The sequence below is a fragment of the Phenylobacterium aquaticum genome (assembly GCF_947378715.1).
GTDB classification, from domain to species: Bacteria; Pseudomonadota; Alphaproteobacteria; order Caulobacterales; family Caulobacteraceae; genus Phenylobacterium; species Phenylobacterium aquaticum_A.
In genome coordinates this window covers 1-52,661 of the sequence record NZ_CANCLE010000006.1, presented here as the reverse complement: position 1 = coordinate 52,661, position 52,661 = coordinate 1, and the positions used below count along the sequence as shown (strand labels likewise).

Here is a 52,661-nt window from a genome sequence, read left to right as displayed (position 1 = left end):
ACCGGTTCAGATCGGGGTCCTGAGCGGTTGCGGTCAGGGGCCGGAAGCCGCTAAGGAGGGCCAGTCGATAGGCCGGCTTAGCTCAGCTGGTAGAGCAGCGGTTTTGTAAACCGAAGGTCACGGGTTCGATTCCTGTAGCCGGCACCATTGACGAGGCTGGGCGCGTGTCGCCCGGCGCTCACCCTCGCCCCTCGCCCGCCGGACCCCTCGTGACCGAACCCCGCAAGCCGATCGAGATCTTCATCGACGCCGACGCCTGCCCGGTGAAGGACGAGATCTACAAGGTCGCCCAGCGCTACGGCCTGAAGACCTGGGTGGTGTCCAACGCCTTCATGATGATCCCGGCCTCGCCGATGATCGCCCGGGTGATCGTCGACGCCGGGCCGGACGTGGCCGACGACTGGATCGCCGAGCGGGCCCAGGCCGGCGATGTGGTGGTGACCAACGACATCCCGCTGGCTGACCGGTCCCTGAAGAACGGCGCCCATGTGCTGGGCGCCAATGGCCGGCCCTTCACCCCGGACTCCATCGGCTCGGCCCTGGCCCAGCGGGCGATCATGGAGCAGCTGCGCTCCACCGGCGAGGTCACGGGCGGCCCCAAGCCCTTTGACCGCAACGATCGCTCGCGATTCCTCCAGGCCCTGGACGAGGTCATAAATCGTGAGCGCCGACGTCGCGGATAGGCGCGCGGCGTTTGCGAACGGCCGCGCTTGTGGGGTAGCTTCCGGCCGCGATCCCAACCTGGAGAATGTCTATGCGTCGCCCTGGCCTGCTGCTCGCCGCCACCTTCATCACCGCCGCCGCCCTCGCCGGCTGCGGCAAGCCGCAGAGCGGCCAGGCGACCGGCTCGGAGGAAGCCAGCGAACCGGCGACCGCGCCCGCCGCCGCGCCCGTGGAACTGACCGACGCCCAGAAGGCGACGCTGGTCGCCACCCTGCCCGCCCCCTACAGCGCCGGCGACATCGCCAACGGCAAGAAGGTGTTCATGGTCTGCAAGTCCTGCCACACCACGGTCCAGGGCGGGGCCAACATGACCGGCCCCAACCTGTGGGGCGTGATCGGGCGCAAGTCCGCCTCCGAGGCCGGCTTCAACTATTCCGACGGCATGAAGGCGCTGAACATCACCTGGGACGCGCCCAAGATCGATGAGTGGATCGAGAGCCCCAAGACCATGGTCGAGGGCACCAAGATGTCCTTCGTCGGCGTCAAGGCCCCCAAGGATCGGGCCGACCTCATCGCCTATCTGAAGACCGAGACCAGCCCCGCGCCGCAATAGGCGCGACGACGCGCACAACAACCTTGACGCGACCCGGCAATAGCCCCAAATTGGGGACGTCGGGTCCGTTCGAGCATCTCGGCTCCGGCATCAACCGCGTGACATAGCCGGGCGTGCGCCTCGGATCCCCGGATCTGTGGTCTCGTCCGGACAAGACGGGTCCTTCCCACGCCCCTAAGGCGTGCGTCCCACCAGGAGCCCTGAGGTCATGCGGCGGGCGCGCCCCGCAACCGCGCCTTCGCCCGCCGGACGGCGTCCCCCCGCCGTCCGCGGGCGCCTATCATCAGCCAGATTGGCCTCCCCGGTCACACGGGGAGGCCCTTTTGAGTCAGGCGGAGGGCCTATTCGGCGGCGTTGGCGACGCGGGCCTGTTCGTCGGCCTCGAAGGCCTCGATGCGGCGCGCGGTGGCCAGCGGGGACTTCGTGTAGCGGGCCAGCAGATTGTAGAACACCGGCACGATGAACAGGGTCAGCAGGGTCGAGAAGATCGCCCCGAAGAAGATCACCACCCCGATGGTCTTGCGGCTCTCGCCCCCTGCCCCGCCCCACAGGATCAGCGGCAGGGCTCCGGCCGCGGCCGAGATCGAGGTCATGATGATCGGCCGCAGGCGCAGGGAGGCGCTCTCGATCACCGCTTCGCGCACCGACAGCCCCTCGTCGCGCAGCTGGTTGGCGAACTCGACGATCAGGATGCCGTTCTTGGCGGCGATGCCGACCAGGATGATCAGCCCGATCTGGCTATAGGTGTTGACGGTCGAGCCGGCGATCAACAAGCCGAACAGCCCGCCCACCGCCGCCACCGGCACGGTCAGCATGATCACCGCCGGGTGGATCCAGCTTTCGAACTGGGCGGCCAGCACCAGGAACACCAGCAGCAGCGCCATGCCGAAGGCCAGGCCCACGGCGCCGCCGGCCTCGAGATAGTCCCGCGCCGTGCCGCCCCCTTTGAGGGTCATGCCGGGGTGCTTGGCGATCTCGCCCTGGAAGAACTGCACCGCCTCGCCCACCGTGTAGCCGGGGTTCAGCTGGACGCTGAGGGTGATGGCCCGCAGGCGATCAACCCGCGCCCGGTCGGGCGTGTCGCCACGGATATGGGTGTCGACCACCGCCGAGAGCGGAACGGTAGATCCGGCCCCGGTGCGCACATAGAGCTTGCCGACATCGGCCGCGGTCTGACGCTCGGCGCGGTCGGTCTGCAGGATCACGTCATATTCCTGGCCGGCCTTGATGTAGGTGGTGACCTTGCGCGACCCGAACATGGTCTCCAGCGCACGGCCCACCGACTGGGCGGAGACCCCCAGGCTGGCGGCCCGGTCACGATCCAGGTCGACCAACAGGCGCGGCGAGGTCGGCTCATAGTCCAGGCGCGCCCGCGACATCTGCGGATTGGACTGGGCGGCCAGCATCAGCGGCCGGATGGCCGCCTCGATCTCGGCATATTCGTTGCCCAGCACGATCAGGTCGACGCTATTGCCGCCGCCCCCGCCGCCGCCGGTTCCCCCACGCTGCAGGCTGGGTCGTACGGAGGCGATGGCCCGCACCGAGGTGATGGAGGCGAACTGCTTGTTCAGCTGCGCCGCCAGGTCCTGGGAGGTCATGGCGTGCTTGCGGGTGTCCGGCAGGGAGATCGAGGCGTTGCCGCTGTTGAACTGGTTCTGGCCGAAGCGCGGGACGCTGACATTGTAGCGCTTGACCATTCCGGCCTTGAGCAGCGGCGCCAGCATGGTCTCCATCTGGGTCGCGGCCTTGGCGGTGTAGTCAAAGCCCGCGCCTTCCGGCGCCTGGACGATCACGTCCACCCGGCCCCGGTCCTCGTTCGGCACCAGCTCCTTGGGCAACACCGTCAGCATCAGGACGGCGCAGAGGCCTAGGAACACCACCAGCGCGCCGCCGATGATCCCGGACGAGCGGCGGCCCAGCAGCCCCTCCAGCGAGGCATGGTAGGAATTGCGCACCCGGTGCATGCCGGCGTCCACCTTGCGGGCGAGCCAGCCCTCGCCATGGGCGGGACGCAGCAGCCGCGAGGCCAGCATCGGCGACAGCGACAGAGCCAGCAGGGCCGAGAAGGCCACCGCCGCCGAGATCGCCACGGCCAGTTCCACGAACAGCCGGCCGATATAGCCGGGCAGGAACATCAGCGGCGCGAACACCGAGATCAGCACGATGGTGGTGGCCACGACGGCGAAGAACACCTGACGCGCCCCACGCTGGGCGGCGACGATCGGCGGTTCGCCCTCGTCGATTCGGCGCTGGATGTTCTCGACCACCACGATGGCGTCATCGACCACAAGGCCGATGGCCAGCACCAGGGCCAGCAGGGTCAAAAGGTTGATCGAGAAGCCCAGGGGCGCCAGGACGATGAAGGTCGACAGTACGCAGATCGGAGCCACGATCGAGGGGATCAGGGCCGCCCGCCAGGTGCCGAGGAACACGAAGTTCACCAGGGCCACCAGGGCCAGCGAGATGGCCATGGTGATCCAGACCTCCTGGATCGCATGGGCCGTGAACACGGTGTAGTCGACCGAGATGTCGAGATGGGTGCCCTTGGGCAGGGAGGCGTTGATCTGGGCCAACTGGGCCTTCACCCCCTTGGCGATCTCCAGGTCATTGGCCTGGGACTGGCGGGTGATGGCCATGCCGACCTGTTCGAGCCCATTGGACCGGAACATGCGGCGACGCTCGTCGGGGCCTTCCTCCACCCGGGCGATGTCGCCCAGCCGGGTTACATAGGCGTCGGGATTGGTCTGGGCCGTGGTGACGGCTCCGGCCGAAGAGGCCGTGGTGCCGAGCGCGCCCGTCGATCCGGCCGCCGCCGCCGTGGCGGTGGTCCGGGTCGCCGCCGGGGTCACCGGCAGCTTGGCGAACTGTTCGGGCGTGGAATAGCCGCGCGCCACCCGGATGGTGAAATCCTTGGTCGGCGCCTCCAGCGAACCGGCGGGCAGTTCGAGATTTTGGGCGTTGAGCGCGTTCTCGACGTCATCGACGGTCAGGCCCCGGGCCGCCATGGCCTGGGGGTCCAGCCAGATCCGCATGGAATAGGCCTGGTTGCCGGCCAGATTGACCTGGGCCACGCCCGGCACGGTCGACAGCCGCTCCACCAGATAGCGATTGGCGTAGTCCGACAGTTGCAGCCGGTTCAGCTTCGACGAGGAGAAGCTGAGGAACATGATCGGCGAGGCGTCGGCGTTGGCCTTGGCGATCTGTGGCGGATCAGCCTGGTCCGGCAGTTGCGAGACCACCCGGCTGACCGCATCGCGCACGTCATTGGCCGCGTCGTCGAGGTCGCGATCCAGGGTGAAGGAGATGTTCACCCGGCTGAGGCCGTCCCGGCTGTCGGAATTGACCCGGTCGATGCCCTGGATGCCGGCGACCTGGCGCTCGATCACCTGGGTGATGCGCTCCTCGACTACCTCGGCGGAAGCCCCGCGATAGGTGGTGGAGATCGAGACCACGGGCGGATCGACGCTCGGCAGTTCGCGCACGGCGAGCGCGCTGAAACAGGCCAGGCCCACCACGCAGAGAATGATGGCCGCGACCGCCGCGAAGACCGGGCGGCGGACCGAGAGATCGGAGAGCATCATGCGCCGGGTCGGGGGCCGCCCGCTCCCAGGCCAGGCTTGCCGCCGGCGTGCTTGCCCGCCCCGCCGGGACCACCGCCCACGCGGACAGGCTGACCTGGCTGGATCTTGTTGAGGCCGTCGCCGACCAGCTTCTCGCCGGGCGCGACGCCGTCCTTGATCTCCACGAAGCCGTCCTGGCGAACGCCGGTGACCACCGGCCGCTGTTCGGCGAACATCTTGCCGCCCTGGCTGTTGATCACATAGACGAAGGCGTTGTCGCTCTGGACCGACAGGGCCGATTCCGGCGCGGCCGGCGCCTGGCGCAGCCCCTCGGCGATCGCCACCCGCAGCATCATGCCCGGCTTCAACTTGTGGCCCGGATTGGGGAATTCGGCCCGGGCGGTCAGCGCGCGGGTCTTTTCGTCGATGCGGGTGTCGAGCCTGGCGATGCGTCCGGCGATCTTCTCGCCCGGATAGGCGTCGACAGAGGCGGTGATCATCTGGCCCTCGTGCACGGCGGCGAGGTCGCGGTCGGGGATCTGGAAATCGACGCGGATGGTGTCGATGGCGTCGAGGGTGACGATGGCCGCCCCGGGATTGACCAGGGCGCCTGGCGCGATGTCGGACAGGCCGACCACCCCGGCGAAGGGCGCGCGGATCATGCGGTCACCCTGCCGCGCCTGGGCGGCGGCGACATCGGCCTTGGCCGACAGCCAGTTGGCCTCATAGAGATCCACCGCCGACTTCGACGCGAACCCCTTGTCGGCCAGGGTCTTCCAACGCTGATATTCGCGCTCGGCCTGCAGCGCCTTGGCCTGGCTCTGGACCAGGCCGGCGTCCTGTTCGCTGGCCTTCAGCTCGACCAGGATCGCGCCCTTGGCCACGGTCTGACCTGGGGTGAAGCGGACCTTGTCCACCAGCTGGGTGGTCGCCGCGGTGAGCGTCACCGACTGACGGCCCTTGGCCACGCCCAGCACATCAATAGTGTCGGTGAAGGTGCGGGTCTCGACGGTGATCATGGTGACTTGCGTCGGGCCGCCTGGCCCGCCCGCCCGCTTGCCGCCGCCGCCACCCGGACCGCCGCCGCCCGGGCCGCCGCCCTTGGGCGCGGACGCGCCCGGCGACCCTCCGGCGGAGTCCGCCGGCTTGCCCAGGAGGATCTTGGCCCCTCCCGCGACGATCATCAGGATCAGCACAAGGATCGCGCCGGCGAGGAAGAAATGGCGTCGCAGCAAGGCCTATGGAACTCCGTCGCCTCAAAAATTACAGGCGCTATGGGGGCAAATCTGAAGCGCTCTTATGGCCTTAAACAAGGCTCCGTCCAGTGACAGAACCATGTCGATCCATTGCGCGGTGGAAATAACCACGGGCCTCCCGGGAAACGCGCCGACTTTCGGCCTAAATCGGGCCCATCGCGCAAAGAAAACGGGCGCCCCGAAGGACGCCCGCAAAATGCCGTTCTGCGAAGCGGCGGACTCCCGCCGCCCCGCCCCCGGACTCAGGCGTGTGACTCAGGCGTCGTAGCCGGGGCTTTCCTTGTCCAGCCGGCGCAGGTTGCCCGGCCAGGCCAGCTTGCCGCCCAGGCCGCGCATGGTCTGGCTGCGCACTTCGTTCTGGGCCGCCTCGGGGGCGATCAGCACGTTCTCGCGGCCGGCCGACAGGGCCATGACCTGCATCTTACAGGCCCGCTCCAGGTAATACATATTGAGGTAGCAGTCCGAGGCGGTCTCGCCCGTGGTCAGGGTGCCGTGGTTGCGCAGCAGCACCATCGGCTTGTCGCCGACATCGGCGATCAGCCGCTCGCGTTCGTCGTGGTTGAGCGCGATGCCCTCATAGACGTGATAGGCCAGTTTCGGCAGGCAGATCAGAGCGTGCTGCGACAGGGGCAGCAGGCCCTCCGCCTGGGCGGCGACAGCCACGCCCTGGTCGGTGTGCAGGTGCATCACGAACTGGGCGTCGTCGCGGGCGGCGTGGATCGCCGAGTGAATCGTGAAGCCCGCGGGATTGATGAAATAGGGCGTGTCCTGGAGGATGTTGCCGTCCAGATCGATCTTCACCAGCGACGAGGCGGTGATCTCGCCGAAGAACATGCCGTAGGGATTGATCAGGAAGTGGTGCTCCGGCCCCGGGATGCGGGCGGAGATGTGGGTGTAGATCATGTCGTCCCACCCGTTCAGCGCCACCAGGCGGTAGAGCGCGGCGAGCTCGACGCGGACCTCCCACTCTTCAGCGCTGACCTTGCCCTTCAGCGAGTTCACGCCAACAAGCGAACCATCGGCCATGGCGGCCTCCCTTGTGCAAATCCGGATAGTTGTTGACCCCCAGAGTCGCGCCAGGGGGCCGCAGCGTCAAGCCATGCTTCGCGTAGGCGGCCTCAATCGACCCTGACGTACCAGTCGTCGACATTGGACAGCAGCTCGAACTTGCGCCGATAGCCCTTGGCGGTCAGCAGATCGAACAGCTTGGCGCGGTTGTCGGTGTGATTGTGCTCCACCGAGATCAGCCGCACCTCGTGGGCGTCGAAGTCGAACGCCGTCAGGATGTCGAGCTCCGAGCCCTCGGTGTCGATCGACAGATAGTCGATCAGCCGGGGCGCCCGCCAGTGGGCCAGCAGATCGTTCAGCGACACGGTCTCGACCTCGTAGCGCTCCCCCTCCACCCGGGTGGCGGCGTGCAGGTCGCCCTGGGCATAGGCCTCCAGGGTCGAGTGGACGGCGATCGGGGTCTGGGTGAAGGTCATGCGGGCGCCGCTCTCGCGCCAGACACAGCGGGTGTCGATCGCGCAGGCGCGGTTGCGGCGCAGGTCCTCGCGCCAGACCCGGGCCGGCTCGGCGATGATGCCGTTCCAGCCGAGCTCGGTCTCCAGATAGTAGCTGTTGCTGGAGCGCACCCCATCGGCCCCACCGAACTCCACGAAGAATCCGTTGCGCCGCAACTTCAGCTCATAGGCCACCCACAGATCCTGCAGGAACTGACCCTGGCTGCGGCTGACGTGCTCCAGACAGAATTTCAGGAACGCCACCTGCTCGTCGCTTGACGGCTGGGAAGTGTGTTTCCGCGTGCCGACCAGCATCAGCAGCGTGTCCGCATAGGTCAGTTCAACCATGGCTCAGCCCCCCTGCCCCCGTCCCAGCATCGGCTACTTTCCGCCCAGGGCCTTGATCAGGCCGTACTGGAACTGCAGGCCTTCATAGAAGGCGCTCTCGGCGATCCGCTCGTCGCGACCGTGGGCGCGATTGTCGTCGGCGTCGTACCAGATCGCCGCCATGGCGTAGCTGGGGATGCCGACCCCCCGGGTGTAGATCGAGTCCGAGGCCCCCAGGTCCATGTGCGGGGCCACGGTGACCCCGGGCCATTCCGCATGGATCACCGCTGTCAGCTTGGCGGCCAGCGCCGGGTCGAGCGGCGAGTCCGGGGCGGGATTGGAGGGGGTGAACACCGTCACTGCGATCTTGGGATCGGCGATGACCTCGGTCAGCTTGGCCATTACCTGAGCCTGGCTGTCGACCGGCATCATCCGGCACTGAATGATGGCGCGGGCCCGCTGCGGCAGGGCGTTCTCCGCGTGGCCGCCCGACAGGCCGGTGGCGACGCAGGTGGTGCGCAGGCGGGCGTTGCGCTCCGGGACAGCGCTCAATCGCGCGGCGGCGGCGAGGTCGGGCGGGGTCTGGGCCACGGCCTTCAGGTCGGCGGCGGTCTGGCCGCTGGCCTGCTGGGCGGCGACCAGGAAATCGCCTCGGGTGGTGGGCGTGGTCTCCACCGGGAAGCTGTAGGCGGCGATCTTGCCCAGCGCCTGGGCGAGCCGATAGATGGCGTTGTCTGGCTCGGGGATCGAGGAGTGCCCGCCCTTGTTGGTCGCCTCGATCTGGAAGGTCACGAACACCTTCTCGCTGGTCTGGATTCCGTAATAGAGCGCGTGGCCGTCGCGCGTCGCCCCGCCGCCGCCGTCGGGATTGATCACCAGGCCGGCGTCGATCAGGTCGCGATGCTTCTGGACCAGCCACTCGACCCCGTTGGCGTCGCCGCTCTCTTCATCCGAGGTGAAGGCGAAGATCAGGTCGCGGTCGGGGACGAACCCCTCCTGCTTCAGGCGGATCAGGGCGGCCAGGACAATGGCGTCCTCGCCCTTCATGTCCTGCACGCCGCGCCCGTACCACCAGCCCTCCCGCTCGGTCAGGGCGAAGGGCGGAACCGTCCAGTCCTCGGGCTTGGCCTCGACCACATCCAGATGGCCCATCCACAGGACGGGCTTGGCCTTCGACCCCTTGGCGCGCAGTCGCACCACCACCTGGCCCTGGTTCGGATGCTCCGGCATGACCAGCAGCTGCGCGTCGGCGTCTGAGAAGCCCGCCGCCTTCAGCCGGGCCAGCACGGCCTGGGCCGCGACCAGGGTCCCGTGATCGTGGACCGTATTGATGGCGATCAGCTCCTTCAGGATGTCACGGGCCAGCGCCTGGTTGGCCGCCGGCGGCAGGGGCGCGGGCTTGGCGGCCGGCGCGGCCTGGGCGGCGCTCGCCAGCATCAAGGCGGCGAGGCCGCTGAGGGCGAGGGTGCGGGCGATCATGGCGAACCTTTTGAACTCAAGTACGGACTAGGACTGGGTGCGAACCCGGGCGACGGCGTCAAGCCAGCGGGCATAGGCGCCTTCGCGGGCGTGACTGTTGGGGCCGGGCTCATGGCGGTCGGTCGAGGGCCGCGCCGCCGCGGCCGCCTCGAGGGTGGGAAAGACCCCGGCCCCCAGCCCCGCGAACAGGGCCGCGCCGAGCGCCGTGGTCTCCTGATAGCTCGCCCGGCCCACCGCCACACCGGTCAGGTCGGCCAGGCGCTGGCTGAACCAGGCCGAGCGGGACATGCCGCCATCGATGCGCAGTTCCACCCCCGCGCCGAACGCCTGGGGCGCGTCGGCGCGCATGGCCTCGATCAGGTCGCGGGTCTGCAGGGCGCAGGCGTCGAAGGCCGCCTGGGCGATCTCGGCGAGCCCTGAGTCCCGGGTCAGGCCGAACAGGGCGCCGCGCGCGTCGGCGTCCCACCAGGGCGCGCCCAGGCCGGTGAAGGCCGGAACCATCACCACCCCGTGGTCAGGCCGGGCCGTCTGGGCCAGGGCCTCGACCCCGCTGCCGCCGCCCGGGACCCCCAGCCCCTCATTGACCCATTGCAAGGCCGCGCCGGCGATGAAGATCGAGCCCTCCAGGGCATAGGTGGTCTTGCCCGCCACCCGCGCCGCGACCGTCGTCAGCAGGCGGGCGTGGGAGACCGCGAAGGTCTCCCCGGTATTGACCAGCATGAAGCAGCCGGTGCCGTAGGTGGCCTTCATCTCGCCGGGCCGGATGCAGCCCTGGCCCATCAAGGCCGCCTGCTGGTCCCCGGCCACCCCACGGATCGGAACGGCGGCGCCCAGCAATCCTGGCTCGGTGGTTCCATAGTCGGCGGCGCAGTCCAGCACCTGGGGCAGGAGGGCGGCCGGCACGTCGAACAGGTCGAGCATTTCCTGTGACCAGGCCTGGGCCTTCAGGTCGAACAGCAGGGTGCGCGAGGCGTTGGTGGCGTCGGTGGCGTGAACCCGGCCGCCGGTCAGGTTCCAGATCACCCAGCTGTCCATCGTCCCGACCAGCAGCTCGCCGGCCTGGGCGCGGGCCCGGGCGCCGGGGATTTCGCCCAGCAGCCAGGCGATCTTGGTGCCCGAGAAATAGGGATCAAGCAGCAGGCCGGTGATCTCGCTGACCCGGGCCTCATGGCCGGCGTTGCGCATCCGCTCGCAGGTGGGCGCCGTGCGCCGGTCCTGCCAGACAATGGCCTTGTGGATCGGCTGGCCGGTGGCCTTGTCCCAGATCACCACCGTCTCGCGCTGGTTGGTGACGCCGATCGCGGTCACCTCGGACATGGCCCGTCCGGCCTTCTCAACCGCCTCGCGCAGCACCGCCACACTGGTCTGGAAGATCTCGATCGCGTCGTGCTCCACCCACCCATCAGCAGGGTAGAACTGCTCCAGCGGGCGCCCCGCCTCTGCGAGCGCGTGGCCCTGGGCGTCGAACAGAATAGCCCGGGTGGAGGTCGTGCCCTGGTCCAGGGCCAGGATCAAAGGCTCGGCCAAACGTCCCTCCGCTCAATATGGGGCAAGGCCCCTGCGCTGTTCCGCCACATTCATAGTCAGCGGCTTGTAACCATGTTTTCATCTCACCCAGAGCAGATTCGCCAGCGAGTTTGTTCCCGAGTCGATCTGAGGAAATTGGTGTTGAGCGTCGCGGCCAAGACCCAGGAGATTCTCTCCCTGGCCCGAAGTCGGGCCGTTCCGGATCGGGAGCGGCTGCTGCTGGCCATTGTCGATCTCTGCGACGCCGGCGACGGCGCGACGGCGGTGATGGAATCGCCCCCCGTCCAGGCCCTGCTGTCTTCCATCTTCATGAGCCTGGTGGTCGAGGCCGAGCGCGACATCCGCCGCCGCCTGTCCGAAAAGCTGGCGGGCGCCGAATGGGCGCCGGTGGCGCTGATCAATGTCCTGGCCCTGGACGACATCGAAATCGCCCGGCCGGTCATCGCCGCCAGCCCGGTCCTCAAGGATCACGACCTGATCCGCCTGCTGGTCGAGGCCACGGTTGAGCACCAGATCGAGGTCGCGCGCCGGCCGCAGCTGGGCGCCCCGGTGGTCGCCGCCATACTGGAACAGAACGAACCGGCCGTGCTGACGGCGCTGGCCGGCAACGCCACCGCCCATGTCACCCGCCACGATCTGCAGCGCCTGGTGGGCGCCGCCCAACGGGTCGCGGCCCTGCGCACGCCCCTCTCCCGCCATCCCGGCCTCACCGACGACCTGGCGCGTGAGCTCTATGTCTGGGTGGGCCAGGCCCTGCGCAACAGCCTGGCCAGCCGCTTCCGCCTGGACCAGGCCGCCCTCGACCAAGCCATCGCCGAGTCGGTGCGCGAGGCCCACGGCGGCGTGGTTTCCGAAATCGACGGCACCGTGGTCTTCCCGCATGAGAACGAGCGCGAGGAGATGGAGAAGCGGCTGTTGGCCAAGCTCGACGTCGCCGGCCAGCTGCGTCCCGGCTATCTGCTGCGCGCCCTTCGCGAACAGAAGCTCAGCCTGTTCATTGGCGGCCTGACCACCCTGGGTCGCTTCGACCCGGACCAGATTCGCCGGGCGCTGGATTCCGATCGTCCTGAGCTGCTGGCCCTGGCCTGCGCCTCGGTCGGCATAGACCGCAGCGTCTTCCCCACCATCCTGGACCTGGTCCGCGAGCTGAATGACGGCCATCCCGGCGGTGGCGCGGAGGGCGCGCGCCGCGCCATTGGCGCCTTTGGCCCCTTCGCCGCCGATATCGCCCGCACCGCCTTCACCAAGGCGCTCGCCAAGGTTTGACAATCCGGCCCAATCCCGCGCTTCTGGCGCCAGCATGTTCAAGGCCGAACCCTACGTGACTCGCCTCGCTTTTCTGGGCAGCGACCGGCCCGAAGCCCAGGAGGCCAAGGACGCGCTGGCCCTGCGCTATGGCGATGATGGGGTCGAGGCGGCCCAGGTGATCGTCGCCCTGGGCGGCGATGGCTTCATGCTTGAGGTGCTGCACGCTCACATGGCCTCCGGAAAGCCGATCTACGGCATGAACCGCGGCTCGGTCGGCTTCCTGATGAACGAATATAGCGAGGACGACCTCCTGGAGCGGATCAACGCCGCCGAGCGGGCCGTGATCCATCCGCTCTCCATGCGCGCCGTAGACGCCCACGGGACGGTGCACAACGCCTCGGCGATCAACGAAGTGTCGCTGCTGCGCCAGACGCGCCAGACCGCCAAGCTGCGCATCTCCATCGACGGCAAGGTGCGGCTCGGCGAGCTGTCCTGCGACGGCGCCTTGGTGGCGACGCCGGCCGGTTCGACCGCCTACAATCTGTCGGCCCACGGCCCGATCATTCCGCTGGACGCCCGGGTCCTGGCCCTGACGCCGATCAGCGCCTTCCGGCCCCGCCGCTGGCGCGGCGCGCTGCTGGCCCACACCGCCCGGGTCTCCTTCGAGATTCTGGAAGCCGACAAGCGACCGGTCAGCGCCGTGGCCGACAATTTCGAAGTCCGTGACGTCCTGGAAGTCCACGTCGCCGAGGACCGCGACAAGAGCATGATCATGCTGTTTGATGCGGGACGGAGTCTCGAGGAACGTGTCTTGGCGGAACAATTTTCAGTTTAATTACAACAACTTATCGGATCATTCGTTGTTAATAGATGGCCGGTAAGGTGAGTCGACCTATTTCAGGAGCCACATTGTGAGCCAGCAGAATCCCGGTCAGGTGATCCAGGTGCCCAACACCTTGAAGCTGAAGGTCGGCGGCCGGTTCGGCGCGCTCGATCCCAGCGCCATCGCCAAGGCCGAAGCGGCCCTCAAGAGCCTGTCTGGGAATTTCACCCAGTGGCTCCAGGACGAGGTCGTCAAACTCGAGACCGCCCGCCAGCGGGTCAAGGCCGAGGGCATGACCGCCGATACGATGGAGTTCCTCTATCTGCGCGCCCATGACCTCAAGGGCCTGGGCACAACTTACGAATATCCGCTGATCACCCGCATCGGCGCCTCGCTGTGCAAGCTGATCGACGACAAGGACAAGCGCCTGTCGGCGCCCATGGCCCTGATCGACGCCCACATCGACGGCATCCGCGCTGCGGTGCGCGACGAGGTGAAGACCGACGACCATCCGGTCGGCAAGGTCCTGATCACCGAGCTTGAGCGCATGGTTACGGAGATGGGCGCCTAGGCGCGCGCCCTCTCCACCGGAATTACATCACGTTTTCCAGCGGCTCGGCCACGTCGCCGTATCCCGCATGCGGCGGCAGCACGAGAACGCGCCGCCCGTCCCGCTCGGTGATCTGCGGCAGCACCGTCACCAATTCACGCGCCCGAGCCCGGCTGATGCAATCGCCTGCGCTCGCGGCCTCGGCGAGCAGCTGCACATTCATCCGGGTGGGAAAGATCACCTTGCGCTCGCCAGCCGAGGCCAGGCGCAGCACTTCCGACGGCGCGATCCATTCGGCGTCCACCGTCTCGCGCCCGTCGCACGCCGCCAGCTGATCCTCCGGCGCCTTCGCCGCGTAGAACCAGGTGTCGAACCGCTTGGGCGTGAGCGGCGGGGTGATCCAGCGGGCGAAGACCGTCAGCGCATGCAGGTCGAGCTGGACGCCCAGGTCGCGGACCACGTCGAGGAAGGCGACCTCGCCCTTGTCCACCGCCAGCCGCACATCAAGCGGCGCGGCCTCCCCGCCGATCGGCGAGCCATCCTTGCGGCGGCCCAACACCAGCCCCGCCTCCTCGAACACCTCGCGGATGGCCGCGATGCGCAGGCCCCGCTGCACGGCGTCGAAATCATCCCAGCCCAGCAGGTGGTCCGCCCATTCGGCGACATCGTCGCCCGCATGGGTCTTGCCGCCCGGGAACACCAGGGCGCCGGAGGCGAAGTCGATCTGATGGTGCCGCTTGACCATCAGCACCTCGAAGGTGGGGTCGTCGCGGAGGATCAGTATGGTGGCCGCCGGCTTGATGGCGGAGTCGGGCGCTATATCGGTCATGCCCATAGCTTGGGCGCCTGAAGCTCCCCGTGCAAGCAGGGTTTCGGGCGCCGTTAGGTCAAGCCGGATCAGGCCGTCTGGTGGCTCCGCGCGCCGCGTCGGGCCTCCTGGGAGACCCGGTCCATCTTCTCCAGCAGATACTCCACGTCATCGCGCGAGGCGTTGGCGGGCTGGGTCAGGAACCGTTGCAACATGCGCTCCTGGAACCGTTCGCGGTCGCGGGCGCCGCCGTCGAATTCCATGGAGTGATAGGTGTCGACCGCCGCCCGGAAGGCCGGGAACAGCCGCGCCGGCAGGGCCGTGCGCTCATAGATGGCGCGCAGGCCCAGCGGTCCGGCGTCGTGAATCATCAGCCAGGTGCGGTGGTGGGGCACGCTGGCCAGCTCGGCCACGCCCCATTCGAAGAAGGTCATGTGGCCGTGGGCCAGGGCCCGCAGCAGCAGCGAGGCGGTCAGCCGCTCGTTCTTGTGCAGATGGACCACGAAGGTCTTCACGTCCGCCGCGCGGCCAGCCTGGTCGACCAGGTCGATGGTCGCCCGTTCCTTGGCGCCCATGGCGATCTCAAGCGCCAGCTCCGGCGGCAGGGCCTGGTGATTGATCAGGTGGTCGCGGACCTGTTCGCCGACCAGGTCGATCAGCTTCTCGGTCACCGACATCGGCAGGGCCTGGCGATAGGCCACCGCCGCCAGCACCCGCTCGGACTTCTCGAACCGCTCGATCACCTTCTGCAGGGTGCGCTCGGCGAAATCGGCGTTGTCATTGGCGCAGGCGGCTTCGACGGCGCGCTCCACGCCATGCTCGACGATGGCCTCGGTCACCGCCTGGGACACCCGCGGCCGCTTGGCGATCACCACCTGGCGCACCGGGCCGCCCAGGCGGACGATCTCGATCAGGTCCTCGTCGGTGAAGGCCGGCGACCCCGACAGCATCGGCAGGGAAATGCTTTCCACGTCCCGGGCCAGCTTCAGGGCCACGTCGCGCGGGACATTGGGAGAGTTCTTGAGCGTGACCGCCAGGGCGCGACGCACCAGCTCGGCGGCGTCGGCGGCCATGACCCGCAAAATCTCGTGGGCGCGGTCACGATCGGCCTGGGTGACGACGCTGCGATCGATGTTGCGGCAGATCTTGTGAGCGGCCACCGCGCGTTCGTCGGGGGTCGCCCCCTTCACCAGCGTGCGGATGTCTTCATCCGTCAGCGCGGACCGCGTCGTCGACATGATCACCCTACCCCCGGACCTCCGGAATCAGAGGTCGGCCGCCACTATAATGGTGAATTAGGCTTAATGATCCGTTGCTCGCAGGTCGGTGGATATCCTTGCGATTAACGGTGTTCCGTAACGGCTCGCCAAGGCTGAGGGCTTAGCCTGGGTTGCATCAATTTCGAGGTTCGACCCCCGTGCCCGCCCAGCCCGATCTTCGATCGTCCGAGCCCCAGCGCGGGGGACTGTCCGCCACCCAGCAGGCGCTCGACGCCCAGACGGCCCTTCTGCCCTACGCGCTGGCGGTGTTCACCATCAGCCTGCCGGCCTATGTCTGGGCCGGCAGCCACGCCCCCAACGCCGTCTGGATGAGCGCCACCTTCGCGATCTTCGCGGCGGCCTGGGCGGCCTTCTATGGCGCCGTCAACTGGCTGAAGAAGCCGGAGGCCGCACTCGACCTGAAGATGCGCGGCCGAATCCAGATCCTCTGCGCGCTGATCTGGGCCTTCGCGGTCGCCCAGATCGCCTTTTTCGCCGATGGCGCAGGCGCGGGGCGCGAACCCCTGCTGATCACCGCCGTCGCCGCCGCCGTGGTGATCATCTTCTTCGCCTCCCCCTGGCTGCCCAGCCTGCTGATCGTCGGGCCCGCCGCCGCAGCCGGCCCGCTGATCGCCCTGTTCGCCCAAGCCGAAACCCGGGAACTGGCCAATCTCAGCTGGGGCGCCGTGGCGTTGGCCATGGCGCTCGCCCTGATCTTCAACCGCGTCCTGCGTCGCCAGTTCGAGATGGCGGCTGAGCGGGAGACCCTGATCTCCGACCGCGCCGGCATGGTCGAGGCGGCCCGCCGGCTCGCCCAGTCGAAGTCCGACCTGGTGGCCACCCTCAGCCACGAGATCCGCAACGGCCTGACCGGCGTGGCCCATGTGCTGGCCGCCGCCGCCGGGCGCAATGGTCGCGGCGCGCCGTCCCGCGAGCAGCTGTCGGCGGCCCTGGACGCCGCCAATGACCTGATCTCGGTGCTCAACACCACCCTGGATTCCGAGACCGCCGAGGCCGGCCGCCTGTCGGTGGAGGCCCGCCCCTTCGACGCGGTGAACCTGCTGCGCGACCTGGTGCTGCTGAACCGCCCCAACGCCACGGCCAAGGGGCTGGAACTGGCCCTCCACGTCTCCGATGACCTGGCCGGCGCCACCACCGGCGCCGCCCTGGCCGACGCCCATCGGGCCCGCCAGATCCTCGCCAACCTGATCGGCAACGCGGTGAAGTTCACCCTGCGCGGCCGGGTCGAGGCGCGGATCGAGCAGACCCTGTCCGGCCGCATCGCCATCGAGATCGCCGACACCGGCCCCGGCCTCGCCGCCGATGAGATGGAACGCGCCTTCGAACCCTTCCTGCGCATCGAGCGCACCAGCGCCGGCACGTCGGGCGCGGGGCTGGGCCTGTCCCTGTCGCGCCAGCTGGCCCGGCTGATGGGCGGCGACCTGACCGCCCACAGCGCCGTGGGCGTCGGCAGCTGCTTCCGCCTGGAACTGCCCTTCGACGCCGCCGCAGTCCCCGAGCGCGAGGTCCTCCAGGCCGAGGTCTCGACCACGCCCGGTCCGTCGGAGCGCAAGGCCCTGCGGGTGCTGATCGCCGAGGATGACGGCCTGAACGCCGCCATGCTGCGCGCCGTGCTCGAACAGCTGGGTCACCATGTGGTCCACGCCGTCGACGGCCGCCGCGCCTTCGAACTGGTCAAGGCCATCGACTTCGACCTGGTGATGATCGACGGGCGCATGCCGAACATGGATGGGCCCCAGACCATCGCCGCCATCCGCGCCCTGGCCGGACCTGGCGGCCAGGCCCCGATCATCGCGGTGATCGGCGGCGACGCCGAGGAAGCCATGGAGTGCACCGCCGCCGGCGCCGACGCCGTGCTGCGCAAGCCGGTCAGCGTGGGCGCCGTGGCCCGCGCCGTGGCCGACGCCATTTCGTCCGGCCGCACCGAACCGGAAAATCGCGTCGTGGCTTGAGGCCGGCCCTTCCGACCGACACAATGCTCCCAACGAGAAAAAGGGAGTGTCGGGCGTGTTGCTCAAGGGTCTGAAGGTCGTCGAGTTCGCCTCCTATATCGCCGCCCCCGGGGCGGCCGGCATCCTGGGCGACTGGGGCGCGGAGGTGATCAAGGTCGAGCGGCCCGAGGGCGACCCCATGCGCCACGTCTTCGCCGACGCCGCCGCCAACCTGACCGGCAATCCCACCTTCAGCATGGACAATCGCGGCAAGCGCGCCGTCGTGCTGGACATCTCCAAGCCCTCCGGCCGCGACGCGCTCGCCAGGCTGGCGGCCGAGGCCGATGTCTTCCTGACCAATGTCCGCCCCGCCTCCCTGAAGCGCGCCGGCCTCGATGACGTCACCCTGCGCGCGCTCAATCCCCGCCTGATCTATGCCGTCGTCACCGGCTACGGCCTGGAGGGGCCCGACGCCGCCAAGCCCGGCTTCGACGTCACCGCCTTCTGGGCCCGGGCCGGGGTCGGCCACATGACCGTGCCCAAGGGCGCCGAGCCCTTCCTGCTGCGCACCGGGGTCGGCGATCACACCACCTCTCTGGCGACCGTCTCGGCGATCCTGGCCGCCCTTTATGAGCGCGAGCGCACCGGCGTCGGCCGCCTGGTGCAGACCTCGCTGCTGGCCACCGGCATCTACACCGTAGGCTCGGACCTCGCGGTCCAGCTGACCTTCGGCCGCCTGGCTTCGGCCCGGCCACGCACCCAGCCCTTCGACGCCCTGGCCAATTTCTACCAGAGCTCAGACGGCCGCTGGTTCGTGATCAATCCGCGCGGCGCGGCCAAGGACTGGGTTCCGATCATCACCGCCGCGGGCCGGCCCGACCTGGCGGAAGACGAGCGCTTCGCCAGCGGCAAGGCCCGCCGCGCCAACGCCTCGGCCCTGGCCGTCGAGCTGGACGCCGCCTTCCGGGTCTTCGATTTCGCCACCGTGGCCGAGCGGCTCGACGCCGCCGACCTGGTCTGGGCGCCCTTCCAGAGCCCCGCCGATGTCGCCGCCGACCCCCAGGCCGCCGCCGCCGGCGCCTGGGTGGGCGTCGAAGACGGCCAGGGCTCGACTTTCCGCTCGCCCGCCGCCCCGGCCCGCTTCCCGGGCGCCGACGCCGTCAGCCGCCCCCCCGCGCCAGTGCTGGGCCAGCACACCCGCGAAGTGTTGGCGGAACTGGGCTACGGCGAGGATGAGGTGGCGGCGATGATCGCCGAGGGCGCGGCGGCCTGACGGGCCCTCCAGTGTCTCTGAGGCGGTTCAGAGCGGGTTGGAGCCCCTGAGCCTGACGACTCTCACTTGCCGTTGACGCGCCGGTCAGGGCGCCAGGTCAAGCCTGACCTCGGTCCCATCGGGAAGAGGCGCAAGCTGCTGATGAAGTTCGCCTGATAGGCTGAAGTGTTCGCGCGCCGCCGTGACGTAGGTGTTGGCGACTTCATACTTCCCCTCTGCGAACACAGGATAGGTCACGTAGGTGAAGCACTGACCGGTTGCAGGGCGAAGGCCGGCCAGATGGAGGCGCCCGACCAAATCCGGAAGAAACCATTCGTCGACCTGATCGCCGGCCAAACGCGCCCTGAAATCCTCCAGATCAGAGGCGACTTCCAGGAGTTCGCCCGTCCCCGTGTTGAGCCAAAAAATCGGCCCGTCCCGGTCGAGAAACACGTCGCCCCACACCGAGAAGAGGACGGGCGTCGCCGTGGCTCCAAGTCTCCAGGCCCAAGCGTTCCGGAAAGACTGAAGCGCCGCCTCGTCCGGCGCGATCGTCAGGTCGGACCAACCCATCCCGCTCACCGTGTCCTCCTAAGGTTCGCGCGAGGCTACCGGACCTGTTCAACAGCTGCAAAGGGCGGAAGGCGGACTCTACCGAGCTGCGCCGCTTGGAATGGTCGAGCCCGCGCGCTTGAAGGAAAGCCAGAACAACGACCAGCCTGCTCCCCCAAAGGCTGACACCCCGATGCTTGAAACCATGGCCACCACCAAATCACTCGCGGTGTCCCAGGATCGGCCCATGTTCCAGATAATGGTTAGGTAGGCCGCCAAGAGTGTGGAGCAGATCGCCCATACGGCCAGCACGCGACCTGGGCTCGCACCGATGTCCCGTACTCTTGCGCGGGATAGCCAGATCAGCGGTCCCGACACAATCAGCCAGACCGCAAGCAATTTCCCACCGGGATAGGCCAGGGCGAGCGGGGCATCCACGCCGAGGGAGAGATACGCTAGTCCCCAAGACAACATCGTGCCCACGGCGAGAACCGCCAGAATGGCCACAGCAAACCAGGCTCTTGAGACCGTTCTCAACAACATCGTCGCCTTATTGGGAGCGAACAGCAACGCACCTAAGCGCAGCCGCAAAACGCCTGCAATGGGTTGAATACCTTCATGGCCGCTTCGCCCGGAAACGGTCATGCAGACATTCGCCTTGAAGCCGTCGTTCCGAGTGTCAGCAAATGGTCGATTTTGCCCGTTGGGCTGAGGGCATAATGCGGACGTTCCGGCTTTCGTCTGCCAAGCCGCGATCAGCAGGCCCCAGACGCCCCTGCCTAGCTCTTCCGGTCATCCCGGGCGTCCGACAGCACCCGCAGCATCTCGGTGGAGAACATCGAGTTGGCGAGATTGGTCCCGCCGCTGCCGCTGGCGCCGGGCATGCCATCGACGCCCTGGGGCCCGCGCAGGATCAGATCGACCAGGGCCGCCTGCTCCTTCATCCGGTCCGCCGATCGCGCCGAGGCGTATTGGACGAAGCCCTGGTCGGGCGTCACCTGGGGCGCCACGACCGTCGGGGTCTCGCCGCCGGTGCGGGTGAGGTTCGCATAGACCTCCGCCACCGTGGCCGGCCGGCCATCACGGTAGAAGATCGCCTTGTTGGAATGGGCGGCGTCGGGGAACAGGCTGGCCGCGCTGGCCCCCGGCCGGGTCTGGGCCGCCTCGATCAGCTTGGCCGAGCCCTGCGGGCCCAGGAAGTGGGCGGCATAGAGCTCGCCGGCGGTGGGCGAGCGCCCTGTGCGACCGCGCAGATAGGAGGCGTGGTCGGAGGCCAGTTCGCCGGCCATCAAGGATGAGGCGTGCGGATCCATCCGCAGCTCCATCACCGCCTTGCGCGCCTCGGCCCCATCGACGTGGTAGCGGCCGTCAGAACCCTTGGCGATCAGGTCGGCGTAACGGGCGTAGCCGTACTTCGCACCATGCTGCTTGAGCGTCGACAACCAGGTCTGTTCGGTGAACTGGAACAGCCCCGCCGCCGAGGAGGTCGCGGCCTTGGCCCGAGGGTTGAAGCTGCTCTCGCGATTGGCGGTCTTCATCAGGAACGAGAAGTCGACCCCCGTCGCGCTGGACGCGCGCTGGATGGCGGTCTCGACGACGCCCCTGAGTCCCTGGATGGCCATGGGGCCAGATGTGAACGGACATGGTTAACGCCGCGCTAACCATACTGCGGCGGGTCGCCTCAGCCGCCGCCTCAGGAAGGTCACCGTCCCGCTTCCGCAAGGTCAAGGTTCGGCCCTGATCGGCGCGCGACCCTGACGTCGTGACCATAACAAGCTCCTGGGAGGAGACGTCATGACAACCGGTCCGTTCGCCCCCGCCTATGCGGGGATTCCCGTCTCTCGGCCACGCCTGTCGCGGCCCGCCTCCGTCGCCATCGGCCTGTCGATCTGCGCCCATGTGGCGCTGCTCGGCTATCTGGGCGTCCAAAGGTTCGTCGCCGCGCCGCCGGAGCCGGCGACGACCGGCGACCCGCCGGTGATCATCACCCTCGGCCCGCCGCCAAAGCCGACGGCCACCGTCGCGCCGCCGAAGCCGCGCCCCAATATCCACCAGCCCATCCCCCGCCTGGCCCCGCCTATTCCGCCGACCCCAGCGCCGCCCGTCGATCCGACCCAGGCCACCGTCACGCCGGCCGGCCCGATCACCCTGCCCGTCGCCCCGCCACAACCCCAGGCCCCGCCCGTCCCGCCGGTGATCGGCCAACCCCAATGGCTCAACAGGCCCGGCGCGCGGGAGATGGCCCGGGTCTATCCCGACGGGGCGATGCGGCGGGGAACCGAGGGCGTCGCCACCCTGGCCTGCGTGGTGGCGGCCACCGGCGCGGTGCGCGATTGCCGCGCGATCTCCGAGACCCCGGCCGAGGCCGGCTTCGGCACGGCGGCCCTGAAGCTCGCCCCCTATTTCCGCATGAGCCCGCAGACCGAGGACGGCCGCCCGGTGGACGGCGCCAGCGTGCGCATCCCGATCCGCTTCAAGCTGGCGCAGTGAGGTCCGTCAGGCGCTGGCCGCCAGGCTGGCGGTCGGCGCCGGGGTGAGGCACAGCTCGATCACCTCAAGCAGCCGCTGGACCTCGATCGGCTTGGCGATGACATGGTCCATGCCGGCGGCGAAATAGCCCTCGGTCTCGTGGGCCAGGACGCTGGCGGTGACCGCCACGATTGGGGTTCGGGGGCGTCCCGTCTCGGTCTCCCGGGCGCGGATCAGGCGGCTGGCGTCCAGCCCGTCCATCTCCGGCATGTGGATGTCCATCAAGATCACGTCCCAGCCCCCCAGCCCCCAGGCTTCCACAGCCTCGACGCCGTCGCGCACCGCCTCGGAGGCCACGCCCAGATGGCCGAGCAGGGTCTGCAACACCGTGCGGTTGGTGGAATTGTCGTCGACCACCAGGACCTTCAGCTCAGCCTCAGAGCCAATGACCGAGGCGTGGTCCGTTTCCGCCTCGGCCGGCGGCGCGACCGCGATCAAGGGAATCTGGAAGCTGAAGCGCGTGCCGACACCGGGCGCGCTGTCAAAGGCGATGGCGCCGCCCATCAGGGCCACCACCTCGCGGCAGATCGCCAGGCCGAGGCCCGTGCCGCCCACCCGGCGGGTGCTGGAGCTGTCGGCCTGAACGAATTTCTCGAAGATCTGCGCCTGACGTTCCAGGGGGATGCCGACACCGGTGTCGGTGACATCGACGCAAATGCCGGCCGCGTCGCCGGTGACCAGCACCTGGATGGAGCCGTGATCGGTGAACTTGAGCGCGTTGGAGATCAGGTTGCTCAGCACCTGGCGCAGCCGCACCTCGTCGCCGCGCCGCCAGCCGGCCGCGCCGGGCTCAACCTCGAAGGCGAAATCCAGGCCACGCTCCTGAGCCAGGCTGCCATAGAGCCGACGCATGGCCTCGGCGAACCGGTCGAAGGAGAAGGTCGCCGGCAGCAGCTCCATCTTGCCGGCCTCGATCTTGGAGATGTCGAGCACATCATTGACGACATCCAGCAGGGTGCGGGCCGAGGTCTGGACCAGGGCCAGGCGGCCGCGCTGAACCTCGGGCAGATTGTCCTGAGCCATGGCCTGGGCCATGCCCAACACCCCGTTCAGCGGCGTGCGGATCTCGTGGCTGATGGTGGCGAGGAACTCGGTCTTGGCCCGGTTGGCAGCCTGGGCGGTGATCACCAGATCCTGGGCCTCGGCGTGCAGCCTTTCGTTCTCCTCGAGCTTCTCATGCAGCTGGCGATTGAGGGCGTCCGAGGCCAGGCGGGCGCGCAGCTCGCGCAGCACCGCGCCGCGCATCAGGGTCGACATGCCGATGGAAGCGAACACGCCTGCGACGCCGACGAAGGCGTACTGGCTGATCAGGTCGCCCGGCGCGTTGCGGGCCAGCATCAGGAAGCCGGTCACCGCGGCCGCGACGCTGCCATAGGCCACCCGGCGGCTGGGCGCGGAGGTGCCGAACACCAGGGCCATCAGCACGAAATAGACCAGCTTCAGCGGCTCGAAGTGAAAGGTCAGATAGGCCACCACATTCATCAGGAACAGGGTGTTGATGCTCGCAGCTGCGACCTCAAGTCGCACCAAGCTCACGGCTGTGCGCGCAAGATGGCGCCAGAAGGCGAAGGCGCTCACGGCGGCCAACACCGCCAGTCCATCCAGGTAGGCCAGCACCGCGCCGGTCTCGTAGAACCAGTGCGCGACGCCAATAAAGCAATAATAGCAGGTGGCGGCGATCAAATATCCTCGAACTACAGGGACATAGGCCGTCGCAATCTCCCCTTCCGGGATGGAGTCCAGTTCGCCCGGCGCCTTGGTCATGTGTCCGCCCTCGAGGAGACTCGAATACTGCGGAACTAGACCTGTGTTCGGGTTAACCCCCAAAGTGAGGGCGGCCCAATTTGGGTCTGGTCACTAATAACTCTTCGCCAAGCCCAAGACCCGTTCAGCGATGAAGTTGAAAACCATCTCACGACTGATCGGCGCGATGCGGGCGATCATCGATTCCCTGAAATAGCGCTCGACGTCGTACTCCTTGGCGTAGCCCATGCCGCCGTGGGTCAGGATCGCCGTCTCGCAGGCGTTGAAGCCGGCCTCGCCGCCCAGATACTTGGCGGCGTTGGCCTCGGCCCCGCACTCGCGGCCGGCGTCGTAGAGGGCGGCGGCCTTGAAGGCCATCAGATTGGCCGCCTCCAGCTCCGCCCAGGCCTTGGCCAAGGGGTGAGCGATACCCTGGTTCTGACCAATGGGCCGGCCGAACACCACCCGTTCCTTGGCGTAGCTCGTCGCCCTCGCCAGGGCCGCGCGGCCCAGGCCCACGGCCTCGGCTCCGAACAGCACCCGCTCGGGGTTCAAACCCTGCAGCAGATAGTAGAAGCCGCGCCCCTCCTCGCCGATCAGGTCATCCTGCGGGATCTCCAGATTGTCGATGAACACCGCGTTGGACTCGACCGCCTTGCGGCCCATCTTCGGGATCGGCTTGGCCTCGATCCGGCTGCGGTCGAAGTCGGTGTAGAACAGCGACAGCCCTTCGGTGGACTTCTTCACCTGATCGCGCGGCGTGGTGCGCGCGATGATCAGGAACTTGTTGGCCCGCTGGGCCGACGTCGTCCACAGCTTGCGGCCGTTCAGCACATAGCCGCCGGGAATGCGGTCGGCGCGGGTGGTCAGGCTGGTGGTGTCCAGGCCCGAGTCCGGCTCGGTGATGCCGATGCACATCTTGTCCTCTCCGGCGATCAGCCGGGGAATGTGGCGTTGCTTCTGGGCGTCGGTCCCGAACTTGGCGATCGGCATGGGACCGAAGATGTTCAGGTGCAGGGCGCTGGCCCCGGAAAACCCCGCGCCGGACTGCGCCACCGCCTGCATGACGATCGCCGCCTCGGTCAGGCCCAGGCCCGATCCGCCCAGCTCGACCGGCATGGCTGCGCCCAGCCAGCCGCCGGCCGCCATGGCCGCCACGAAGGCCTCGGGGAAGTCGCCCGTCTCGTCGGTCTTGCGCCAGTAGTCGGCGTCAAACCCCGCGCACAGCCGGGCCACGCTCTCGCGGATCGCTTCCTGTTCGTCGCTGAACCAGAAACCACTCATTTCGTCCCTCCCCGGGATCGTTCTTGCAACCCGGCCGTCAGGCGGAGAACCGCGCGGGGTCCAGGCGGCCGGCATAGGGACCCGCCTCCCCTTCCGTCACGCAAGCCGCGATGATCTTGGCGGCCAGGGGCGCCAGCAGCCAGCCGTTGCGCCGCGCGCCGGTGGCCAGCAGCACTCCATGATGGCGGCCGCGCCCGACCAGGGGCAGGCCGTCCGGCGTCGCCGCCCGCACCCCGGCCTGGGCCAGGTCGCCAATCGAAGCCGACAAGGCCGGAAACAGCTCCATGCCGACCGCCTTGAGCGCCGCGATCCTGTCCGGATCGATATCGGTGTCGTCGCGCCCCGCCTCCATGGTGGCGCCCAGGGTCAGGCCGCCTGGCGTGGGGACGGCATAGGCCCCCTCTCCCCGGATCATCAGGCCGTCATAGGCGCCGTTCCGCGTCCGGACCAGCTGGCCCTTGATGGGGTGCAGGCGCGCCAGCTCCGGCGCCACGACGCCCAGGTCGCGGCCAGCCCCAGTGGCGATCACCAGCCTGTCCGCGCCCTCGAAGCCGGTGGCGGCGCGGGCCTGGAACACCACGCCCAGGGCCTCGGCGGCGGCGCGCATCAGGGTCAGCGCCCGGGCCGGATCGATCCGCCAGTCCTCGCGGGTCAGTATGGCCGAGGTCCATTGTGGCGCGAGGCCGGGCGCCAGGTCGGCCAGGGCCCGTCTGGGCAGGACAGTGGGATGCAGGCCCAGCCGGCGTAGGGCCCGGTCGCTGCGCTCCAGATGGACGTCTGAACCCACCGCCAGGGCGCCGCCCCGGTCCAGGTCGATCCCCAGCCGGGTCTCCAGCGCGGGCCAGAGGTTCCTCGCCGCCAGAAGCAGGTCGAAATGGTCACGCGCCTCAGGATCGAGCGCCGCCTCAAAGGCCGGCGCCAGCATGCCCGCCGCCATGCCCGAGGCGTTGGCCGCCAGCGGCGCCGGATCAAACACCGTCACCGTGCAACCAGCCTCGGCCAGGGCAAGCGCCGCAGTCAGGCCCATGGCGCCCGCGCCAGCGACGGTGATCCGGGTGCGGCTCATGGCGTCTAACGAGCGGGCTTCGCGCGCGAAATCAAGCGGAGATGGATCAATGCGCCTTCCGGTTCAGCCCGCGACCGATGCGCCACGCCGATAGCGGCTCAGCCCCAGATGGAACAGGGCCATGGCCAGGGCGGCATAGAGCACGGCCGCGCCCGCCACCATGGCGGCGGTCTCCACGCTGGCGTCGCGCACCATCCTGACCGGCGCCATCACCACGAAGCCCGCCGGCAGGATGCTGAAGGCGATGGCCTTCACCGCGCCGCGATAGATCGAGCCGGGATAGGTCGAGAACACCAGGGTGAAATCGGTCAGGTCTCGGGCGAAGCTGCGGGCGCCGCTGGCCCAGAAGGCCAGGCTGGCGAAACAGACCCCGGCCGAGACATAGACCACGGTCCCGCCGGCGATCCCGGCCACCACCAGGGGCGCCTCGCCCCAGGAGAGCCGCGCGAAGCCGGCCAGCAGCAGCGGTCCGCCGATCAGGTCGCCCCAGGCGGTGGCCAGGCACTCGCGCGCCAGCAATCGGCCCATCAGTCCCTTGGGCTGGGTCAGCAGAGCGTCGAGCTCACCGCGCAGGATGGTGGCGGCCATGTCGCGATAGCCGCCGAACGCGACTCCGCTGACGCCGACCACCGTCATGGTGATCCCCATCAACAGCGCCATGTCCCCCTGTCGCCAGCCGCCCACGCTCTTGAATCCGGCGAAGAACAGGCCCCAGAGCACCAGCATGAAGGCGTTGTTGATGAACATGCCGCCGGCCTGAAGCGCGAAATTGGCGCGGTCGGCCAGGGCCATGCGGTTGGCGAGGACGACCTGGGTCGCATATAGGCGCAGGGCCGCGATCATATCGTCCCCTCCCGCAACAGCTTGGCCAGACCCAGGCGCCATAGGCCGAGACAGGCCGCGCCCAGGAGCAAGATCCAGGCGAGCTGCCAACCTGCCCCCACCAGGAATCCCATGAGCGAAGGCGCCATCACCTGGGCGCCGGCCCAATAGAGGTGAGCGGCGAAGGGCGACGCGCGCGCCACCTCGGCCAGGGCGGCCGGATAGAGGGTCACGGGCGCGAACAGCCCGCCCAGCAGGAACATCAGCTTCTGGATGATCAGCTGGAACGGCAGGGTTCGCCTCGCCCAGAAGGCCGCCAAGCCAGCCAGGGCGTAGAGCATCACCCCGACCAGCAAACCCAAGGGACCCAGCACCAGCAGGAAGGCCAGCCCCTCCAGGGGCGGCCAGGCTCGGCCAGACAGGGCCAGCAGCAGGATCGCCGTCACCCCGAGGGCCGCCAGCCGCGCCAGGCCGCCGCCCAACCCCAGGGCCAGGGTCTGGAGCAGATAGGGCTTGGGCCGCAGCAGATGGATCTCCAGCCCGCCGGAGCGGATGTCGTCCTCGAACCGCAGATAGACCGCCGGCAGCGAGAGGGTGATCCACTCGGTCGCCCCGACATAGAGCACCACCCCGCCCGGCGGCAGGGCGATAGCCCCGGCCACCTGCTCCGCCGCCACCTTGTCCCACAGGGCCGACAGCACCGTCATGATCAGGCCGAAGAACAGGCAGCGCCCGGCCAGGACCGGCCAACCCGCCAGGGTCTGGTCGAAGCCCATGCGCAGGGCGCTCGCCGCCGCCCGCAGGGTCGAGCGGGCCTCAGCGCGCCGCAGCGTAGATGTCATGGATCACCTCCTCCATGGGAGGATCCTCGATGGTCACGTCCTCGATGCCGCCGTCGGCCATGGCGGCGGCTATGACCTGTTCGACGCGCACCACGCGGGTGTCGACCTCCAGCACTGTGGCGTGGGCGGCGCCCGCACGGCGCGTGACGCCGGGCAGGTCCAGAGACACCGCGGCGCCGGCCGACTGGAAGGTGATGATCTTGCGGCCCAGGAACCGGCGGCGCAGCTGGTCGGTCGGCTGGTCGACCACGATCCGCCCCTGATTGACGACAATGACCCGGTCGCAGACCAGCTCGATGTCGCGGGTGTCGTGGCTGGTCAGCAGCACGGTCAGGCCGTGGTCGCGGGCATGCTCGCGAATGAAGTCGCGGATCGCGGCCTTGGCGGTGACATCGAGGCCGATGGTCGGTTCGTCCAGGAACAGCAGCTCTGGTCCATGCAGCAGGCTGGCGGTGATCTCGCACCGCATCCGCTGCCCCAGAGACATGCGGTGGACCGGCTGGTCGAGCAGTTCGCCCAGGGCGAAGCGCTCGCTCATCTCGCCGAGGCGCCGGGCGAACACCCTGGCGTCCTGGTCATAGACATGGCGCAACAGGTCGAAGCTGTCGCGGGCCGGCAGTTCGCCCCACAGCTGGGAGCGCTGGCCGAACACCACCCCGATCCGATAGGCGAGCGCCTTGCGCTGGCGCCAGGGAACCAGGCCCAGCACGGTGGCCGCGCCGGACGAGGGCTGCAGGATGCCGGACAACATCTTCAGCGTGGTCGACTTGCCCGCGCCATTCGGCCCGATGATCGCCACCCGTTCGCCAGGCGCAATCTGGAAATCGACGCCGGCCACGGCCTCGATGGTCACCTGTTCGGAAGAGAAGGCGGCGCGCCAGCCGCGGCCGCGTCTAGAGTAGCGGTAGGACTTGGAAAGCTGGGCGGCGGTGACGGCGAAGGACATGGGAAGGACCGGATTTCAGAGGGACAGGGTCGGCGGACGGGAGGCAGGCAAGCGGGAGCGAGCTCGTAAAATTGAGCCCCCCTGCCACGCACATCTGTCCGGTCTTGCCGTTCATCTCAGTCCATTCCCGCCGCGAACAGGTTCGCGGAACGACGGTGACGCTAGTCGGCTGATCCGACACGCGCAAGTCGCACGCGGCGCTTGCGCTCCCGCCTGTGGCTTTCGCGCACGCCCAAGGCCCGAGGCTTGCCCCGGAACGCAAGACGCCCGCCGCGCGAACGCGGCGGGCGTGATCTCTGGGCGCAGTCGGCCCGGCTATTCGGCCGCGATTGACACCGGACGGGCCGAGCGGTCCTTGAAATTGATCTCCTGGAGGTACTTGATCCCCTCCTCGGCGATGTCATCGCCGACCATCTTGTCGCCCTCGGCCTTCAGCTCATCCATATCGACATAGGTCGCGTAGAACGGCCGGGTCCGCTCGGTGATCAGGCCGGCGTTGTGCAGGGTCTTGATGAGCACCCGGAAGATGTTGGTCTGGCTCTTCAGGCGCTCGCGGCGGCGTTCGTCGTTCTGGGCGAGCTTGATCATCTCCTCGCGCACCTTGTCAGGGTCCAGCCCGAATTCACGATAGACATCGGCCATCTGGTTGGGCGAGCCCAGGTTGAACAGGAGCGACTGGAAGCAATGGGCGGCCCAGTCCTCCACCGTGTTGCGCTCGTCCTCGGTCATCTTCGGGATCGTGCGGTCGGCCCAGATCTTCCCGAACTTGTGGTGGAAGGCCTCGTCGGTCATCACCAGCTGGAACAGCTTCTTGGCCAGGGGGTCGCGGTTGTACTGGTAGCCGGCGGCGAAGGCGCCCATGGCCAGGCCCTCGACCAGCATCTGCATGCCGATGATCTTCTTGAAGACCTCCGGCGCCTCGATGATGTCGACCAGCAGCTGCTTGAGGACGGAGCCGCAGGGACGCGGCCGGCCCCAGCGGGCCTTGATATATTTGGCGAAGGCCGTGACGTGGCGGGCTTCCTCGCGGGTCTGGTTGGCGGCGTATTCCTGGGCGCCCTGGTCCTTCAGCACGTGGCACAGGCTGGCCGACAGGTTCAACGCCCCCTGCTCGCCATGCAGGATCGAGGAGAAGTTCCAGAGCGTCATTTCATTGATGAACTTGGCCTTCTGCCCGGTCTTCTCCAGGTGCTCGCGGACATAGGGGATGCCCAGCGACATGATCTGGTGATCGGGCTGCAGCGCCTCGTTCTCCATGTCCCAGGGCTCGTCGAAATCGATGTATTTCTTGTCGAGCGGGTCCCAGAAATGGTCGTGGGTGGCCGAGATGATCTTGTCGAAGGCCGTCGAGCGGGCGTTGTAGCGGTCGAGCTCGAGCATCGACTCGAAGTCGTCCGGCGCCACGGCGTCGTACATGATGTCCTTGGTGATGTTGCCGTCGGCCATGTCCTGGTTCCTCCCGTTCAGCAACAGGAGGATGGCGCCGGCGAACGGTGTTTGGATAGCGGCCGTCAGCGGCGGCGGAACAGGGCCTCGAGGCCGGAAATCACCTCTTCCATCAGCCGGCCGTCGAGGTCGTTGGGGTCTGCAAGGGTCATGGCCGCAGCGCCGTGGCCGCAGGCCCAGACGGCGAGCGCGATCTGGTGAATGGTCTTCTCGTCGCGGTCGGCCTGGCTGGCCGCCTGGGCGATCGCGGCCTCCAGCACCTTGAAGGCCCGGTCGCGGGCCGCATCCACCTCCGCCTCGGCCAGGATCGGCGGATCGAACATCAGGGCGTAGAGCGCCGGCTGGGCGCGGGCGAAGCCGAAATAGGCGAGCGCGCAGGTGCGGATCGGCACCGCCTGGGTCCCCGCCGCCGCCTGCAACGCCGCCTCAAGCTCGCCGAATCCCTCAGCGGCCAGACCCGCCAGAAGGGCCTGCTTGGAGGCGTAGTGGTGATAGACCGAGCCGGGGGCGATGCCGGCCCGCGCGGCCAGGGCCCGGAGGTTCAGCTGACCTATGCCGCCGGTCTCCAGCAGGGCGCGCGCCTCCTCCAGCAGCTGGGCGCGCAGATTGCCGACATGATAGCTGCGCCGACGCGCCGCGCCGCCTTCGAGCCAGGTCATCCCATGGCCTCCGGGCGGATGGCGAGGTCGCAGATCAGCCGAGGCAGGAAGATCATCGGCCACAGAACCAGGGCCAGGTTCGGCAGAAACCAGGACGGGTCGAATTCGCCCAGCAGCGCCCAATAGCCCACCGCCATTAGACCGGCGACCTGGGTCAGGATCAGCGAAATCAGGGCCAGCGGTCGCCAGAGGGCGTCGCCCCGCCGGGCGGCCCGCACCGCGAAAAGGCCAACCCCCGAAAAGGCCAGATCCACCGGGAAGAACGACCAATTCCAGGCCGTCACCCGGGGTTCGCCATAGCCGGCGTACATCCATGACGGCGGCAGGTGGATCATGCCGACCTGAGCCAGCATGGCTGCGGTCCAGTAGGCGATGAACAGGGTGTCGGTGATCGCGAGCGACAGGGAAAGCGAACGGCCCATGGCGGACTCCTGCGAGGACCGGTCCATGTTCTCCACCTTCGCGGGCCTTGTCGAGGCGAAAGGCGCGCGGTCGCAACGCCATTCTAACCGTTGATAACCTACCGGCCCGCCGCTAGCCTTTCCGCCAAGTCGGGTCGGGAGGACGCCTATGACCGTGCATACCAAGGTCGCCATCCTGGGCGCCGGCTTCGCCGGCCTGTGCATGGGGCTGAAGCTCCAGGCGCGCGGCGAGACCGATTTCCTCATCCTGGAAAAGGCGGACCGGGTGGGCGGCACCTGGCGGGAGAACACCTATCCCGGCTGCGGCTGCGACATTCCCAGCCACCTCTATTCCTTCTCCTTCGAACTCAATCCCGACTGGCCCAGGGTCTATTCCGCCCAACCCGACATCCTCGCCTACATCGAGGGCGTGGTCGAAAAGCATGGCCTTTCCAAGCACATCCGCCTGAATGCAGAGGTGACCTCGGCCGCCTGGGACGCCGACGCGGGCCTATGGCGCATCGCTGCCGACGACGGGTTCACGGTCACCGCCGAGAGCCTGGTCACCGCCTGGGGCCAGCTGAACCGGCCCAAGATCCCGGCCATTCCGGGCCAGGGGAATTTCGCCGGCGCGGCCTTCCACTCCGCCCGCTGGGATCACGGCGTCGATCTGGCCGGCAAGCAGGTGGCGGTGATCGGCAACGGGGCCAGCGCCATCCAGTTCGTGCCGGAGATCGCCAAGGTCGCAGGCCAGCTCACCCTGTTCCAGCGCTCGCCCAACTGGATCGTGCCGCGCATGGATCGGCCCTATACGGCCGAGGAAATGGCCGCCTTCCGCGCCCGTCCGGCCATGATGCAGGCGGTGCGGGATGAGATTTTCAAGATGGCCGAGGACCGGCTGGCCGCGCGCCGGGCCGGAACCCTGCCGGTGGAGGAGGTCCCGATCCCGCTCGCCCACCTTCGCGCCCAGGTCGCCGACCCGGAGCTGCGCGCCAAGCTGACCCCCGACTATGAGCTGGGCTGCAAGCGGGTGTTGATCTCCAACGACTTCTACCCCGCCCTCACCCGGCCCAATGTCGCCCTGGTCACCGAGGGGGTGGCGCATCTGAGCCCTGGCGGCGTGGTCGACGGGGCCGGGAAGGAACACCCGGCAGAGGTGGTGATCTACGCCACCGGCTTCGAAACCCGCTCCTTCGCTGGCGACACCGTCGTGACCGGCGCGAACGGCCTGGGGCTGGACCAGGCCTGGGCCGATGGTCCTGAGGCCTATCTGGGGATCACCACTCCGGGCTTCCCCAACCTGTTCATGCTGTATGGCCCCAACACCAATCTCGGCCACAACTCGATCATCTTCATGCTGGAGGCCCAGGCCGACTATGTGCTCCAGGCGCTGGACGCTGCGGCCAAGGGTCCGATCACGGTCCGCGCGGAGGTCAACCGCGCCTATAACGACGATCTGCAGGACGCCCTGGCCCAGACCCCATGGGCGGGGTCCTGCACCAGCTGGTACAAGGCCGAGAGCGGCAAGATCTTGAACAACTGGCCCCACACGGCCCAGGCCTATGCGGACGCGGTGGCGCGGTTCGACGCTGGCGCCTACGCCTCGGCGGCGCGGGCCTCGGAGCCTGCGGAATAGCCCTCGGCCTCGTCCAGCACCTGCTGGATCACGGCGAACAGACGGGCCACCTCGATCGGCTTGGCGACGAAGCCGTCCATGCCGGCGGCTTTGTATTCGGCGATCTGGTGGGCCATGGCGTTCGCGGTCAGGGCCACGATCGGGGTGCGGGGCCGCCCCTCGGCCGCCTCGCGGGCGCGGATCTGGGCGGTGGCGGTCGGCCCGTCCATCTCCGGCATCTGGACGTCCATCAGCACCACATCCCAGGGCTCCCGCGCCCAGGCCTCGACGGCCTTGAGGCCGTTGTCGACGATCAGGGGCTCGATGCCCACCTGGCCCAGCAAGGTCTTGAGCACCAGCTGATTGACCGCGTTGTCCTCCGCCGCCAGCACGCGCAGCTGCAGCTCGGGCGCCGCGCCGACCGGCTGCGATGCCGCGCGCGACGCGACAGGCTCGGTCTCCGCCGTCAGCCGCTCCAGCGGCAGCGAGACCCGGAAGATGGTGCCACGCCCGGGTATGCTGTCGACCGCGATGGAGCCGCCCATCAGCTGCACCAGCTCGCGGCAGATCGACAGGCCCAGCCCCGTGCCGCCATAGCGGCGGGTGGTGGAGGCGTCGGCCTGCTCGAACTTCTGGAACAGGCTCTGCAGCCGATCGCGGGCGATGCCGATGCCGCTGTCGGACACCGCCAGGCGCAGCATGTCCTGGGTGCGCTCGACAGAGACCTTGACCTGACCCCGCTCAGTGAACTTCAGGGCGTTGGAGACCAGATTGTAGAGGATCTGCCGCACCCGCGTTGAATCACCGAGATAAATCCCCCGCGCGTTCGGGTCGACCGTGAGACCGAAGTCCAGGCCCTTGCGCTGGGCGATGGCGGTGAAGGCGCCATGGGCGCCGCGGGCCAGTTCGCTGATGTCGAACTCGGCCTCTTCCAGCTCCAGCTTGCCGGCCTCGATCTTGGACAGGTCGAGCACGTCGTTGAGGATCGCCAGCAGGGTCTCGCCGGACTGATGGATGACGTCGAGGCGTTCGCGCTGAACCTCCGACAGGCTGTCCGCCGCCATGGCCTGGGCCATGCCCAGCACCCCGTTCAGCGGGGTGCGGATCTCGTGGCTCATGGTGGCCAGGAAGGTGGACTTGGCGCGATTGGCGGCCTCGGCGTCCTCCTTGGCCTGCACCAGGGCGCGCTCGGCGACCTTGCGGGCGGTGATGTTCTGGAGGGCCCCGATCAGCCGGATCGGACGGCCTTCATCGTCGGTGACCAGCTGGCAGGTGGAGACCACCCACACCTCACGGCCGTCCGCACGATTGATGCGATATTCCGGGGCATAGGGCTCGCCTGCGGTCAGGTAGCGCTTCCAGGCCGCCTTGGCGATCGGCCGGTCTTCGGGATGGATGGTCGACCAGACGTCGCGATTGAGCTCCTCGAAGGTCTTTTCCTCGCCGAAGAAGCGCTCCTCCAGCCCGGCTTTGAACAGCTCCTCGCGCTCGTAGTCCATGTCATAGACGTGGATGTCGGCGGTCCCCAACGCGAGGGTCAGCCGCTGCTCCGAGCGCTCGGTGCGCTTGAGAGCCTCGACCATCTCGGTCACGTCATGGCTGCCGGCGATCACACCGCCGATCTCACCCGACGCCGTGCGCCAGGGTTTGAATTCGGCTGAAAACCACTTCTGTCCGCCGCCTGGCAGGTCGAAGCTCGTCTGGTCGAAGCGGACGGACTGGCCCTCCAGGCACGCGTCAAAGGCTCCCTTCCAGCGCAGATAAGCGGGGGGCGCGATGTCCTCCAGATTCCTGCCCACCACCTCATCGGGGGTCAGGCCAAACTGCGCGGCCCACCGTCCGCTGCAATCTTGGACCCTCAGATCAGTGTCGGTCAGCAGCAGCGAGACGGGCGCGGTCCGCACCACGGCGCTGAGCGTCGCCATGACGGCGTCCCGCTCGCGCCGGTTCTGTTCGCGCGCCCGGTCGGCCTGGGCCCGGGCCCATTCGTCAGCGATGAACTCGGCCAGGTCATTGAGCCGCGCGGCCAGGAAGGCGTCATAGCCCCGAGGCGTGCCGCCATAGACGGCCAGGACACCCGGGGTGGTGCCGTCGCCCAGGCGCAGCGGCGCCCCGGCATAGAACCGCATGCCCGTCGGTCCGGTGACCAGGACGTGGTCGCTGAAGCGGGGATCGGTGCGTCCGTCCTCCACCCAGATGGGCTGGCCGGTGCTGAGCGCGACGCCGGCAGCGACGTCCTCGATGTCGCCTTGCCGCCCCAGGGGATCACGGCTGCGCCAGATCCGGCCCTCATGCAGCAGCACGACCTGGGCGTTGTCACCGGGAAACAGGGCGCGGGCCAGGCGGGTCGCGCGATCACACGCCCCGCGCGACAGGCCGAGGCCGAAGGGCCCCTCCTCGTCGGGGGACAGCGTGGGCGCCGGATCACCAGCCATGTCACCCCTCGAAAACCGCCCAGGACGAGCAGCTCTACAATGCCAGGGTGAGGTTAAGGGCGGATTGAGACGCCGTCGCTCAGGCGCGGGCGGAGACCGCCGGCCACGACCAGGTCGAAAATTCGCGCGGATGAATGAATTCCTTGCGGAACCAGGGCCGATCGCGGGCGTCGAAGGCCGAGACCAGCCAGTCGCAGACCCGCATCACGCGCGGATTCTTCACCGAGTCCCGGTGCTGGCAGAGCCACAGGGGCGCCGAGGCCAGGGGCGGGATGTCGAGCATCACCAGATCCGGGGCGAGACTGACGATCGCGGTGGGAATGGCCCCGATGCCGGCGCCCCTCTGAATGGCGTGCAGCATGGCGGTCGAGGAATTCAGCACCAGGGCGGGCGCAGCCAGTTCCAGGAAGGCGGCGGTGCGCGCGCCCCAGCGGTCGCGGATCTGGGCGGCGTGATAGATGAACCTGTGGCCGGCCGCCGCCTCCAAACGCGTGGGGGCCCCATACGTGTCCAGATAGTCCCTGGAGGCGAACAGGGCGTAGTGCAGGGTCGCCAGCGGCGTGGCCACGATGTCCGGAGAGCCGCCGTCGGTCAGCTGGATCGAGAGATCTGCGTGGGCGTCGACCGGACTGTCGGCCAGACCGCCACAGTCGAGGGACAGGCGGATGGCGGGATTCTCCCGCATGAATTCCGCGACTTCCACGCCCAGCACATAGCCGGCGACGCCCTCGGGCGCCGCGATCCGCACCTCGCCGGCGTCGGGTTGGTCGTTGTTCAGCACCAGCCGCTCGATATCGACCGAGGCCTGCTGCATGGTCAGCGCCCGGTCATAGACCAGCTCGCCCACCCGGGTCAGGGTGACCCCGCGAATGCCCCGGTCGAACAGCCGGGCGCCCAGACGGGTTTCCAGGTCGTCGATCCGGCGGGTGACGGTCGGCTGGCTGGTGCGCAGGCGACGCGCGGCCGCGCCAAAGCTGCCGGCCTGGGCCGCTGCGACGAACGCCTTGATGTCATCCCAGTCGGCGCGCGTGCGCTCGAATTCGTCCATGCCTCGCCCCAAAACCGACGGCGGCCCCGCGCTCAAGGCGCGCCAGCCAGACCCCAAAGAACCGTGGCGCCCCCATGCAACCTTTGTGACTGCCGGGTTCGGGATCAACGCTCTACCAAATGGCGGGTTCGCACAAGTCGAGGCCGCCCGTGCCCATCCAGACTCACCACGTTGATCGCACCCTGACCGTCCTGAGGCGGCTGGGATTTTCGCTGGCGACCGATCCGGAGATCGAGGCCGGTCGTGCGGCTGCGGTCCAGCTGGTGGGCGAGGCCATCGCCACCGCCGACACGCTTCGCCGGGTTCAGGCCCGCACCGGCTGCGCCTGCTTCGTCGCTCGCGCCGACGAGGGGTTCTCGGCCGCCGTCTCCGCCATTCCCCTGACGCCCTTGGCCCTGCCGGATCTGGCCAAGGGCCAGTTCGACGCGCTCGCCCCGCTGGACGCCCTGGTGGCCCGCCCGGGTGATCCGGTGGCGGCGATCTATATCTGGGGCGCGGCCGGTCTGAGTTGGCGCGGACGCATGCTGGCCGTGGCCGCCGCCCAGGCCCTGGTCTGCGAGGTCCACCCCACCCTGCCCAGCTACGCCCGCGCCGCCACCTCGGAAGGGGAACACATCCTGCAGCACCGGCTGGGCGCCCGCCCGGTTCGTGGCCCCGGCGGCCTGGTCATGGCCCCGCCCCATCATCCGCAACGACGGGCGGCCTGAGATGAACGCCAATGTCCGCATGCCCCTCGACGCCCGGCCCCAGACGAAGGTCGACGACGCCGTTCTGGAGGTGATTGTCTGCCGGACCCTGCCGGAGATCCTCCAGGCGGTCTCGGTGCGCACGCTCGTCTATATGGGCGAGCAGGCCTGTCCCTATGAGGAGGAGTTCGACGGCAACGATTTCGCCGGGACGACCCATCTGCTGCTGCGCCGCAACGGCGAGCCGATCGGGACCCTGCGCATCCGTTGGTTCGCCGACTTCGCCAAGTTCGAGCGGGTGGCCGTGCGTCGGGAATATCGCCGCGGCCGCGCCACTCTGCTGCTGATCCTGGCGGCCAAGCGGCTGGCCGAGAAGAAGAACTACCGCAAGCTGCTCGGCTACGGACAGGTGCGACTGATCCCCTTCTGGGAACAGTATTTCAACGCCCAGGTCCGTGAGCGGCGTGACGGCTTCGCCTTCTCCGACCACGACTATGTGGAGATGCTCGTCGAGGCTACGCCCCCGGCCGACGCCATCACCCTGGACAGTGACCCTATGATCCTCCTGCGCCCGGAAGGGGCCTGGGATGAACCCGGCGTGCTGGACAAGTCCGCCGTCCGCCCCGCCACCAACCTCGGAGAGTTATGCCGGTGAGTTCTCAGCCCCGGGCGGCCCTCGTCTGTCTCGACCTTCAACGCTACCGGAGCGCGGGCCTCGCCTCGGCCAGCGTCATCGCCGCCTGCCAAAGGGCCCTGGAAGAGGCCCGACGCAGGCGCTGGCCCGTGCTGCATGTCCATGCCCGGCCGCCGGGGGCCGACGTCCGCCCCCTGCCCGGGATCGAGCCGCGCCCGAACGAGCCGGTGTTCCTGCGCAAGGGGCCGTCGGCCTTTTCCAGCCCCGCCTTCACCCAGGCCGCCCACGCGACCGGCGGGCCCCTGGCCCTGGTGGGATTCAGTCTCCAGGACACCGTGCTGGCCACCGCCTTCGCCGCCGCCGACCGCGATCTCGACAGCGAGGTGGTGATCGACGCCGTCGGCATGGCCGGAGCGGACTCGCCCAGCGCCCAGCGCGCCCTGACCGCCCCGTTCCTCACCCTGGCCCCCCAAGGGCGGTTGATCACCCTGCGCGACCTGTTTCACGAAGAGGCCGAGCGGTTCGCCGCCGCGAACCTGCCATGACCAGCAAGATCATCGCCTTCGCGCCCCGTCTGCGCCAACGGCCCGTCGCCGCCAATGCGCTCGACGACCAGACCGCCGACCTGCTGCGGATGGTCGCCCATCTGAGCCAGAGGGACCTCTTCGCCCTGGCCGCGATCGTCCGCCGCGCCGCTGAAATCTCGGAGACCGACGGCGAGGAGATCGCGATCGCCGTGCTCGACCAGATCCAAGGCATCCTTGATGGGCGAGAAATGGACGCCTGATATCACCGGTTTGAGTGCAAATTAACGCTGCGCCGCGTCCTGATGTCTCTTTTCTAACAAAGCACTAGCGATTCCATCTGGCCGTGTGCCACAAGCCGGCGCAGCGCGCACTTGGGCGCGTTCGGTAAGGACATTTCGGTGGCCGAGAGCTTGGAAGACACGGGGCCAGACCCCATCGATGTCGCAGTGGGACATCGTATTCGCGTGCGTCGTAAGTGGCTGGGCATCTCCCAATCGGCCTTGGCCGAACATCTGGGCGTCAGCTTCCAGCAGGTGCAAAAATATGAACGCGGCGCCAACCGCGTGTCGGCCTCCATGCTGGTGCGGATCGCGCAACGCCTGGAAACCACGGTCGGCGAACTGGTGGGCGAGACGGCGGAGCCGCAACAGGGCGACGCCTCCCTGTTCGAAAAGCTGGCCGTTCCCGGCGCCGTGCAGCTTCTGGAAGCCTTCGCCGGCGTTCAGCAGCCTGCCCTGCGCACCGCCATACTGAACCTGACACGGTCCCTGATCGAAGACGCCGGCGACGCGCCGGTTCGTCGGTCCCGCTAAGCCTTTCGGCGCCCCTTCCCCCGGGGGCGCCGAGGTTGGCCGTCCGGCGCCCTCCCTCGCGGGCCCCGGCGTTCTATCTCTCCCGCTCGGCTGCGAAGCCGAGGTGGTGCAGCACGATCCCCGCTGTCGTCGCGACATTGAGCGAGTCGAACCCGGTCGCCATGGGTATGGCGACGGTGCGAGTCTGAGCCAGCACGTCCGGTGACAACCCCGGCCCCTCCGATCCCAGCAACACCGCCACCCTGGGCGGGCGCTTCAACGCGCTCAGGCGCACAGCTCCAGAGGGGCTTAGCGACAGCGCCTCGAACCTGGCGCCGCGCAGCAGGCCCAGCAGATCCTCGTCCCGCTCCAACTGGGCGAAGGGGGTGATCAGGCTTGCGCCCACCGAGACCCGGATGGCCTTGCGATAGAGCGCGTCGCAGCAATCGGCGTCGAGGATCACCGCGTCGGCGCCGAAGGCGGCGGCGTTGCGGAACAGGCCGCCCATATTGTCGTGGTTGCCGATACCGCACAGCACCAGCACCAGGGCCTCATCTCCCAGACCCGCCAGCAGCTCCGCCGCAGAAGGGGACTCGGCGCGCCGGCCCAGGGCCAATATGCCCCGGTGGATGGGAAAGCCGACGATCTGGTCCATCACCGCCTGGGAGGCGACGAACACCTCGGCGGCGAGCGGCAGCAGGTCGATCAGCTCGGCCATGGCCGCGAGGCGCTTCTCGGCCAGCAGCAGCGACACCGGACGGCACAGCCGGCTATGAACCAGCATGCGGACCACCACCTGGCCCTCGGCCATGAAATGGCCCTCGCGGCCCACCAGGTCGCGCTCACGGACCTGCATATAGCCCGCGATGCGCGGGTCCTGCGGGTCGTCGATGCGGATCAACTCGGCCAAGACGGGCTCCTGATAGGCGGCGCCTTCTACACCCTTGGAGCCTCGCGCGTCAGCGGCGGACGTCGAGGCTCTCGGCGGTGCGCAGATCCTCGACCTCAGCGACCGTAGCCAGGTTGAAGTCGCCGGGCGTGGCGTGCTTCAGGGCTGCGGCGGCCACGGCGAAGTCCAGGGTGGTGGTCTCGTCCAGTCCACTCAGCAGACCGTGCAGCACCCCGGCCGCAAAAGCGTCCCCACCACCGATGCGGTCGACGATCGGGTTCAGGCTGCGCGGCGCCGAGCGCCAGGTGTTGGCGCGATCGAGCAGGAACCCGGTCAGGTCGTGGTGATTGACGTTGTGCTGCACCCGGTCGGTGCAGGCCAGGCGGCGCAGCTTGGGAAACACCTGGAAGGCCTGGTCGGCGGCCTGCCGGCGCAGGGTCTCGGCATTGGCGCCGGCCTCATAGGGTCGGCCCAGGATCAGTCCGATGTCGCGGTGATCGCCGAACAGCAGCTCGGCGTGGGACAGCATTTCGCCCAGGATCGCCGGGGCGTCGCCGTCCCAGGCGGCCCAGAGGCTGGCGCGGTAGTTGCCGTCCATGGAGACCTTGACCCCCAGACGGCTGGCGGCGCGGACAGCGGTCAACGCCGCCTCGGCCGTGGCGGGCCCGATCGCCGGGGTGACGCCGGAGACGTGCAGCCATTCCGCCCCCGCCAGGGCTTGATCCCAGTCGATGCCGCCGGCGGCGCGGGAAAAGGCTGAGTCGGCCCGGTCATAGAGCACCTGGGACGGCCGCTGACCGGCCCCGGGCGTGAGGAAATACAGGCCCATCCGGCCGGCCTCGAAGGCCAGGCGGCCGACATCGACCCCGTGCTTGCGCAGTTCATCGCGGGCGGCGCGGCCCAGCCCGTTGTCGGGCAGGATGCCGGCCATGGCGGCGGCGTGGCCGAAGCGGGCCAGGGACACAGCCACATTGGCCTCGGCGCCGCCGAAGCAGACATCCAGTCGATGGCTCTGCAGCAGCATCTGGGTGTCGGGCGCCGACAGGCGGATCAGGACTTCGCCAAAGCAGACGATACGGGTGTTCACGTGGCCTCCGGCGAACGGCGTCGAGGGAGACTAGCCCCTGCCCTCAAAGAAATCGACGCGCCGGACGAGCCGGCGCGTCGGTCAGTGCTCTCCGGGACGGCGGCGGTCGTGCGCCGTCGTCCCCGCGCGCTTGAAGTCTGGCCCCGCTTGAGGAGCGGGGCCGTGGGGAGATCAATAGGTGTAGCGGACCCCGAAGATGAACTCGCGGCCGGTATGGTGGTAGAAAGAGACCAGGTTCTGGGCGCCGTTGAACTGGTCCTGGAACTCGTCGGTCAGGTTCACGCCCTCGGCCGTGAACTTCAGATGGTCGTTGAGAGTGTAGGCGAAGGACGCGTCGACGTTCAGGGTCTCGTTGGTGCCGTCATAGGCCGTGCCGGTCTCCTGGCCAGGCACCCGGGTCAGATAGCCGGCGCGGTAGGCGGCCGAGACACGGGCGCTGATCTTGGTGTCTTCGTAGTAGAGCGTCGCATTGTAGGACTTCCGCGACAGGCCGGTCAGGTCGTTGGTGGCGACCACGGCGCCGGCCGCGTTCAGATACTGGATCGACGAGTCCACGTGGGTGTAGTTCAGCAGCACGCCGGTGTTGGCCAGCGGCCCCGGCAGGAACTTGAAGGGCTGCTGGAAGCTGATCTCGTAGCCGGTCAGCTTGCCGCCGGGGGTGTTGACCGGGGTCGAGAAGTTCCAGTTGGCCGAGGGGCTGCAGCCCGAGGTGGTCCCGCAGGCCGCCACCGCCACGCTGTCGGGAATGCCGAAGGGGTTGCCGGTGAAGGCGGTGTTGGTCGACAGGGTTTGGACGAAGCTGGCCACGTCCTTCTTGAAGAAGGCCACGCTGATCAGAGCTTCGGGCTGATAGTACCACTCGAAGGACAGGTCATAGGCCTTGGCCCGGAAGGGATCGAGGTTCGGGTTGCCGGCCGTCACCGAGCGGGTCGCCCCGGAGACGCTGACCGTCGCGCCGGGCGTCAGGCTGCCCAGGTCCGGACGCGACATGGTCTTGGCCGCCGCGAAGCGCACCAGGAAGTTCTCCTTCGGCTCCAGCACCATGTTCAGGGACGGCAGGGTGTCGTCATAGCTGCGGTCGACGCTCACCGAGACCGGCGTGCCCGACAGGAAGGTGTAGCCGTTGGAGGTCTGGTCGGTCTTCACATAGCGGACCCCGACATTGCCGCGCAGCGGCATGCCCAGGACTTCGGTCTTGAAGTCGCCCTCGACGTACCAGCCCTTGTCTTCCTCGGAGACGCCGCGGTTGTTGCCGAGCGCCGGCTCCTTGCCCAGGTTCCAGGCGCCGCCGAAGGCGGTCTTGTCGTAGAGCGACAGGAGGCTGGAGGCCGTGGCCAGGCTGGGCACCAGCCAGGCGGTGGCGTTGCCCGACGGCATGCTGAGGCCATCGGAATTGAACTGCAGGATCTGCGAATAGCTGGAGATCGGCTACGCCGTCACCGCCGCCGGGATCACGGTTTCCTGGTTGGTCGTGGTGCCGTTTGAACGGCGCATCTCCGTGGTGATGAAGTCGTACTTCTTCCAGTTCAACCCACCCTTCAGGGTGATGTTGTCCGTCATGTTGAACTCAACATCGCCCTGCACCGTGTCATAGGTGTTGTCGGCGGTCTGCGGCCGCAGGCGGACCTGGGTCAGCTTCCACGCCGCCGGGTCGGTCAGATTGGCGGTGCCATAGGTGATCAGCGGCACGCGGCCCTGGGTGTAGTCGTAGCTGTAGCCGTCGACATTGAACTGGTCGAAGGTCAGCGTCGTCTGGATCGGGTTGTCGTGGGCCGACTTGGAATGGCCGGCGATGGCGTGGACCCGCAGGGTGTCGCTGAACTCATGGGTGAAGTTCAACGAGTACTGGGTGAACTTGGTCTCCAGTTGGTCGAAGCGGTCCTCGACCCGCAGGTCGACGTCGTTGAACGTGCCGGCGACCATCACGTTCTGCGCATTGATGGTCGAGCTCAGCACATTGGTGTCGGCGATGCCGCAGCCGGCATTGACGTTGGCCGCCGTGCAGGCGCCGCCGACCGAGAACGACGGGGCCTCAAGATACTGCTCCTCGCGCGTGCCCTTCAGGTCGGCATAGAGCATGTCGAAGCTGAGTTCGGTCTGGTCGCTCGGCTTCCACTGCAGGTCCAGGGTGGCGCCCAGGCGCTCCTGTTCCTCGGTGTACTTGTCGAAGCGCGGGAAGCGCGGGTGAAGGGCGGCGTTGTTGGCCGCAGCGGCCGGATTGACCGTGGTCGGCAGGCCCGCGCCATTCGGCAGGGCGTCGAAGCCCGGCGAGAACGAGGTGCCCGGCGCCCAGCGCACGGTCGAGGTGCCGACGTCCAGCAGGCTGCGCTTGGTGTAGGCCACCGACAGCAGGGCTCCGAACGTGCCGTCCGCCCAGCTGTTGGCGATCATCGCCGCCGCGCGCGGCTTGGTCTCGCCCGACAGGTCGTTGTGGCTGCCTTGGGCCGAGGCCACGAAGGTGAACTTGCCATAGTCCAGCGGCCGGGCGGTCTTCAGATCGACGGTCGCGCCCAGCGAGCCCTCCTCGGTCTCGGCCGAGGCGGTCTTCTGCACGGTGATCGAGTTGAACAGGTCCGAGGCGAAGATGTTGAAGTCGAAGCTGCGGCCGCGGTTGGTGCCGCCTGACGAGTCGGTGCCGCCCGTCGTGGTCAGGGCTTCCATGCCGTTGATGCGGACCCGGGTGAACTGCGGGCCGAGGCCGCGCACCGAGATCTGACGGCCTTCGCCGCCGTCGCGGGCGATCGCCACGCCGGAGATGCGCTGGATGGATTCCGACAGGTTGAGGTCGGGGAACTTGCCGATGTCCTCGGCCAGGATGGTGTCGGCGGCGACGGCGGAGTCGCGCTTCAGGACCAGGGCCTGCTGCAGGCTGCCGCGGAAGCCGGTGACGACGATCTCCTCGACCTCGGCCGGCTTGTCCGCGGCGAAGGCCGGGACGGCGATGGCGAGACCCAGAACCGCCAGAGATGCGCCAGCGTAAAGCGCGCGAGTTTTCGTAGACCGAATACGGACCATCTGTCCCTCCCTTGCGAGCCTGCCTGCGGAGTGAAGCCGTCAGACTGCACGCGCCTGTTGCGGCGCGCACTCGCGTTTCCCCTATGACACCGGTGTCATTGCTCAACGGAGATCGTTGACACCGGTATCAACAACTAAGTGACACGGTTCCGACACGTTCGCAAGATCGGTCGCTCCCTGGGAGGCGCCGCTCGCTTAAATCGCGATCAAAGGATGCCGATTTACGGCCCCAGGGGGGCCGTGCCCTCCTCGGGCGTCAGCGCGTCCATCCGGACGGGGCGGCGAAGGGCGCCAAGACCCAGGGCCAGGGACAGCTTGGAATCCCAGCCATAGGGATCCTCGAGGAACACCGGCTGGCCACCGTCGTCGATGACCACGCTGTGATAGAGCAACCGCACCGGGATCGGAGCCGCAAGCGCGACCCTGCGGGTGGCGCCGGAGGCGAGGTCGGCGTCGAACTCCGGCTGCACGCCGGAGCGCTGGGCGAGGTGGCGGGCGAAATCGACGGCGTTCTCCACCCGCACGCAACCATGGCTCTTGTGCCGCTGGAAGGTCGCGAACAGCGACTTCTCAGGCGTGTCATGCAGATAGATCGCATAGGGGTTCTGCATGTTGAACTTGACCTGGCCAAGAGCCGAGTGCGGTCCGGGTCGCTGCACCACCCTGCCCCCGCTCAGGAACATGTTGGCGCGGCGCAGATAGGCCAGGCCCCTGGGCAGGATCTCGCGCGCTGCGATCGAGGGCGGCACGTTCCAGGGCGGATTGACCACCAGGTCAGAAAACGTGCTGCCCAGGTTCGGGGTCGCCCGTCCCGGGCTGCCGCAGACGGCGCGCCCGGCCCAGTCGACTGCGCCCTGGTCGTAATAGGAGAACACCGCCCCGCAGGTGTTGACGTCGATCCGGGTGTCGGCGACCTCGCGGCGCAGCCAGCGACGGCGTTCCAGGTTCAGCACCAGCTTGCGGCCGCGATCGGTGGGGTCGGCGTTCAGGGTCGCGATCGTCAGAGCGTCCAGCCGACCGGTGACCGGCAGGGTGCTGGAGGCCTGAACCCGCTTCAGCCCTTCCACCAGGGCGGCGGTCAGGGTGACCTCCTGGCCCGCCGGGCCGGTCACGAAGCCCCGATCGATCAGCTTCTGCGCCACCCGGGGCACGCGGGCGTCATAGTCGCCCAGGCCGATCTCGGGACCGGCGGCCACCTGGGCGCTGGGCGGCAGGGCCATCTCCTCGCGGGAGCGCAGATAGGCGGCCGACAGGGCCAGATATTCAGGATCGCGCGGCGCCAGCGCCTCCAGCCAGGTCGCCACCTCGCCACGGCTCAGAGCGCGGTCCAGCCCACCGACCACGTCGACCGTATTGCGCTCCAGGGTGTAGATCGGGTGCAGGCTGGCGGGATCGACGATGCCGCGCGACAGGGCCTCGGCATAGGCCAGCGCCGTCAGGGTCAGGGCCGCCTCGCGGCTGGCCGGATCGCTCCATCCGGCCTTGGGCGCCTGGAAGGCGGCGGCGTCGAGCCCGTGCCGCACCGCCCCGTCGAGCGCCATGTTGAGCGCGAAGGCCTGATCCTCGGTCCAGGCGGCGCTCCAGCCGCGCCGGGCGTAGAATCGCCGCACCCGCGGATCGGTCGCAGCCTGGCGCAGGACGAAGGGATCGACGGGCGGCGGCGGATTCTGCGGCGACTGGGCGGCGACGGCGAGCGGCGCCCCCACCGCCAGGCCCAGGGCCCAGCCGTTGAACCGCCGGCGGGTGACGCGACCCTTGCGGCCAGCCTGGGCCGCAGGCTGCGTGCGCCGCTTGTCCTTGCCCCCCGAAGCCATGCGTCCCCCAATCCGAGGAAGCACCTTGGCGGATGGTTAAGCCCGCCGCTAGACCGCTCGCGCGACAGGGGACCTCGATTTGGGTTCGGCCCGTAAAACGAGGCGCCGCAGCCACGCCGGTGACAGCCCGCCAAGGCTCAGCGGGCGAGCCAGCCTCCGTCCACCGGCAACAGGGTCCCGTGGACATAGTCCGACGCCGCCGAGGCCAGGAACACCGCCGCCCCGCCCAGGTCGGCGGGGGAGCCCCAGCGCCCGGCCGGGATGCGCGCCAGAATGTCCCGGCTGCGGCCCTCGTCGGCGCGCAGGGCCTCAGTGTTGTTGGTCTCGAAATAGCCCGGGGCGATGGCGTTCACATTGATGCCCTTGGCCGCCCATTCGTTGGCCAGGAGCTTGGTGACCCCAGCAAGCCCGCTCTTGCTGGCCGTATAGGAGGCCACCCGGATGCCGCCCTGATAGGACAGCATCGAGGCGACATTGATGATCTTCCCGCCCCGCCCCTGGGCGACCATCTGACGGCCCACCGCCTGGGTCAGGAAGAAGGTGGTCTTCAGATTGACGTCCATCACCGCGTCCCAGTCGTCCTCGGTGAACTCGAGCGCGTCATTGCGGCGGATGATCCCGGCGTTGTTGACCAGGATGTCGATCCCGCCGAACGCCGCGACCGTCTCAGCCACCACCCGCCCGATCGGCTCCATCGACGACAGGTCCGCCGAGATCGGCAGGAACCGCCGGCCCAGGGCCTCGACCGCCTTCTGGGTGTCGACGGGCGGGGTGCGGCCGACGGCGGCGATGTCGGCTCCGGCCGCGGCGAGCGCCTCGGCTATGGCCTGGCCGAGGCCGGTATTGGCCCCGGTGACGACGGCGGTCCTGCCGGAAAGATCGAACAGTTTCATCGGCCTACTTCAGCTGGCAGATGTCGAGGACGGCCATGTCGGTGTAGTCGAGGTTCTCCCCGCCCATCGCCCAGATGAAGCCGTAGTTCGAGGTGCCCGCGCCCATGTGGATCGACCAGGGCGGCGAAATCACCGCCTCATTGTTCGACATCACGATGTGCCGCATGCCGTCCGGCTCGCCCATGAAGTGGAAGACCTTATTGTCGCCGGGCAGGTCGAAGTAGAAATAGATCTCGGAACGGCGGTCATGCAGGTGCGGCGGCATGGTGTTCCACACGCTGCCGGGCTTCAGGAAGGTGACGCCGAGCAACAGCTGGGCGGACTCGCAGACGCCCGGGATGATGTACTGGTAGATCGTCCGTTCATTGGAGGTCGCCGCCTCGCCGCGCTCCAGCGGATTGGCCTCGCTGATGGCGATCTTCTTGATCGGGCAGACCTTATGGGCCGGCGTCGAGGCCAGGTAGAACTTGGCCGGGTTGGCGGCGTCGACGCTCTCGAACACCACGTCCTTTGAACCCATCGGCACATAGAGGCCGTCGCGCGGGGCCATGTCGAAGGCCTGGCCGTCCACGGTGATCTTGCCGGGGCCGCCGACGTTCACGACGCCCAGTTCGCGACGCTCCAGCAGGGAGTGACCCTTGGCGCTTTCCGGCTCGGTCTGGACCGGCAGGGGCAGAGGCGCGGCCGCCGGCTGGGCGCCGCCGATGATGAAGCGCTCATTGTGGCTGTAGTTCAGGGCCACCTCGCCGGCGACGAACAGGTCCGGGACCAGATAGCGGTCGCGCAGGTCCTCGTTGTCGGCGCCCCACATCATGTCCGGGTGGGTGGCGTGATAGGTTTTCTTGAACATGATCATATCCTTATAGAGCTACAGCACCCTTCTCCCCTTGCGGGAGAAGGTGGCCCCGCGGAGCGGGGTCGGATGAGGGGTCGAAAGCCCCATCCGCAGATTTCACCATCATCCCCGCCGCCGCGAAGCGATGGGCTGAGATGACATGGTTGATTGTCTTGAGAGCGGTGCGCGACCCCTCATCCGACCGGTCTCCGACCGGCCACCTTCTCCCGCAGGGGGAGAAGGGCGGTATTCGCGCAGCCCTCACGCCGCCGACCTCTTGGACGGCCGATCCAGCTTGTAAGCGCGCTTGGGAAGATTGTAGGCGAGGTCCACGGCGAGCTCGCAGGCCTCGTCCTCGGCCATACGGTGCTCGGCGACCAGCCGGGCCAGGAAGCCGCAATCGACGCGCCGGGCCACGTCGTGGCGGGCGGGGATCGACAGGAAGGCGCGAGTGTCGTCGTTGAAGCCGACGGTGTTGTAGAAACCCGCCGTCTCGGTGGTCTGCTCGCGGAACCGGCGCATGCCTTCCGGGCTGTCGTGGAACCACCAGGCGGGCCCCAGCTTCAGGATCGGATAGTGGCCGGCCAGCGGGGCGAGCTCGCGGGAATAGCTGGTCTCGTCGAGGGTGAAGACAATCACCGACAGCGCCGGCTCATTGCCGAACCGATCGAGCAGGGGCTTCAGCGCCCGGACATATTCGGTCCCGGTCGGGATGTCGGCGCCCTTGTCGCGGCCGTGGCTGGCGAACAGGCGGGCGTTGTGGTTGCGGAACGAGCCCGGGTGGATCTGCATCACCAGCCCGTCGTCCAGGCTCATCCGCGCCATCTCAGTCAGCATCTGGGCGCGGAACAGCTCGGCCTCAGCCTTCGTCGCCGCCCCGCTCAGGATCACCTTGAACAGGGCCTCGGCGTCGACGGGCGACAGGTCGGCCGTGGCCGCCGTCGGGTGGCCGTGGTCGGTGGAGGTCGCGCCCAGTTCGGCGAAGGCCGCGCGGCGGACCCGGTGCGCGGCGAGATAGCCCTTCCAGTCATAGACGTCCTGGCCGGACAAGGCGGCGAACCGGGTCATCGCCTCGCCGAACTGCTCGTGCTCGACGTCGATCACCGGGTCGGGACGATAGGCGGTGATCACCTGCCCGCCCCAGCCGCTGTCGCGGATCGCCCGGTGATGCACCAGATCGTCCGAGGGGCTCTCGGTGGTGGCGAGCGCCTCGATGTTGAAGCGCTCGAACAGGGCGCGGGGCCGGAAGGCGTCCGTCGCCAGCTTGTCGTTGATGGCGTCGAAATAGAGATCCGCTGTCGAGGCCTCCAGCGCTGCCTCAAAGCCGAACACTTCGGCAAAGACGTGGGACAGCCACATGGCCGAAGGCGTGCCCCGGAACAGGTGTTGATGGCTGGCGAACAGCCGCCACGCCTCGCGCGGATCAGCCTTCGACGGACCGGCCTTGGACGGCACGCCCAGCGCCTCCAGCCCGACGCCTTGCGAATAGAGCATCCGGTAGAGGTAGTGGTCAGGCGCCAGCAACAGCTCGGTCGCATTGCCGAACGCGTCATTGGTCGCGAACCACTCCGGATCGGTGTGGCCGTGCGGGCTGATGATCGGCAGGTCCCTCACCAGCCCGTAGAGCGCGCGCGCGATGGCGCGGACCGAGGGTTCGGCGGGGAACAGGCGGTCGTCGTGGAGGATCAGCGGTCTGGGCATGGCTTCGAGGGCGTTTCCGGGCGCGAGACGAGAGCTCGACTTGGGACAATGGTAACCGGTGTCATGCGCGGGAGCAACGGCGTTTGAGCCTGCGCCACGACGGATGACTGTTGTAGTAGGCCCTACCCGGCCGTCGCCGTCGACTCCCGCACGATCAGCTGCGGCTGCACCTCGTGGGCGTCGGCCTGGACTTCGCGCAGGGGATCGGGGACCAGCATCTCGCCGGCCATGCGGCCCATGTCGCGCAGGGGCAGGCGCACTGAGGTGAGCGCCGGCCACAGGCGCGCGGCGATCGGGGCGTCGTCGAAGCCGACGATCGAAACATCCTGCGGAATCCGCAGGCCATGCTCGCGGGCGGCCAGATAGGCGCCGCTCGCCATCTCGTCGTTCAGGCAGAAGATCGCCGTCGGCCGGTTCTCCAAAGCGAACAGTTCCCCCGCCGCGTTGATGCCGGATTCGTAGGTATAGGCCCCCTGCTTCACCAGCGCCGGATCAAGGCTCAGGCCGCGCTCGGCCAGGCCGCTCTCGAACCCGCGCCGCCGCTCGACCGAGGAGCGGAAGGTCGGCGGGCCGGAGATCAGGGCGATGCGGGTATGGCCGAGATCGGCCAGGTGGCGGGCGGCGTCGGCCGCGCCCTTGCCGTCGTGGCTGACCACCATGCAGGCGGCGTCGTCCATCGGCACCGAGGCGATGCGCACATAACGGCAGCCCAGCTCCTTGAGCAGCGCCACCAGGTCCTCGTTCTCGGACACCGGCGAGGGCAGCACCACGCCATAGAGCTTCTGGCGCTCCACGAAGACCCGCACGTCGTCGAGGAGCTTCGGGCTGGTCCGATCGACCGGCCGCACCAGCAGCTCGAACCCCGTGCCCTTCAGGGCGTCGAGAATGCCCAGCTGGTGGCTGACCGTGTGCTGGGGATTGGGGTTGTCATAGATCAGCCCGACCAGGAACGAGCGCCGGAAGGCCAGGCCGCGCGCCTGGGGGTCGGGCGTGTAGCCGGTCTCGCGGATGATATCGAGCACCGCCTTGCGGGTCTCTTCCTTGACGAAGGGCGAGGCGTTGATGACCCGGCTGACGGTCTTCTTGGAGACGCCGGCCATGCGGGCCACGTCATTGATCGTGTGCTTGCGCCGGCTGTCGCCCTCCTGGGCGCGCGCCCTGCGCTTCCGCTCCGGACCCTGTTCGTGTGACGCCACTGGCCCACCGTCCTTACAATTCGAAGGGCCGTACATAGCCTGCGCGGCCACCTTGCGCCAAGCTGACCCTTGCGGACCATATGACACCGGTATCATAACCACGCCATGAGCTCAGACGCCCTGATTTTACACATCGATCCCCGCGACGACGTCGCCACCGCCCTGGTCACCCTGTCACCCGGCGATTCGGCGGGCGGTGTCGTGGTGCGCCAGGAGATCGCGGCCGGTCACAAGCTGGCCGTGCGCCCCGTGGCCCAGGGCGCCTCGGTGCTGAAATATGGCTGGCCGATCGGGCGGGCGACGACCGACATCGCCGCCGGCGACCATGTGCACAGCCATAACCTGGCGACGGCGTTGTCCGGGCTGGAGGCCTACGCCTACGCCCCGACCGCGCCCGAGACCCTGGCCGGATCGGACGCGACCTTCGACGGCTATCGCCGCGCCGATGGGCGGGTCGGCACCCGCAACGAGATCTGGATCCTCTGCACGGTCGGCTGCGTGGCCCGCACCGCCCAGCGCATCGCCGCCGAAGCCAATCGGCGTTTCGCCGGCCGGGTCGACGGGGTGCTGGCCCTGACCCACCCCTTCGGCTGTTCCCAGCTGGGCGACGACCTGTCTGCGACGCGCGGCATGCTGGCCCGCCTCGCCGGCCATCCGAACGCCGGCGGCGTGCTGATCGTCGGCCTGGGTTGCGAGAGCAACCAGCTCGGCCCGCTGCTGGAGAGCCTGGAGGGCGTGGCCCCCGAGCGCCTGCGCGCCTTCTCCGCCCAGCTGTCCGAGGACGAGATCGAGGAGGGCCTGGCCGCCGTCGAGGCCCTGGTCGAGATCGCCGAACGCGACGTCCGCACGCCCTGTCCGATCTCCGACCTGGTGATCGGCCTGAAGTGCGGTGGCTCGGACGGCTTTTCCGGCCTGACCGCCAATCCCCTCGTAGGCCGCATCGCCGACCAGGTGACCGGATCGGGCGGCACGGCGATTCTGACCGAGATCCCCGAGATCTTCGGCGCCGAGCGCCTGTTGATGGCCCGCGCCGCCGACCGCGCGGTGTTCGACGGCGTCGTCAGGGTGGTCGACGACTTCAAGGGCTATTTCCTCAGTCACGGCGAGCCGATCAGCGAGAACCCCTCCCCCGGCAATATCGCCGGCGGCGTCACCACCCTGGAGGAAAAGTCCCTGGGCGCAGTGCAGAAGGCCGGCCGTGGCGCGGTGACCGAGGTGCTGCGCTACGGCGACCGGGCGCGCCGCCCCGGCATCATCCTGCTGGAGGCGCCTGGCAATGACGCGGTCTCCTCCACGGCGCTGACGGCGGCCGGCGCCACGGTGATCCTGTTCACCACCGGACGCGGCACGCCGCTCGGCTTCCCCGCTCCCACCCTGAAGATCGCCACCAATTCCAGCCTGGCCCAGCGCAAGCCGCGCTGGATCGACTTCGACGCCGGAACCATCGCCGCAGGCCAGCCCCTGGACCTCGCTGCCGAGGCCCTGTTGGCCACGGTGATCGCCACCGCCTCGGGCCGCCTGACCCGGGCCGAGGAGAACGGCGAGCGCGAGATCGCCATCTGGAAGCGGGGCGTGACCCTGTGAGCGCCCCTCGCCTCTCCGACGCGACCCTGGCCCAGGCCGCGCCCGCCCTCCTGCGCCCGGCCTATGACCGCGCCGCCATCCGCATCGGCGTCGTCCATTTCGGTCCCGGCGCCTTCCACCGCGCCCACCAGGCCTTCTATTTCGACCACATGCTGCAGACGTCCCCCGCCTGGGGCGTCGCCGCCGTCTCCCTGCGCAGCCCCGACCTCGCCGAGGCCCTGGCCCCCCAGGACGGCCTCTATGTCCTGGCCGAGCGGGAGGCCGCTCCCACATATCGGGTGATCGGATCGCTGATCGAGGTGTTGACCGCGCCGCGCGCGCCGCAGGCCGTCTTCGCCCACCTGACCTCGCCCGACATGCGGATCGTCACCTCCACCGTCACCGAGAAGGGCTATTGCCTGACCCCGGCGGGCGATCTCGACCTCGCCCACCCGGACATCGCCCATGACCTGGCCCGCCCGGCGATCCCCCGGAGTTTCCCCGGCTGGCTGGTCGAGGGGTTGAAGCGCCGTCGCGCCGCCGGCCTGGCCCCCTTCATCACCATCCCCTGCGACAACCTCTCCGACAATGGCGGCCGCCTGGCCCGGGCCGTGCGGCAGTTGGCGCAGGCCCAGGGCGAGACCGAACTGGCCAGCTGGATCGCGGCCCAGGCGGTGTTCGCCTCGACCATGGTCGATTCCATCACGCCCGCCACCGACGACGCCCTGCGCGCCCAGGTCGAGGCCGCCACCGGCCTCTTCGACGCCTGGCCGGTGCAGCGGGAGGGCTTCGTACAATGGGTGATCGAGGACAGGCTGGGCGA

Annotated in this window: 44 protein-coding genes, 1 tRNA gene and 2 pseudogenes; 17 read left to right on the top strand and 30 right to left on the bottom strand. The window is 68.6% G+C overall.

The features are described 5' to 3' along the window. Positions 1-71 precede the first annotated feature (71 nt). From Q7P21_RS02115 to Q7P21_RS02105, 3 genes are all read left to right on the top strand, one after another. Positions 72-147, top strand: a tRNA-Thr gene (locus tag Q7P21_RS02115). A 62-nt stretch (positions 148-209) separates the two neighbouring features. Continuing rightward, a complete protein-coding gene (locus Q7P21_RS02110) occupies positions 210-683 on the top strand; it encodes a YaiI/YqxD family protein (protein ID WP_304164282.1) in 474 nt (157 codons plus the stop codon). Between the two features lie 71 nt (positions 684-754). Then, positions 755-1,276 (top strand): cytochrome c family protein, encoded by a 522-nt coding sequence (locus Q7P21_RS02105; protein WP_304164285.1) that lies wholly within the window; start codon positions 755-757, stop codon positions 1,274-1,276. A gap of 341 nt (positions 1,277-1,617) precedes the next feature. On the opposite strand, the gene Q7P21_RS02100 is transcribed toward Q7P21_RS02105, so the two are convergent. From Q7P21_RS02100 to glpK, 6 genes are all read right to left on the bottom strand, one after another. After that, a complete protein-coding gene (locus Q7P21_RS02100) occupies positions 1,618-4,854 on the bottom strand; it encodes an efflux RND transporter permease subunit (RefSeq protein ID WP_304175510.1) in 3,237 nt (1,078 codons plus the stop codon). After that, a complete protein-coding gene (locus Q7P21_RS02095; protein WP_304175507.1) occupies positions 4,854-6,071 on the bottom strand; it encodes an efflux RND transporter periplasmic adaptor subunit in 1,218 nt (405 codons plus the stop codon). Before Q7P21_RS02095 ends, Q7P21_RS02100 begins: the two co-directional genes overlap by 1 nt. Positions 6,072-6,347: 276 nt before the next feature. Beyond that, entirely contained in the window at positions 6,348-7,118 is a 771-nt protein-coding gene (locus tag Q7P21_RS02090) for a class II aldolase/adducin family protein (protein WP_304164291.1), read from the bottom strand. A 92-nt stretch (positions 7,119-7,210) separates the two neighbouring features. Next, the gene (locus Q7P21_RS02085) at positions 7,211-7,942 is read right to left on the bottom strand and encodes an FkbM family methyltransferase (protein WP_304175505.1); all 732 of its coding nucleotides are present in this window, start codon (positions 7,940-7,942) and stop codon (positions 7,211-7,213) included. Between the two features lie 33 nt (positions 7,943-7,975). Further along, positions 7,976-9,400 (bottom strand): M20/M25/M40 family metallo-hydrolase, encoded by a 1,425-nt coding sequence (locus tag Q7P21_RS02080; RefSeq protein WP_304164296.1) that lies wholly within the window; start codon positions 9,398-9,400, stop codon positions 7,976-7,978. A gap of 27 nt (positions 9,401-9,427) precedes the next feature. Next, positions 9,428-10,927, bottom strand: coding sequence for a glycerol kinase GlpK (gene glpK / locus Q7P21_RS02075; protein ID WP_304164297.1), 1,500 nt, complete (start codon positions 10,925-10,927; stop codon positions 9,428-9,430). A gap of 141 nt (positions 10,928-11,068) precedes the next feature. On the opposite strand from glpK, the gene Q7P21_RS02070 reads away from it, so the two are divergent. The 3 genes from Q7P21_RS02070 to Q7P21_RS02060 all read left to right on the top strand — a co-directional run bounded on the left by Q7P21_RS02070 (position 11,069) and on the right by Q7P21_RS02060 (position 13,569). Further along, a complete protein-coding gene (locus Q7P21_RS02070; RefSeq protein WP_304164299.1) occupies positions 11,069-12,193 on the top strand; it encodes a DUF2336 domain-containing protein in 1,125 nt (374 codons plus the stop codon). Positions 12,194-12,227: 34 nt separating this feature from the next. Then, on the top strand, positions 12,228-13,010 hold the full coding sequence (locus Q7P21_RS02065; RefSeq protein ID WP_304164301.1) for an NAD kinase: 783 nt from the start codon (positions 12,228-12,230) through the stop codon (positions 13,008-13,010). 76 nt (positions 13,011-13,086) lie between these two features. After that, positions 13,087-13,569: an Hpt domain-containing protein gene (locus Q7P21_RS02060; protein ID WP_304164305.1), complete on the top strand. Its 483-nt coding sequence runs from the start codon at positions 13,087-13,089 to the stop codon at positions 13,567-13,569. Between the two features lie 22 nt (positions 13,570-13,591). On the opposite strand, the gene Q7P21_RS02055 is transcribed toward Q7P21_RS02060, so the two are convergent. After that, the gene (locus tag Q7P21_RS02055; RefSeq protein ID WP_304164307.1) at positions 13,592-14,377 is read right to left on the bottom strand and encodes an NUDIX hydrolase; all 786 of its coding nucleotides are present in this window, start codon (positions 14,375-14,377) and stop codon (positions 13,592-13,594) included. 68 nt (positions 14,378-14,445) lie between these two features. Further along, the gene (locus tag Q7P21_RS02050; protein WP_304164309.1) at positions 14,446-15,594 is read right to left on the bottom strand and encodes a DUF2336 domain-containing protein; all 1,149 of its coding nucleotides are present in this window, start codon (positions 15,592-15,594) and stop codon (positions 14,446-14,448) included. 179 nt (positions 15,595-15,773) lie between these two features. Between Q7P21_RS02050 and Q7P21_RS02045 the strand changes: the two genes are divergently transcribed. Further along, positions 15,774-17,588, top strand: coding sequence for an ATP-binding protein (locus Q7P21_RS02045; protein WP_304164312.1), 1,815 nt, complete (start codon positions 15,774-15,776; stop codon positions 17,586-17,588). Positions 17,589-17,634: 46 nt separating this feature from the next. Next, entirely contained in the window at positions 17,635-18,840 is a 1,206-nt protein-coding gene (locus tag Q7P21_RS02040; RefSeq protein ID WP_304175503.1) for a CaiB/BaiF CoA-transferase family protein, read from the top strand. Positions 18,841-18,924: 84 nt separating this feature from the next. Here Q7P21_RS02040 and Q7P21_RS02035 read toward each other — a convergent pair whose 3' ends face one another. From Q7P21_RS02035 to Q7P21_RS02025, 3 genes are all read right to left on the bottom strand, one after another. Beyond that, entirely contained in the window at positions 18,925-19,392 is a 468-nt protein-coding gene (locus Q7P21_RS02035) for a T6SS immunity protein Tdi1 domain-containing protein (RefSeq protein WP_304175501.1), read from the bottom strand. A gap of 78 nt (positions 19,393-19,470) precedes the next feature. Next, positions 19,471-20,016, bottom strand: coding sequence for a hypothetical protein (locus tag Q7P21_RS02030; protein ID WP_304175499.1), 546 nt, complete (start codon positions 20,014-20,016; stop codon positions 19,471-19,473). A 134-nt stretch (positions 20,017-20,150) separates the two neighbouring features. Beyond that, a complete protein-coding gene (locus Q7P21_RS02025) occupies positions 20,151-20,993 on the bottom strand; it encodes a transglycosylase SLT domain-containing protein (RefSeq protein ID WP_304175497.1) in 843 nt (280 codons plus the stop codon). A 172-nt stretch (positions 20,994-21,165) separates the two neighbouring features. On the opposite strand from Q7P21_RS02025, the gene Q7P21_RS02020 reads away from it, so the two are divergent. Next, positions 21,166-21,861: a TonB family protein gene (locus tag Q7P21_RS02020; protein ID WP_304175495.1), complete on the top strand. Its 696-nt coding sequence runs from the start codon at positions 21,166-21,168 to the stop codon at positions 21,859-21,861. Positions 21,862-21,867: 6 nt separating this feature from the next. Here the strand turns inward: Q7P21_RS02020 and Q7P21_RS02015 are convergent, their stop codons facing one another. From Q7P21_RS02015 to Q7P21_RS01975, 9 genes are all read right to left on the bottom strand, one after another. Beyond that, positions 21,868-23,664, bottom strand: coding sequence for an ATP-binding protein (locus Q7P21_RS02015; protein ID WP_304175493.1), 1,797 nt, complete (start codon positions 23,662-23,664; stop codon positions 21,868-21,870). A 93-nt stretch (positions 23,665-23,757) separates the two neighbouring features. Continuing rightward, positions 23,758-24,927, bottom strand: coding sequence for an acyl-CoA dehydrogenase family protein (locus Q7P21_RS02010; RefSeq protein WP_304170946.1), 1,170 nt, complete (start codon positions 24,925-24,927; stop codon positions 23,758-23,760). Between the two features lie 37 nt (positions 24,928-24,964). Then, the gene (locus Q7P21_RS02005; RefSeq protein ID WP_304170947.1) at positions 24,965-25,993 is read right to left on the bottom strand and encodes an FAD-binding oxidoreductase; all 1,029 of its coding nucleotides are present in this window, start codon (positions 25,991-25,993) and stop codon (positions 24,965-24,967) included. Between the two features lie 63 nt (positions 25,994-26,056). Then, complete coding sequence (locus tag Q7P21_RS02000) at positions 26,057-26,836, bottom strand: ABC-2 family transporter protein (RefSeq protein ID WP_304170948.1); 780 nt, start codon at positions 26,834-26,836, stop codon at positions 26,057-26,059. Beyond that, the gene (locus tag Q7P21_RS01995; protein WP_304170949.1) at positions 26,833-27,657 is read right to left on the bottom strand and encodes an ABC-2 family transporter protein; all 825 of its coding nucleotides are present in this window, start codon (positions 27,655-27,657) and stop codon (positions 26,833-26,835) included. Before Q7P21_RS01995 ends, Q7P21_RS02000 begins: the two co-directional genes overlap by 4 nt. Further along, entirely contained in the window at positions 27,632-28,603 is a 972-nt protein-coding gene (locus Q7P21_RS01990) for an ATP-binding cassette domain-containing protein (protein ID WP_304170950.1), read from the bottom strand. Before Q7P21_RS01990 ends, Q7P21_RS01995 begins: the two co-directional genes overlap by 26 nt. Before the next feature lie 315 nt (positions 28,604-28,918). Next, a complete protein-coding gene (locus Q7P21_RS01985) occupies positions 28,919-30,049 on the bottom strand; it encodes a ferritin-like domain-containing protein (protein WP_304175491.1) in 1,131 nt (376 codons plus the stop codon). A 65-nt stretch (positions 30,050-30,114) separates the two neighbouring features. Beyond that, the gene (locus Q7P21_RS01980; protein WP_304175489.1) at positions 30,115-30,708 is read right to left on the bottom strand and encodes a TetR/AcrR family transcriptional regulator; all 594 of its coding nucleotides are present in this window, start codon (positions 30,706-30,708) and stop codon (positions 30,115-30,117) included. Then, entirely contained in the window at positions 30,705-31,130 is a 426-nt protein-coding gene (locus Q7P21_RS01975) for a DUF5360 family protein (protein ID WP_304172242.1), read from the bottom strand. The genes Q7P21_RS01980 and Q7P21_RS01975 overlap by 4 nt, the downstream gene beginning before the upstream one ends. 148 nt (positions 31,131-31,278) lie before the next feature. Between Q7P21_RS01975 and Q7P21_RS01970 the strand changes: the two genes are divergently transcribed. Then, the gene (locus Q7P21_RS01970; protein ID WP_304175487.1) at positions 31,279-32,745 is read left to right on the top strand and encodes an NAD(P)/FAD-dependent oxidoreductase; all 1,467 of its coding nucleotides are present in this window, start codon (positions 31,279-31,281) and stop codon (positions 32,743-32,745) included. Here Q7P21_RS01970 and Q7P21_RS01965 read toward each other — a convergent pair. Next, positions 32,706-35,159, bottom strand: a complete 2,454-nt coding sequence (locus Q7P21_RS01965) for an ATP-binding protein (protein ID WP_304175485.1) — start codon at positions 35,157-35,159, stop codon at positions 32,706-32,708. The two genes, Q7P21_RS01970 and Q7P21_RS01965, sit on opposite strands and share 40 nt — an antisense overlap. Before the next feature lie 79 nt (positions 35,160-35,238). Beyond that, positions 35,239-36,207 carry a LysR family transcriptional regulator gene (locus Q7P21_RS01960; RefSeq protein ID WP_304168777.1) on the bottom strand — a complete coding sequence of 323 codons (969 nt, stop codon included), beginning with the start codon at positions 36,205-36,207 and terminating at the stop codon, positions 35,239-35,241. Positions 36,208-36,356: 149 nt separating this feature from the next. Between Q7P21_RS01960 and Q7P21_RS01955 the strand changes: the two genes are divergently transcribed. The 5 genes from Q7P21_RS01955 (at position 36,357) to Q7P21_RS01935 (ending at position 38,866) form a co-directional block, all read left to right on the top strand. Beyond that, on the top strand, positions 36,357-36,914 hold the full coding sequence (locus tag Q7P21_RS01955; protein ID WP_304175484.1) for a hypothetical protein: 558 nt from the start codon (positions 36,357-36,359) through the stop codon (positions 36,912-36,914). Position 36,915: 1 nt separating this feature from the next. Next, positions 36,916-37,548: a GNAT family N-acetyltransferase gene (locus Q7P21_RS01950; protein WP_304168783.1), complete on the top strand. Its 633-nt coding sequence runs from the start codon at positions 36,916-36,918 to the stop codon at positions 37,546-37,548. After that, complete coding sequence (locus Q7P21_RS01945; RefSeq protein WP_304175482.1) at positions 37,545-38,072, top strand: isochorismatase family protein; 528 nt, start codon at positions 37,545-37,547, stop codon at positions 38,070-38,072. The genes Q7P21_RS01950 and Q7P21_RS01945 overlap by 4 nt, the downstream gene beginning before the upstream one ends. Then, complete coding sequence (locus Q7P21_RS01940) at positions 38,069-38,314, top strand: hypothetical protein (protein WP_304168788.1); 246 nt, start codon at positions 38,069-38,071, stop codon at positions 38,312-38,314. Before Q7P21_RS01945 ends, Q7P21_RS01940 begins: the two co-directional genes overlap by 4 nt. 138 nt (positions 38,315-38,452) lie before the next feature. Further along, positions 38,453-38,866, top strand: a complete 414-nt coding sequence (locus Q7P21_RS01935; RefSeq protein ID WP_304175480.1) for a helix-turn-helix domain-containing protein — start codon at positions 38,453-38,455, stop codon at positions 38,864-38,866. Positions 38,867-38,939: 73 nt separating this feature from the next. Here Q7P21_RS01935 and Q7P21_RS01930 read toward each other — a convergent pair whose 3' ends face one another. From Q7P21_RS01930 to Q7P21_RS01895, 8 genes and pseudogenes are all read right to left on the bottom strand, one after another. Continuing rightward, the gene (locus tag Q7P21_RS01930; protein WP_304175478.1) at positions 38,940-39,755 is read right to left on the bottom strand and encodes an RNA methyltransferase; all 816 of its coding nucleotides are present in this window, start codon (positions 39,753-39,755) and stop codon (positions 38,940-38,942) included. A gap of 49 nt (positions 39,756-39,804) precedes the next feature. After that, complete coding sequence (locus Q7P21_RS01925) at positions 39,805-40,821, bottom strand: sugar kinase (protein ID WP_304175477.1); 1,017 nt, start codon at positions 40,819-40,821, stop codon at positions 39,805-39,807. Between the two features lie 171 nt (positions 40,822-40,992). After that, a pseudogene (locus Q7P21_RS01920) lies at positions 40,993-43,836 on the bottom strand (TonB-dependent receptor). Between the two features lie 221 nt (positions 43,837-44,057). Beyond that, on the bottom strand, positions 44,058-45,650 hold the full coding sequence (locus Q7P21_RS01915) for a L,D-transpeptidase family protein (RefSeq protein WP_304168799.1): 1,593 nt from the start codon (positions 45,648-45,650) through the stop codon (positions 44,058-44,060). Between the two features lie 137 nt (positions 45,651-45,787). Continuing rightward, positions 45,788-46,543: a 2-dehydro-3-deoxy-D-gluconate 5-dehydrogenase KduD gene (kduD, locus tag Q7P21_RS01910; RefSeq protein WP_304175475.1), complete on the bottom strand. Its 756-nt coding sequence runs from the start codon at positions 46,541-46,543 to the stop codon at positions 45,788-45,790. Positions 46,544-46,547: 4 nt separating this feature from the next. Continuing rightward, positions 46,548-47,393 carry a 5-dehydro-4-deoxy-D-glucuronate isomerase gene (gene kduI / locus Q7P21_RS01905; protein WP_304168802.1) on the bottom strand — a complete coding sequence of 282 codons (846 nt, stop codon included), beginning with the start codon at positions 47,391-47,393 and terminating at the stop codon, positions 46,548-46,550. 246 nt (positions 47,394-47,639) lie between these two features. Continuing rightward, positions 47,640-49,079, bottom strand: coding sequence for a glucuronate isomerase (gene uxaC / locus Q7P21_RS01900; RefSeq protein WP_304175473.1), 1,440 nt, complete (start codon positions 49,077-49,079; stop codon positions 47,640-47,642). A gap of 122 nt (positions 49,080-49,201) precedes the next feature. Next, positions 49,202-50,275 carry a LacI family DNA-binding transcriptional regulator gene (locus Q7P21_RS01895; protein WP_304175471.1) on the bottom strand — a complete coding sequence of 358 codons (1,074 nt, stop codon included), beginning with the start codon at positions 50,273-50,275 and terminating at the stop codon, positions 49,202-49,204. A 105-nt stretch (positions 50,276-50,380) separates the two neighbouring features. On the opposite strand from Q7P21_RS01895, the gene Q7P21_RS01890 reads away from it, so the two are divergent. Further along, the gene (locus tag Q7P21_RS01890; protein WP_304175469.1) at positions 50,381-51,859 is read left to right on the top strand and encodes a UxaA family hydrolase; all 1,479 of its coding nucleotides are present in this window, start codon (positions 50,381-50,383) and stop codon (positions 51,857-51,859) included. Beyond that, a pseudogene (locus tag Q7P21_RS01885) lies at positions 51,856-52,661 on the top strand (mannitol dehydrogenase family protein); the annotation flags it as partial. The gene Q7P21_RS01890 and the pseudogene Q7P21_RS01885, both read left to right, overlap by 4 nt.

What these genes read in the sequence shown, in the direction of transcription:
- Q7P21_RS02105 (WP_304164285.1), top strand. Translation starts at nt 755, where the DNA reads ATGCGTCGCCCTGGCCTGCTGCTCGCCGCCACCTTCATCACCGCCGCC.
- Q7P21_RS02100 (WP_304175510.1), bottom strand. Translation starts at nt 4,854, where the DNA reads ATGCTCTCCGATCTCTCGGTCCGCCGCCCGGTCTTCGCGGCGGTCGCG.
- Q7P21_RS02090 (WP_304164291.1), bottom strand. Translation starts at nt 7,118, where the DNA reads ATGGCCGATGGTTCGCTTGTTGGCGTGAACTCGCTGAAGGGCAAGGTC.
- Q7P21_RS02085 (WP_304175505.1), bottom strand. Translation starts at nt 7,942, where the DNA reads ATGGTTGAACTGACCTATGCGGACACGCTGCTGATGCTGGTCGGCACG.
- Q7P21_RS02080 (WP_304164296.1), bottom strand. Translation starts at nt 9,400, where the DNA reads ATGATCGCCCGCACCCTCGCCCTCAGCGGCCTCGCCGCCTTGATGCTG.
- Q7P21_RS02065 (WP_304164301.1), top strand. Translation starts at nt 12,228, where the DNA reads ATGTTCAAGGCCGAACCCTACGTGACTCGCCTCGCTTTTCTGGGCAGC.
- Q7P21_RS02055 (WP_304164307.1), bottom strand. Translation starts at nt 14,377, where the DNA reads ATGACCGATATAGCGCCCGACTCCGCCATCAAGCCGGCGGCCACCATA.
- Q7P21_RS02050 (WP_304164309.1), bottom strand. Translation starts at nt 15,594, where the DNA reads ATGTCGACGACGCGGTCCGCGCTGACGGATGAAGACATCCGCACGCTG.
- Q7P21_RS02035 (WP_304175501.1), bottom strand. Translation starts at nt 19,392, where the DNA reads ATGGGTTGGTCCGACCTGACGATCGCGCCGGACGAGGCGGCGCTTCAG.
- Q7P21_RS02030 (WP_304175499.1), bottom strand. Translation starts at nt 20,016, where the DNA reads ATGACCGTTTCCGGGCGAAGCGGCCATGAAGGTATTCAACCCATTGCA.
- Q7P21_RS02025 (WP_304175497.1), bottom strand. Translation starts at nt 20,993, where the DNA reads ATGGCCATCCAGGGACTCAGGGGCGTCGTCGAGACCGCCATCCAGCGC.
- Q7P21_RS02020 (WP_304175495.1), top strand. Translation starts at nt 21,166, where the DNA reads ATGACAACCGGTCCGTTCGCCCCCGCCTATGCGGGGATTCCCGTCTCT.
- Q7P21_RS02015 (WP_304175493.1), bottom strand. Translation starts at nt 23,664, where the DNA reads ATGACCAAGGCGCCGGGCGAACTGGACTCCATCCCGGAAGGGGAGATT.
- Q7P21_RS02010 (WP_304170946.1), bottom strand. Translation starts at nt 24,927, where the DNA reads ATGAGTGGTTTCTGGTTCAGCGACGAACAGGAAGCGATCCGCGAGAGC.
- Q7P21_RS02005 (WP_304170947.1), bottom strand. Translation starts at nt 25,993, where the DNA reads ATGAGCCGCACCCGGATCACCGTCGCTGGCGCGGGCGCCATGGGCCTG.
- Q7P21_RS02000 (WP_304170948.1), bottom strand. Translation starts at nt 26,836, where the DNA reads ATGATCGCGGCCCTGCGCCTATATGCGACCCAGGTCGTCCTCGCCAAC.
- Q7P21_RS01995 (WP_304170949.1), bottom strand. Translation starts at nt 27,657, where the DNA reads ATGACATCTACGCTGCGGCGCGCTGAGGCCCGCTCGACCCTGCGGGCG.
- Q7P21_RS01990 (WP_304170950.1), bottom strand. Translation starts at nt 28,603, where the DNA reads ATGTCCTTCGCCGTCACCGCCGCCCAGCTTTCCAAGTCCTACCGCTAC.
- Q7P21_RS01985 (WP_304175491.1), bottom strand. Translation starts at nt 30,049, where the DNA reads ATGGCCGACGGCAACATCACCAAGGACATCATGTACGACGCCGTGGCG.
- Q7P21_RS01980 (WP_304175489.1), bottom strand. Translation starts at nt 30,708, where the DNA reads ATGACCTGGCTCGAAGGCGGCGCGGCGCGTCGGCGCAGCTATCATGTC.
- Q7P21_RS01975 (WP_304172242.1), bottom strand. Translation starts at nt 31,130, where the DNA reads ATGGGCCGTTCGCTTTCCCTGTCGCTCGCGATCACCGACACCCTGTTC.
- Q7P21_RS01970 (WP_304175487.1), top strand. Translation starts at nt 31,279, where the DNA reads ATGACCGTGCATACCAAGGTCGCCATCCTGGGCGCCGGCTTCGCCGGC.
- Q7P21_RS01965 (WP_304175485.1), bottom strand. Translation starts at nt 35,159, where the DNA reads ATGGCTGGTGATCCGGCGCCCACGCTGTCCCCCGACGAGGAGGGGCCC.
- Q7P21_RS01960 (WP_304168777.1), bottom strand. Translation starts at nt 36,207, where the DNA reads ATGGACGAATTCGAGCGCACGCGCGCCGACTGGGATGACATCAAGGCG.
- Q7P21_RS01950 (WP_304168783.1), top strand. Translation starts at nt 36,916, where the DNA reads ATGAACGCCAATGTCCGCATGCCCCTCGACGCCCGGCCCCAGACGAAG.
- Q7P21_RS01940 (WP_304168788.1), top strand. Translation starts at nt 38,069, where the DNA reads ATGACCAGCAAGATCATCGCCTTCGCGCCCCGTCTGCGCCAACGGCCC.
- Q7P21_RS01915 (WP_304168799.1), bottom strand. Translation starts at nt 45,650, where the DNA reads ATGGCTTCGGGGGGCAAGGACAAGCGGCGCACGCAGCCTGCGGCCCAG.
- kduD (WP_304175475.1), bottom strand. Translation starts at nt 46,543, where the DNA reads ATGAAACTGTTCGATCTTTCCGGCAGGACCGCCGTCGTCACCGGGGCC.
- kduI (WP_304168802.1), bottom strand. Translation starts at nt 47,393, where the DNA reads ATGTTCAAGAAAACCTATCACGCCACCCACCCGGACATGATGTGGGGC.
- uxaC (WP_304175473.1), bottom strand. Translation starts at nt 49,079, where the DNA reads ATGCCCAGACCGCTGATCCTCCACGACGACCGCCTGTTCCCCGCCGAA.
- Q7P21_RS01890 (WP_304175469.1), top strand. Translation starts at nt 50,381, where the DNA reads ATGAGCTCAGACGCCCTGATTTTACACATCGATCCCCGCGACGACGTC.